Source organism: Saccharopolyspora sp. NPDC045941 (assembly GCF_056431445.1).
Genome location: NZ_JBWKKU010000062.1, coordinates 1 through 55,931, shown reverse-complemented (window position 1 = coordinate 55,931; position 55,931 = coordinate 1). Strand labels below are relative to the sequence as shown.

Here is a 55,931-nt window from a genome sequence, read left to right as displayed (position 1 = left end):
ATCGCGGGGATCGGGGTCGGGGCCGAGGCCGCGATCATCCCGGCGTTCATGTCGGAGTTCGTGCCCGGCCGGATCCGCGGCCTGTTCGTCGGCTCGATCGCGGGGTTCTTCTCGCTCGGCTACATCGCGGCGGCGCTGCTGGGCACCTTCTTCGTCCCGGCGTTCCCGGACGGCTGGCGGGTGGCGCAGCTGGTCACCGCCGCGCCGCTGCTGATGCTGCTGTGGTGGCGCCGCGCGCTGCCCGAGTCGCCGCGCTGGCTCATCGATCAGGGCCGTCTGGACGAGGCGGAAACCGTTGTCGCGCAGCTGGAAGAGCGGGTCGAGCGGGCCACCGGGAAACCGCTGCCGCCGGTCGAGGAGCAGGCCGGGCCGGAGCCGGTGCGGGCCGCGGAGCAAAGCGGCGCGGGGTCGCGCATCGCCGGGCTGTGGCTGGGCGGGATGGCGCGGCGCACGGCCGTGCTGTGGCTGCTGTGGATCAGCCTCACCTTCGCCTACTACGGGTTCTTCACCTGGATCCCGTCGCTGCTGGTGCAGCAGGGCATGACGATGTCGAAGAGCTTCACCTACTCCCTGCTGATCACCATCGCCCAGGTGCCGGGCTACTACTCGGCCGCCTACCTGAGCGAGCGGCTGGACCGCAAGCGCACCATCGCCGGCTACCTCACCGGCGGTGCGATCGCCGCCTTCCTGCTGTCGCAGGGCAGCGCCGACGCCCAGGTGCTGATCTTCGGCGCGCTGCTGTCGTTCTTCATGAACGGCACCTACGCGGCGCTGTACGCCTACACGCCCGAGGTGTACCCGACGCGCATGCGGGCGACCGGTACCGGTGCGGCGTCGGCGTTCGGCCGCATCGGCGGCATCGTCGCGCCGATCATCATCGGCGTGCTCTACGCGTCGATCGGGTTCGGCGGCGTCTTCACGATGGTGACCGGCGCGCTCGTGGCCGGCGCACTGGGCGTGCTGGTGTTCGGCGTCAGCACCAGCGGCCGCACGTTGGAGGAACTGACCGGGACCGCCGCGCGCGGCCAACAGCAGAAGGAGATTCAGGCGTGACCTCGCGAATCGTGTTCCGCAACGCGACTGTGCTGGACCCCCGTGCCGGCGAGTTGCTGCCGGACAGGTCGGTGGTGGTCGCCGACGGCCGGATCGTCGAGGTCACCGACGAGCCGGTGCGCGCGGCGGAGGAGATCGACGTGCGCGGGCGGGTGCTCATGCCGGGCCTGATCGACTCGCACGTCCACGCCACCCAGGCGAGCGCGGACTTCGCCGAGCTGAAGTCGTGGTCGCCGTACTACGCCGCGGCGCGGGTGGGCCAGGTGCTGGACCAGATGCTGATGCGCGGCTTCACCACGGTCCGCGACATGGGCGGCGCCGATCACGGCGTGGCCCGCGCCGTCGCGGAGGGCCTGTTCCGCGGGCCGCGCGTGCTGTTCGGCGGCCCGATCATCGCGCCGACCGGTGGCCACGGCCTGACCCGGATCTGCGACGGCGAGGTCGAGCTGCGGCGGGCGATCCGCGAGCAGATGGCGCTCGGCGCGCACCACATCAAGCTGACCGTCAGCGGCGGTGTGGTGTCCTCGATGCGGATCGACGCCCTCGGCTATTCCGAGCCGGAGATCCGGGCGGCGGTCGACGAGGCGAACCTGGCGCACCGCTACGTGGCCGGGCACGCCTACACGGCCGAGGCGGTGAACCGCGCGCTGCGCTGCGGCGTGCGCACCATCGAGCACGGCAACCTGATGGACGAGTCGAGCGTCGAGCTTTTCCAGCAGCACCAAGCGTTCTACGTGCCGACGCTGGCCACCTACCACGCGCTGACGCGCGACGACGCGCCGCGCGCGTTGCCGGAGGAGAACAGGCGGAAGCTGCACGACGTGATCGACGCGGGGCTGCACGCGCTGGAGCTGGCCGACCGGGCGGGGCTGAAGATCGGGTACGGCACCGATCTGCACGGCGAGCTGCACGCCTACCAGCTCGCCGAGTTCAGCCTGCGCGCCCAGGTGCAGCGGCCGGTGGAGATCGTCCGCGCGGCCACGATCACCGGCGCCGAGATCGCCGGGATGGTCGGCCAGATCGGCGAGATCGTGCCGGGCGCCTATGCGGACCTGCTGGTCGTCGACGGCAACCCGCTGGAGGACATCGGCGTGCTCACCGACCCCGAGCGTCGCCTGTCGTTGATCATGCGCGACGGGGTGCTGGTGCGCAACGAGATGTGACATCGGTCCGTTAACCGCACGGTCATCCCAGGTCAAGCGCCTGCAATACGGCGGGGGAAGCATGGTGGCATGACTTCCCGGCAGCATCGCGGGGACTGGACCCGCGAACTCATCGAGCTGGCCGCGCTGTTCCTGGCGGCGGGGGCGGCGAACCTGTTCGCGACCGGGGCGCAGGGCCGCGGGCCGCTGGCGCTGCTGTCCATCGGCGCCGTCCTGCTGGTGGCGGCCGCCGGTCGGTGGTGGTGGCGTCGGCGGCAGGTGCCCGTCGTGCCCGAGGTGCGGGTTCCGGAGATCGTGAGCGTGCAGCAGACGCTGTGGCGGCTGCGCGCGTCGGTGACCGACACGCCGGGCCGGCTGGCGCACCTGGCCGGTGGCCTGGCCGCGCTCGGCGCGGACATCCGGACCATGCAGGTCCACCCCGTCGCCGGCGGGGTGGTCGACGAGGTGCTGCTGCACGTGCCGTCGCGGGTGAGCGGGCGGCAACTGGTCGCCGCGGTCGAGGCCGCCGGTGGCCGGGACGTGACCGCGGTGCGGGCGGACGTGCGCGAGCTCGACGACGTGCCGACGCGGACCGCGAACCTGGCGATCGACCTGGTCAACGGCCGCACCGACCTGGTCCGGGCGCTGCGCGCGCTGCTCGGGCAGGTGACGGTCCAGTGGCAGGAGGAGGCCGGTTCGCCCACCGGCGGTGAGATGCGCCTGGCGGATCCGGGCGGCGGGGTCCTGGTGCTGGAGCGGCCCGGCGGGGCGTTCACCCCGGCGGAGTTCGCGCGGGCGCGGGCGATGGTCGAGCTGGCCGCGAGCTGCCGGGCGCGGGTGCGGCCGGTGCCGGACGTCGCGCGCGCCGCGAGCGGGGCGGAGCTGACGATCCGGCCGGCGGACCGGTCGGACGTGGAACTGGTTTCGGAGTTCCACGAGAGGTGTTCCAGCGCGGCCCGCTACCGGCGCTACTTCAGCCCCGGGCCGGGGCAGGGGGAACGCGGCCTGCTGCGCCTGCTGACCCCGGCGCTGGGCCGCTCGCTGCTCGCGCTGGCGCCGGACGGCGCGGTGGTCGGCATGGGAAACCTGATGTACGACGGCGATTCCGGCGAGCTGGCGCTGCTGGTCCGGGACGACTGGCAGCGGCAGGGCGTCGGCACGGCGCTGGCGCGGAAGCTGGTCGAGCAGGCCGAGGAACTCGGGATCGGCGCGCTCACCGCGCAGACCCACGTCGACAACACCGCGATCGCGCGAACGCTGCGCGGTGCGGGCCTGAAGCTGATCGGCGCGCCGGAGCCGGGGGAGTGGAGCTGGTCGCGGGAGCTGCGGCCGAAGGCGGCGGCCACCTGACCGCAGCTCCCGCGCGCGTCAGCCGAGCTTCTCGGTGATCAGCGGCACCACGGTGTCGAGGGTGTGCGGGATGCTGAGCAATGGACCTACCCCCTCTCCGGTCAGGTTAGCTTTGGCCAACTTGACCGGAGAGGGGAATTGTCCGCAATGCGGGGTCAGCTCACGTGGGCGGCGGGCGGCAGGCCCGCCGGCGAACCCTTGGGCCACCGGGCCGGTTCCGGGCCCAGCTCGGCCAGCTGGCGGACCTGCAGCGAGCACCACGGCGACACCTCGGACTCGCCGGCGAGCACCGCGGAGCTGAACTCCGCCCAGTCCACCCAGCGGGTTTCGGCGACCTCGTCCGGGTTCGGCTCCGGCGTGCTGCCGGTGAAGGCGACGAACACCGGGCACTTCTCGTTCTCCACCACGCCGTTGGGCATCGTGGCGCGGTACTGGAAGCCGGGCAGCACGAGCTCCAGGCCGTGCACGGTGAGCCCGAGCTCTTCGCCGAGCCGCCGGGTGATCGCGGCCTTCATGTCCTCCGCGGGCGCGGGGTGGCCGCAGCAGGTGTTGGTCCACACGCTCGGGAAGGTGCGCTTGTGGTGCGCCCGCTGCGTCAGCAGGAACTCGCCGCGATCGTTGAACACGTAGCAGGAGAAGGCCAGGTGCAGCGGCGTCTGTCGATGGTGGACGATCGCCTTGTCCTCGACCCCGATCGCGTTGCCGGATTCGTCGAGCAGAACCACCTGTTCCACGGCCCTACCTCCTGGGAGCGTGTTGATCTGACCGGATGCGCCCCAGGCCCGCACTTTACGACAAACCGGTCGGTATCCGCCATACGATCTTGATCACGGGTGGGGTCGCAGCACCACCTTGCCGTAGGTTTCGCGGTTCTCCAACGCCGCGTGCGCCTTCGCCGCGTCGGCAAGCGCGAACGGCGTGCCGACCAGCGGCTGCAGGCTGCCGTCGGCGAGCGCGGCCAACGCCTCGTCCTCCAGCGCTCGCATGCCGCCGGGCACCTTCAGCAGGTTCGGGCCGAGGGCCACGTTCGCGGCCACCGAGCGGGCGATCAGGTCGTCGGAGGTGAACCGGTGCTCGCCGAATTCCCTGCCGTACATCGTGATCCGGCCGCCGGCTCCGAGCAGGTCGAAGGCCGCCCGGCCGTACTCGCCGCCGGCTCCGTCGAGCACGAGGCTCACCTCGCGCCCGTCGAGCGCGTGGCGCACCGCCTCCGACCAGCCCGGCGCGGTGTAGTCGACGGCGACGTCGGCGCCCAGCTCCCGCACCTTGGCGACCTTCGCCGGCCCGCCGGCCGCGCCCACCACCGTCGCGCCGATGTTGCGGGCGTGCTGCACCGCCAGCGCGCCGATGCCCCCGGCGGCCGAGGTGACCAGCACGACGTCGTCGGCGGTCGGCCGCGCGATGCGCAGGATGGACATCGTCGTCCGGCCGGTGCCGATCATCGCGACCGCGGCGTCGAAGCCGACGTCGTCGGGCAGCGCCTGCAGCGCCTCGACGTCGCGGACCGCGAGCTCGGCGTAGCCGCCGCTGGCCATGCCGAGGTGGGCGACGACGCGCCGGCCCAGCCACTCCGCGTCGACGTCCGCGCCGAGCTCGTCGACGACCCCGGCGACCTCCCGGCCCGGCGTCATCGGCAGCTCGTACCGCGCGAACGGCCCGTGCGGCATGCCCTGCCGGATCGCGGTGTCGATGACGTGCACGCCGGCGGCCGCGACCGCGATGCGCACCTGCCCGGGGCCGGGGACCGGGTCGGGCACCTCCTCGTAGCGGAGGACCTCGGCGGGGCCGAACTCGTACTGCCGAATCGCGTGCATTCCTTCTCCCTGCGCCGTTTTCCGGGTTGCGGCCGCAACGCTAGGAGTTCGAGCAAGGTCGAGGTCAAGGCCCCGGGGCGGGAATTGTGATCGTGGCCTCCGGTCAGCGGAGCCGGTAGGTGATCTCCTGGACCGCCGTGCGCACCGCGGCGGCCATCTCGTCGAGCCGGTCGGCCACCCGCGTCGTCGGCCCGGCGATCGACACCGCGGCGGTGCCGGCGTCGGCGCGGTGCGACAGCACCGGTCCGGCCACCGCGGACACGTCCGGCACCGTCTCGCCCCGGTTGTAGGCGACGCCGTCAGCGGCGATGTCCGCGAGCTCGCGCCCGACCCGGTCCCGCTCGTCGGGATCGGGGAAGTGTTCGCGCAGGTACGCCTCGCGGGAGGCGCGGTCGAGGTTCGCGAGCAGGCACTTGCCGATGCTCGTCGGGTAGAGCGGGCGCCGCTTGCGCAGCGGCGCCGAATAGCGGATGAGCTGGGTGGACTCGATGGACTCCAGGTACACCACCGAGTCACCTACGAGCGTGCCGATCATGACGGTCTCGTCGAACTCCGCGCGCAGCTTCTGCATCGCCGGCCGGGCCGCGTCCACCAGGGGTGTGCCCGGGGTCGGCAGCAGCGCGCCGACGGCCGGTCCCAGCAGGTAGGCGCCGCCCTGCTCCTGCAGGTACCCGGTCGCCACCAGGCCCTTCACCAGGCCGTGCACCGAGGTCTTCGGCGCGTCCAGCGCCCCGGCGAGCACGCTCAGCCGCACCCCGTGCGGGTCGGCGGCCACGGTCTCCAGGATGGTGGTCACCCGGCTGACGGTGCGGTGCTCCTTGGCCGGGCCGCGCGCCCGGCCGCCTGACTCGCCCACGGCGCCCCCTCGGCTCGGCCTGCGCCTGAAGGATAGCCAGCCCGGCGGCCGGACCGAAGCCGCGCCGCTTACGAGCCGCCGACTACGGGGCTGTTTGAGGATGTGGCGTCAGCCGCATGCGGTGTGGGACTCAGCTCGCACCGCCGCGGGTTCTCAGGCTGTGCCTGCCCTTCTGGGCTACTGGGCGAGGCCAGTCCCCGATGCCGCGTATTGGTCATACGTAAATCGGGGCTCCCACAGTCCAGGCGGCGGCCGTAATTCCCGCAGGGGGCCGCTACCCGCACCGCCACGCAAACCCATTCAAACCATCTCTACGAGCCGTTGTGCAGTGGGATGGTGATTTGCTTCAGCCAGGTGCCGGTGGTGAAGTCGCGCGCCATGATGACCACGTTGCGCGCGTCGACCTCGACCTGCAGGCCCTGGTTGAACGCGCCGCCCAGGGACACCTCGCCGCCCTTGCCGTCGTCCTGCCAGCCGACCTGGATCGCGCCCGTGTTGACCACGGTGAAGCCCTCCAGGTTGCCGGTGCCCGGCACCACCCGGCGCACCACCCAGTCGGACAGTTCGAGGTTCCAGTGCGTGTGCCCGGAGAACAGGAACACGTCGCGGTGGCGGCCGAGGATCCCCAGCAGCCGGTCGGACTGCAGGTAGTCGTTGAGGTAGAGCTTGTTGTGCGTGCCGGAGACGGTGTTCGGCAGCGGGTGGTGGGTCAGCACCATGACCGGCTTGCGCCACCGCGCCCAGTGGTCGAGCCGCTGCTCCAGCCAGTTGAACTGCTGGTCGCTGATCCACACCTCGTCCCACAGCTTCGGGTCGTGGTAGTGCGAGTACCGCTCGGTCCCGATGCTCAGCACCGGGATCCCGCCGAAGGAGTGCTCCGCGAAGATGGTGTTGCGGCCGGCGAAGTTGAAGAAGCTGCGGAACAGCGAGTCCTCTGTGGTGCCGTTGGGCCAGGTCTCCTGCGCGAGCGTGTCGGGGTCGCGCCACTTCGGCACGTAGAACTCGTGGTTGCCGATCGCCCAGGCGACCTCCTCCGGGTGCGCATGATTGTCCAATGTGGACTTCACGGCCGCGTACTCGAAGTCGTAGCCGCGCGGCGTGATGTCGCCCGCGATGCCCAGCCCCGCGCTGCCCGGGTTGATCCGGGCCAGGTCGTCCAGCGCCTTGCCGAAATCGCCGAGGTCGCCCTGGATGTCGCTGATGATGTTGAAGCGCACCTTGTTGCCGGCCTGCGGCGGCGCCGCGTGCGCGGTGGAGCTGAGGACGGTGGTGGCGGCGAGCGCGCCACCCGTCCCGGCGATGAACGATCGGCGATCCATGAGCGCTGATTCCTCCTGTGCTGGCCGGTTGGCCCTGTGAAATTAGGCCGAACGGCCGCACCGGCGGTGGATTCCTCGTGTCGGCCGGATGGACTCGTGCCGAACACTTCACCGAAAGTCGGGCAAAGCCGGGAAAAACGAGTTCCGGGCACCGGCGGCGAGTTCACGTCAAACCGCCCACCGCGTCGCGTCGCGTCGTTACGGTCCGCTGCGGCGAAGATCGACCGACGGAAGGGCGCAGCATGCCGAAACGACCACTCCTGGCGACCGCGGCGGCACTGGCCGTGGCGTCCGCTCTGGTGTTGCCGGCCACGGCGGCCAGCGCACCGCTGACCGGCGTCACCGCCGTCCAGGACCACCTGCAGGAGCTGCAGAAGATCGCCGAGGCCAATGGCGGCAACCGGGCGGCGGGCCAGCCCGGCTACAAGGCCTCGCTCGACTACGTCAAGGCCCAGCTGGACGCAGCCGGATTCGCCACCACGATCCAGGAATTCGACGCCATCGGCGGCACGACGTACAACCTGCTCGCCGAAACCCCCGGTGGTGACGCCAACAGCGTGGTGATGTTCGGCGCCCACCTGGACAGCGTCAGCAGGGGCGCGGGGATCAACGACAACGGCACCGGTTCGGCCGCGATCCTGCAGGCCGCCCTGGACTACGCGGGCAGCGGCGCGACGCCGAAGAACAAGCTGCGCTTCGCGTTCTGGGGCGCCGAGGAGCAGGGCCTGGTCGGCTCGTCGCACTACGTGCAGAGCCTGTCCGACGCGGAGCGCGGCCAGATCGTCGCGTACCTGAACTTCGACATGGTCGGCTCCCCGAACGCCGGCTACTTCACCTACGACGGCGACGACTCCGACGGCGAGGGCGCCGGCCCCGGCCCGGAGGGCTCGGCGGAGATCGAGAAGCTGCTCAACGACGCGCTCGCGACGTCCGGGGTGGAAACCGAGGGCACGGACTTCGACGGCCGCTCCGACTACGGCCCGTTCATCGAGGTCGGCATCCCGGCGGGCGGCACCTTCACCGGCGCCGAGGGCACGAAGACGCCGGAGCAGGCGCAGAAGTGGGGTGGCCAGGCCGGCGAGGCCTACGACTCCTGCTACCACCAGTCCTGCGACACGGTCGACAACGTCGACCAGCAGGCCCTGGACCGCAACTTCCAGGCGATCTCGACGGCGGTCAAGACCTACGCCGAGCAGTTCCCCCAGCCGTAACCGGCGATACCCCGAAAGAGTTGGGCGCCTCCGACCGGGTCGGAGGCGCCCAACGCTGTCAGCCTGCCGCCGGCTCGGGTGCCGCGGTCCGGATCGCCGGCAGGGCGATCAGGTGGGCCAACAGGATCGCCAGCACCCCACCCGCCAGCTTGCCCGCCAGGAGCGGGAGGATCAGGTTCGGCTGGAAGTTCGCCGTGAACGCCAGGTGGTCGCCGACCAGGAAGGCCGCGCACACCGCGTAGGCGATGCACAGCACCTTGTCCTCGGGCGGCATGTGCCCGATCAGGCGGAACAGCGCCAGCACGTTCGCCGACGCCGCGAGCAGGCCCGCGGTTCCTTCCGGGCTCATCCCGATCCGGCGGCCCAACGCGCCCAGCGGGCGGGTCAAACCCTTGCGCAGCACGTAAACCATCGGGAACGCGCCGGCCAGCATGATCCCGATGTTGCCCGCCACCTCCAGCGCCCGGTACTGGTCGTCGGCGCCGGCGATGATGGGGTCGAAGCCCCAGGCGCCCAGCACCGCCGAGAACACGCCGGTGAAGTGCTCGATGATCGACAGCGCCAGCACGATCTTGAGCGCCGCGTCCAGGAAGCGGCCGAACCAGATGAACAGCCGGATCATCGCCGCCGGCCAGGATCGCAGGGCCATCGCCAGCACGACCACGAACACCGCCAGCGGCAACAGGTTCAGCAGCATCGCCGAAGTGTCCAAACCGGACAGTGCGGCGTCCGACGGTGCGTCGGCGGAGACCTCGCCGCGCACCGTCGTGCCGGTCGCCAGCAGGATCGAGGTGCTGATCAGGACGCCGATCGGCACCGTGAGGATGCCCGACATCACGCCCAGCGCCAGGAAGCGGTGGTCCCGGCGGTCCAGGACCGCCAGCCCCACCGGGATGGTGAAGATGATCGTCGCCCCGGCCAGGTAGCCGACGATCGTCGCCATGATCCAGCCGCCGGTGGAGTTCGCGGTGGCCTGCGCGAGCTGGTAGCCGCCCATGTCCACCGCGATCAGGCTCGTCGCCGCGATCGCCGGATCCGCGCCGATCGCGCTGAACAGCGGGCCCGCCGCCGACTCGACGAACGCGGACAGGTAGGGGATCGCGGCCATGATCCCCGCCACCGGGATGAAGATCTGACCGATGGCGTGCAGGCCCTCCTTGAACTCCCGGCCCATCCCGGTGTCGGCGTCGCGGATCGCCGCCACCGCGCCGATCGCGACGAAGGCCATCATCAGGTAGATGATCGAGTTGCCCACGAGTTCCATCCCGGACCTCCTCGCGGCTCAGGCCAGCAGCGGGCGCAGGTGGTCGTTGAGGAAGGTGCCGTTCGGGTCGAATTCGCGGCGCACGTCGAGGAACGTGCCGAACTCGTCGAACAGCTCGCCCATCCGGTCGCGGGTCATGAAGTGCAACTTCCCCCAGTGCGGGCGGGCCCGGAACTCGCGCAGCCGCTCGTCGACCGCGCGCAGGAACGGCCAGTAGTCGGTGCCGGGGGCGCCGGAGACGGAGATGACGGTCGTCGCGCGCCGGTGGTTCGGCGAGAGGTACGCGTCGTCGGCGGCGGTCCACCGGACCTCGAGGGGGTAGCGCTGGTCGGGGTGCTCGGTGCGCATCAGCTCGCGGATCGCCGAGACCGCTTCGAGCCCGTGCCCGGCCGGGACCATGTACTCCATCTCGTGGAACGGCGTGTCGAACCCGCCCGGGTAGATCCGGTAGGCGCGGTCCACGCGGTGGCCCTCGGTGGTGACGATCCCGGCGGGCTCGGCGACCTCGGCCTCGTCGTAGAGCTTCACGTAGCAGTGGTCGGCCATCGGCTGGTCCGGCGGCGCGGGCAGCTGGTAGAGGTCGGCGGATTCGTCGGCGGGGCACCAGAAGAACGAGAAGTGGCGGTGCCCGGCGATCAGCTCGTCCCACGACTCGACGATCTGCTGCCACGGCCGGTAGCTGATCTCCTCGGTCAGGTGGTAGGCGGCGGAGACGGCCAGCTCGACCTCCAGCATCACGCCGAGCGAGCCGATGGCCACCTGCGCGGCCCGCAGCCGCCGCGCGTCGCCCTCGTCGATCTCGACGACCTCGCCGCGGCCGTCGACCAGCCGGACTCGCCGCAGCGCGGCGGAGAAGCTCGGCAGGTCGATGCCGGATCCGTGCGTGCCGGTGGCGATCGCCCCGGCGATGACCTGCTTGTCGATGTCGCCCTGATTCGTCAGCGACAGCCCGGCGTCCCACAGCGGCGCGCCGAAGTCGCCGACGGTGGTCCCGGCCAGCGCCGTGGCCCGCAGCCGGTCCGGGTCGGTCGCGGTCACCCCGGTCAGCCGCGTCAGGTCGAGCAGCATGCCGCCGGTGGGCACCACCGGGGTGAAGGAGTGCCCGGAGCCGGCGACCCGGACGTTCAGTCCCCGGTCGATCGCGTGCCGGACGGCGGCGATCGCCTCGGCCTCGTCGCGGGGCCGGGCGAAAACCGCCGCGGTGCAGGTCTGGTTGCCGCCCCAGTTGGTCCAGATCCGGTCGGTGTCGGTGCCGGGCAGTGCGGAGCTCATGCGGTGCCTCCTGCCTAGGTGACCATCACGTGCTCGTTGCGCGGGTGGTGAAGCGGGAAGACGGCGGCGCGAGCTGGATGCCGCTGGACCAGTGCAGGTTACGGCGGGTGGATCGGGAGTGGCAATGACCGTTATGGGCGATCACCGCCACTCCCGACCGCCCGGATCAGCAGGTGTGCAGGAGGCGTTGCATCACCCGGGTGGAGAAGCGCAGCGACTCCAGCGGGATTCGTTCGTCCACCCCGTGGAACATCCGCGAGTACGGCAGTTCCGGCGGCACCCGGAGGGCCTTGAAGCCGAACCCGTTGATGCCGATCGTGGCGAACGCCTTGTTGTCGGTGCCGCCCGCGTTGCAGTACGGCGTCGGGTGGCCGTCGGGGTCCTCCGCCCGGATCGCCGCGCACATCGCGTCGACCAGGGTGCCGGAGAACTCCGTCTGCATCGCCACGTCGTGGTGGATGAACTCGCGGCGCACCGACGGCAGCAGCAGGGAGTCGATGGTGTCCAGCAGCTCCTGCTCGTGGCCGGGCAGGAACCGCCCGTCCACCGCGGCCGTCGCCCGGCCCGGGATGACGTTGGTCTGGTAGCCGCCCTCGATCATCGTGGGATTCGCCGAGTTGCGCAGGATCACGTCGACCAGGTCGGCCACCGGGCCCATCTTCGTCAAGCTGCCGTCCACATCGGACGGATCGAAGTCCGTGCCGAGGAGTTCGGCGGCCCGCTCCAGCAGCACTCGCACCGGCTCGACCAGCCGCACCGGGAACCGGTGCCTGCCGATGCGGGCCAGCGACTCCGCCAGGTCGGTGACGGCGTTCTCGTCGTTCGGCGAGGAGCCGTGCCCGGCCCGGCCGGTGGCGATCAGCCGCAGCCACGCCTGGCCGCGCTGGGCGTTCTCGATCGGGTACAGCCGCTGGCCGTTGCCCAGGTCGAACGACACGCCGCCGCCCTCGGTGATCGCCTCGGTGACGCCGTCGAACAGCTCCGGCCGGTTGCGCACCAGCCAGTGCGAGCCGAACTTGCCGCCGTCCTCCTCGTCGGCGAGGAAGCCGAACACGACGTCCCGCGGCGGTTTCCGGCCGGTGCGGCCGAACTCCCGCGCCACCGCGAGGATCACCGCGTCGAAGTCCTTCATGTCGATCGCGCCGCGACCCCACAGGCAGCCGTCGTGGATCTCGCCGCCGAACGGGTCGAAGGTCCACTCGCTCGCATCTGCCGGCACCACGTCGAGGTGGCCGTGCATCAGCAGCGCGCCCCGTGACGGGTCCTCGCCTTCGACGCGGGCGATCACGCTGGCCCGCCCCGGCGCGCTTTCGACCAATGTGGACTCGATGCCGACCTCGGCGAGCTTCGCCGCGACGTACTCGGCCGCCGCGCGCTCGTTGCTGGTCGGGTTGGAGGTGTCGATGCGGATCAGGTCCCGGCAGAGGTCGACGACCTCGTCCTCGGGCGCGCTCATGACTTGCGTCCTTCCAGCGTCGAGGTCCCCACCGGGCGCACCAGCCCGGCGAAGGCGAGCACCGTGTAGAGCAGGAATCCGGTCAGCAGCGAGTTGAGCGCCGGGATGCCCGCGTCGACGAAGTGACCGACGCAGAAGCCGGCCGCCCACACCACCAATGTCGCGGGCACCCAGGTGGCCACCTTCTCCGGCAGCGTGCCGGTCGGCCGGGTGCGGTCGAGCTCGCCGCGCATCCGGCGGGCCACCCAGTACTCGGCCACGATGATGCCGCCGATCGGCGGGATCGCCACGCCGAGGATCTTCAGGAATTCCGTGAAGTGGTCCAGGAAACCCATCGCGGACAGCACGGTGCCGAGCACGCCGATCACGAGCGTCACCGTCGCGCGGTGCAGGCGCTTGCCGAAGACCGTGTCCGCGAAGTTCACGACGCCCAGCGAGGAGGCGTAGAGGTTCCAGTCGTTGATCTTCGCGGTGGACAGGATCACGATGACCAGCCCGGCGAACCCGGACGTGGACAGCACGATCGAGGTGACGTCCTTGCTGCCGACCAGCTGCCCGAGCAGCACGCCCGTCATGCCGACGATGTACTCGCTGAGGATCATCGAGCACGAGCTCTGCAGCAGGACGTGCCAGCCCTTGCGGTTGTAGCGGGTCATGTCGGGGGCCACGACCGCGCCGGACATGAACCCGCCCGCCACGATGGTCGCCGCCGCCGGGATGGACAGCGCCGCCGCGGTCGGCTCCTTGGCGATCAGCTCGCCGATGGAGTGCTGCGAGAGCGTGCTGATCACGCTCCAGGCCACCAGCGCGAAGAACAGGGGCACGGCGATCTTGGCCAGCCACATCATGTACTTGAACCCGTAGATCACCAGTGCGGTCAGCACCGCGCCGGAGATCGCGCACCACAGCCAGATCGGGCCGCCGACCAGCGACTGCATGCTCTTGCCGAAGATGCCGTTCTGCACGCCGAACCAACCGACCATGCTGATCGCGATGACGAGGCTGACCAGCGCCGAGCCGTTGCGGCCGAACCCGGCGAAGCGGGTGAGCATGGTCATCGCCAGGCCCTCGCGCTGACCGGCCAGGCCGACCAGGAAGATCACGATCTCCAGCAGCACCGCGCCGAGGGTGAACGCCCAGAAGGCGTCCCAGAACCCCATCGCGATGCCCAGCGAGGCACCCAGCACGAACTGGGAGAGCGAACCGGACTGCCCGAGCCACTGCAGCAGCATCGACCCGAACCCGTAGCGCGCGTCCCGGGGGACGCGGCGCAGCGAGTAGTCGTCGTTGCCGATCTGCTTGCCCGGCGCGGCCTCGGCGGACTGCGCCGTGCCCATCATTCCTCCTCGGCGGGCAGGTCGCCCATGGTCTGCAGGTGGGCGAGGGAGCCGTAACGCGCGACGAGGTGGTCGAACTCCGCCTGGTCGTGGAAGGCCAGCTGGCCCGCGCCGAATTCCTTGGCGACCTCGACGGCGTAGCGCGCGGCCGCCGCGATGTCGGTCTCGTGGCTGGCGCCGGTGGCGCAGCCGGGCACGGCGGTGGCGGTCACGAGCGCCAGGCCCACCACCGGCGCAGCGGTCGCGGTGGCCGGCTGCAGGATCGAGTTGATGTGGTAGACGCCGTTGCCGTAGGGCGTGATGTCCTGGGTGGTCACCGGGTAGGTCACCAGCGGTTCGCCGGTCACGGTCTCCAGCAGGGTGCCCAGCCGGTCCGACACCCGCAGCACCCAGCCCTGCTTGACCGTCGGCGACAGCGCCAGGCCCTTGTGGTTGATGATCCGGTTGCCCTTGGTGGTGTCGATGGACAGCACCGCGTCCATGTCGTCGCTGACCTCGTGGGCGTTCATGGTCGCGATCCCCACCGGGGAGTCCATGAACGGCACCGGCTCGTGCGGCCGGGTCGGGGCGTCCGGGCACACGTGGGTGCTGATCAGGACGTCGCCCGGGAGCACGTCGCCGCGGGCGCGCATCGACAGCAGCTTCGCCGCGGTCGCGATGGCCGCGGCGGCGCCGTCGCCGTCGGAGACGAACCCGGTCACCTCCGGGCGGGCGCCGATCCCGCCGAGCCGCCCCACGACGCCCAGCGTCGGGGCGTCGCCGCCGGCCGCCTTGCCCCGCGTGCCGGGGATGCGGACCTGCACGAAGTCGGTCGTGCCCTGGTGGCCTTGAACGGTGGTGCTGGTGGCCAGCCCGGATTCGCCGGCCACCTCGTCGAGGTGGGCGACCACGCGGGCGCCGGTGACCGACGGATCGTCGAGGAGATCCACCACATCCAGGACGTGTTTGAGCATCTGGGCCCCTTGGAACTCGGCACCGCGAACCGGGTGCGGGCCGCGAGCGCCCGGGCAGGACGGGGGAGCTGCCCGGGCTCGCGGTCTGGTAGTTGGAAGGGCGTTCGCCGGAGTTGTTGTCGGGGCACCTCCGGCGACCGCCGTGCCGATTACGGTGCGCTTGCGCCGAACCGTCCAGCAAGGAAATCCCGCTATTCGCAAAACCGGACGTCGCGTGGCCCGGTGGCGGCCGGGTGCCGGTGGTTAAGCTGCGGGCACGTTCCGGGTCTTGGGGAGGTGCTTGATGGCGCAGGTGGAGGCCGTCCGGGTGCTGGCGGCCAATCTGCGGGCGCTGCGGGCCGAGCAGGCGCTGTCGCTGTCCGAGGTGGCGCGGCGGTCCGGGATCGCCAAGGGCACGCTGTCGCAGCTGGAGTCCGGCGTCGGCAACCCCACCATCCAGACGGTGTTCAGTTTGTCGAACGCTTTGCAGGTGCCGGTGTCGACCTTGCTGACCGAGCGCACCGAGCCCGACGTGGTGCTGGTGCGGTCCGCGGGGCTGGAAGTGCTCAGCAGCAACGCCGTCGACCTGCGGATGCTGCGCCGGCTCGACCTGACGTCGGCGGTGGTGGAGGTCTACGACCAGCGCGTGCGGCCCGGCGAGGTGCAGCGCTCCGACGGGCATCCCGGGCGGGAACACGTCGTTGTCACGGAAGGGAAACTGCGCGTCGGACCGGCCGACGCGCCCTACGAGCTGGGGCCGGGGGATTACGTGTGCTTCCCGGCGCAGCTGCCGCACACCTACGAGACCGTCGGCGGCCCGGTGACCTCGGTGCTGCTGCTGGAGTACCCCAGCGACACCGACAGCCCAATGCTCCGCCACCACCCACCGCTCACCTAGGCGCGTTGGACCGCAATTTCAATGGAAATCGAAGGTCCGATTTCCATTGAAATTGCGGAAGTTATCCACAGGCACCGGCGTGTCGGGGCCGGACACGCCGGGGGCCTGGGGGCGTGGTCGGGGTGGTGGTGCGTGTGGTGGGGGCCGGGGGTTGACCTGGGTCACATCGGGGTTTAGCGTCGGCATCGTTCATTTTAGTGAACGATGGTGGTGGCTATGGGGCAGTTTCCCGACATCGTGGTGGTCGGCGCCGGGATCGTCGGCGCGGCCTGCGCCGAGGCGCTGAGCGCGGCCGGGCACGTCGTCGACGTGCTGGACCGCGGCGCGCCCGCGGCGGGCACGACGGCGTCCGGCGAGGGCAACGTGCTGGTCTCCGACAAGCCGCCGGGCGCGGAGCTCCGGCTCGCCCAGGCCAGCCGGAGGCGTTGGCCGGAGCTGGAGCGCAGCCTGCGCGACGAGCTCGGCGCCGACTTCGAGTGGGAGCCCAAGGGCGGCGTGGTCGCGGCGACCACTGTGGACGGAGCGGAGGCGCTGACGGCGTTCGCCGCGCAGCAGCGCGACGCGGGCGTGGATGCGCGGGTCCTGCCGTCCGGCGCGGTTTTCGATCTCGAACCGCACCTCACGCGGGACACGGTGCTCGCGGTGCACTACCCCGAAGATGCCCAGGTCCAGCCCGTCCTCGCGGCATCGGCGCTCCTCGCGGCCGTGCGCCGGCGCGGCGGAACCCTCCGCTCGGGAACCGCCGCCACCGGGGTGGTGCGCGGCCGGGACGGCCGGGTGACCGGGGTGCGTGCGGGCGGCACCGTTTTGCCTTGTGGGGCAGTGGTGAACGCGTGCGGCCCGTGGTCCGGTGAGTTCGCGCGGCTGGCGGGCGCGCCGATCACGGTGCTGCCCCGCAGGGGCATGGTCCTGGTCACCGCGCCGGTGCCGCCGGGCACCGTGCGGCACAAGGTCTACGACGCCGACTACGTCGGAGCGGTGGAAAGCGGCGACGCCGAGCTGCAGACTTCGACGGTGGTGGAGAGCACCCGGGCCGGAACCGTGCTGATCGGGTCGAGCCGGGAGCGCATCGGTTTCGACGACACCGTCCGGACCCGCGTGCTGCGCGAGATCGCGGGCAAGGCCGCCGCGTTGTTCCCCGTGCTGGGGCGGGTTCCGGTGATGCGCGCCTACGGCGGCTTCCGGCCGTACGCGCCGGACCACCTGCCGGTGATCGGCGCCGATCCCCGGGTCCCGGGCCTCTGGCACGCGACCGGGCACGAGGGCGCCGGCGTTGGGCTCGCCGCCGCGACCGGGCAGCTGCTCGCGGAGTTGTTCGGCGGGCGGCCGCCGCACGTCGACCCGGAGCCGTTCCGCGTGGACCGGCCCGGGCTGATCGAGGAGGTGCGCGCGTGATGGGCCCGTTCCTGACCCCGGACCGGCGGGATCCGGCGCAGCCGAGGTACTCCGGCGAATTCGCCGTCGAGGTGGACGGGGCACGAGTCGCCGCACGTGCCGGGCAGACGGTCGCCGCCGTGCTGATGGCGACCGGCCGCACATCCTGGCGCAGTACCAGGGAGAACGGGCGGCCGCGCGGGCTGTTCTGCGGCATCGGCGCGTGCTTCGACTGCCTGCTGGTCGTGAACGACGTGCCGGATGTGCGGGCGTGCCAACGCGCTGTCGAGCCCGGCGACGTCATCCGCACCCAGCACGGGGCCGAACTGCCGGGAGGCGAGGCATGAGCGTCGTGGTCGTCGGCGGCGGGCCCGCGGGCATGAACGCCGCGGTGCAAGCCGCGCGGGCCGGTGCCGAGGTGGTGCTGGTCGACTCCGCCGAGCGGCTCGGCGGGCAGTTCCACCGCCAGCTGCCGGAGCAGTTCGCGGCGCGGCGGCCGGAACGCATCCAGCACGGCGGGCGGTCGTTCCAGGCGCTCCAGGACGAGCTCCTGGCGAACCCGCGGATCCGGTACCTGCCGCGCAGCACGGTGTGGTCGCTCGAACCGGACCGGCAGATCAACGTCCAAAGCGGCCCCGCCGATGCTCCGGGCCTGCGGCTGACGGCACTGCGCGCCGATGCGCTGGTGCTGGCCACCGGGGCGCACGACCGGGTCCTCCCGTTCCCGGGCTGGGACCTGCCCGGGGTGTTCAGCGCGGGGGCCGCGCAGGCGATGGCGAAGGGGCAGCGGATCGCGGTCGGGCACCGCGTGCTCGTCGCCGGGACGGGGCCGTTCCTGCTGCCGGTGGCGGAGTCGCTGCTCGACGTGGGCGCCGAGGTCGTCGGCGTGCTGGAGGCCGGGAATCCGGCCGCGTGGCTGCGGCAGTCGGCGGCGGTCGCCGGGCAGCTCGGCAAGCTCCGGGAACTCGCGGCCTACGCGGCCCGCTTCGCCGGGCGCGTGCCGTACCGGACCCGCACTGCCGTCATCGCGGCGCACGGCGACGACCGCGTGCAGGAGATCGTGACGTCCAAAGTGGATTCCGACTGGCGGCCGATTCCCGGAACTCAGCGCCGGTTCGAGGTCGATGCCGTGTGCGTGGGGCACGGCTTCGTCCCGCAGCTGGAGCTGGCGTTGGCCGCGCGCTGCCGGATCGTCGACGGGTTCGTCGAGGTCGATGCGGCGCAGCGGACGTCCGCGACGGGGGTGTTCGCGGCCGGTGAAGCGACCGGCATCGGCGGTGCCGACCTCGCCGCCGCCGAAGGCGTCGTCGCCGGTCTCGCCGCGGCCGTGCACGTCGGCGCCGCCAGCTGGGAGCAGGTGGAAACCCAAGCGCGCCAAGCACTCATGAAAGTCCGAAATGGACGAAGGTTCGCCCGGGCACTCGCCGAGGCCCATCCGATCGGATCGGCGTGGCCCGAGTGGCTGGAGGCCGACACGCTCGTGTGCCGGTGCGAGGAAGTCCCGTACCGCGAACTGGAAGCGGCCGTGCAGCAGCGCGCCGCGCACAGCGCCCGCTCGCTGAAGCTGCTCTGCCGGGTCGGCCTCGGCCCCTGCCAGGGCCGGATCTGCGGGCAGAACGCGACCGACCTCGCCGCGCGATTGCTCGGCGAACCGATCCCCGACCCGGAAACCCCCGCTCGGCGGCCGATCGCAGCGCCGATCCGGCTCGCCGACCTGGCCGGCATCCCAACCCCTGACGAGGAGGAGAAGTGACTTCCAGCAACGATCTCGGTGGCGTCGTCGTCGCGACCGCCCTGCCCTACGCCGAAGACGCGTCGGCCCCGGCCGGCCTGCGGGTCGACTACGACCGCTACGCCGAGCACTGCCGCTGGGTGGTCGACAACGGCTGCCACGGCGTCGGCCCCAACGGCTCCCTCGGCGAGTACTCGTCGCTGACCCACGAGGAGCGCCGCGAGGTCGCCCAGACCGCGATCGCCGCCGTCGGCGACCGGGCGACGGTCATCGTCGGCGTGCACGCGCCGAGCGCGCACGAGGCGCGGCACTGGGCGGAGCTCGCCGCCGAGGACGGCGCGGACGGGCTGCTGTGCCTGCCGCCGACGATCTACCGCGCCAACAAGGGCGAACTCCTGCACCACTTCGAGCAGGTCGCGGCCGTGGGCCTGCCCGTGATGGTCTACAACAACCCGATCGACACCAAGGTCGACCTCACCCCCGACGTGGTTCGCGAGATCGCCGGGATCGACAACATCGCGGCGATCAAGGAGTTCTCCGGCGACGTCCGCCGGGTGCTGGAGATCCGCGAGCAGGCGCCCGAGCTGAACGTGGTCTCCGGCGCCGACGACGTGGTCCTCGAATCGCTGCTGATGGGCGCGGGCGGCTGGTTCGCCGGGTTCCCGAACGTCTTCCCGGCCGAATCGGTGCGGCTCTACGAGCTGGCCCGGGCGGGCAAGGTCGAGGAGGCGCGGGCGCTGTACGAGCCGCTGGTGGCCGCGTTCCGGTGGGACTCGCGCACCGAGTTCGTGCAGGCCATCAAGCGCGGCATGGAGGTCGTCGGCCGCTTCGGCGGGCCCTGCCGCCCGCCGCGCGGCCCGCTGCCCGAGGCCATGCTCGCGCAGGTCGACGCCGACATGGAGCGCGCCGTGAAGTACTTGCAGAGCAAGGAGAAATGATGCGGTCGCGCCGTTACTTCAGCGCCGTCGACTCGCACACCGAGGGCATGCCGACGCGGGTGATCACCGGCGGCGTCGGCGTCGTGCCGGGCGAGACGATGGCCGACAAGCGCCGGTACTTCGTCGACAACCTCGACCACATCCGGCAGCTGCTGGTGCACGAGCCGCGCGGGCACTCGGCGATGAGCGGCGCGATCCTGCAGCCGCCGACCCGCGCGGACGCCGACTGGGGCGTCATCTACATCGAGGTCTCCGGCTGCCTGCCGATGTGCGGGCACGGCACCATCGGCGTCGCGACCGTGCTGGTGGAGACCGGCATGGTCGAGGTGGTCGAGCCGGTCACCACGGTCCGGCTGGACACCCCGGCCGGGCTGGTGGTGGCCGAGGTGGCGGTCCGCGACGGCCAGGCGGAGTCGGTGACCATCCGCAACGTGCCGTCGTTCGCCGTGGAGCTGGACGCGACGGTGCAGGTGCCGGGGATCGGCGAGGTGCGCTACGACCTGGCCTTCGGCGGCAACTTCTACGCGATCACGCCGCTGGCCGACCTCGGGATTCCCTTCGACAAGGCCGAGAAGGACCGGATGCTGGGCGCCGGACTGGCGATCATGGCGGCCATCAACGAGCAACGCCGCCCGCAGCACCCGCTCGACGCGAACATCGCAGGCTGCAAGCACGTCTACCTCGAAGCGCCCGGCAGCGACGCCGCGCACTCCCGGCACGCGATGGCGATCCACCCCGGCTGGTTCGACAGATCTCCTTGCGGCACGGGCACTTCCGCGCGCATGGCGCAACTCCACGCGCGCGGGAAGCTCGTGCTGGACACCGACTTCGTCAACGAATCCCTGATCGGCACCCGGTTCATCGGGCGGCTCGTGGACACCGCGCAGGTCGGCGACCGGCCGGCGGTGGTGCCGACGATCACCGGCAGGGCCTGGATCACCGGCATGGCCCAGTACCTGCTGGACCCGACCGACCCGTTCCCGACCGGCTTCACGTTGTAATTCCGCGCGACCGCACAACCGGCGCACCGACGTGGTGCGCCGGGCGGTGCCGCGCGCCCAAATTCAGCGGAGGTGGCGCAATGATCGATGCGAACGGCCGCGGTGTGCTGCGGCGCAAACCGGTGGACGACATCGACGATCCGCCGCAGGGCGCCGGCCTGAAGCGGGTGATGGGCACCTGGCAGCTGACCGCGCTGAGCCTCGGCGGCCTGGTCGGTGCCGGGGTGTTCTCCCTCAGCGGCGTGGTCGCCAACGAGCTCGCCGGGCCCGGGGTGCTGCTGTCGTTCCTGATCGCGGTCCTCGCCAGCGCGGCCGCGGCGCTGTGCTACGCCGAATTCACCAGCATGATCCCGAAAGCGGGCTCGGCCTACACCTACGCCTACGCGGTGCTCGGCGAGCTGGCCGGCTGGCTGATCGGCTGGGACCTGTTGCTGGAGTACACCGCGATCGTCGCGGTCGTCGCCATCGGGGTCTCCGGCTACCTGTCCTACCTGGTCGGTCAGCTCGGGCTGGACCTGCCCGCCTGGATGCTGGGCGCGCCCGGCACCGGCGACGGCCACATGATCGACCTGTTCGCGATGTTGCTGTGCCTGCTGCTGGCGTGGCTGCTCAACCGCGGCGCGAAGTCCTCTGCGCGGGTCGAGACCGCGCTGGTGGTGATGAAGATCGTGCTGGTCCTGGTCGTCGTGGTGGCCGGTGCGTTCCACATCAACGCGGGTAACTACACGCCGTTCCTGCCCTACGGGCTCGGCGGTGCGATCACCGGTGCGGCCACGGCCTTCTTCGCCGTCTACGGTTACGACGCGATGAGCGCGGCGGCGGAGGAATCGGCCGACGCCCGGCGGGCGATGCCGCGCGCGATCATCTACTCGCTGGGCATCGCGACGGTGATCTACGTGCTGGTGTGCGTGGTGCTGCTCGGAATGCAGCACTACAGCGAGATCGATGTCCGCAGCCCGTTCTCCGGCGCGCTGGCGGCGATCGGCCTGCCGGGGCTCGCGCTGATCGTCGCGGTCGGCGCGGTGTTCGGCATCGTCACCTCGATGTTCGCGAACATGCTCGCGGTGACGCGGGTGTGGTTCGCGATGAGCCGCGACGGGCTGCTGCCCGCCTGGTTCGCCAAGACCCACGCGGTGCGCAAGGTGCCGCACCGGGTCACCTGGGTGGTCGGCGTGGTGTCGGCGCTGATCGCGGGCCTGCTGCCGATCCGGGAGGCGGCCGAGCTGACCAACATCGGCATCCTGGTGGCGTTCATCGTCGTCGCGGTGTCGGTGGTGGTGCTGCGTCGCCAACGTCCCGAACTGGAGCGGGGTTTCCGCTGCCCGTGGGTGCCGGTGGTGCCGGGGATCGGCGTGGTGTTCTCGCTGTGGCTGATCAGCCAGCTCGACTGGGTCACCTGGGCGCGCTTCGTCGGCTGGATGGCAGTCGGCCTGCTGGTCTACGCGTTCTACGGCTACCGGCGATCGGCGCTGGCGGACAAATCGGTCGCGGGAAGGCGCTGATCGCTGCCAGGATTGGCGGTATGACCGAAGTGCGGACCGCGCATACCGCCGACCTCGACGAAGCGACGATCAAGGCAGCCCGGGCGCTGCTCTGGAACGTGTTCGAAGACGACATGACGGAGCACGACTGGGAGCACTGCCTGGGCGGCATCCACGCCCTGGTGTGGGAAGGCGGCGAGCTGATCGGCCACGCGTCGGTGATCCAGCGTCGCCTCCTGCACGAGGGCCGAGCCCTTCGCACGGGCTACGTCGAGGCGGTGGCGGTGCGTGGGGACCGCCGACGCCGGGGCATCGCGGCAGCGATGATGGCGGAGCTGGAGGGCGTGATCCGCCGCGCCTACGACCTCGGAGCGCTGGGAGCCAGCGACGAAGGAGCGGCGCTGTACGAGGCGCGCGGTTGGCAGCGCTGGCAGGGGCCGACTTTCGCCCTGGCGCCAACGGGAATCCAGCGCACGGCGGACGAGGACGGCTTCATCTTCGTCCTCCCGGCGGAAGCCCCGCTGGACCTGACCGGAGACCTGACCTGCGACTGGCGCGACGGCGACGCCTGGTAGCGGCTCCAGTCCTCGTAAGTGCGAAGCCGGGTCAGGGCCCGGTTTCGCACTCACGAGGCTGCGGGGCCCGGTAGCCGGGCGGGGTCGGGGGCAAGCCCGGCTACCGGGAGGATCGGCGCGCTCGGGTCGGGGAGGGCGCGCCGATCCGGTCCGGGGTCAGGCGGCTCTCGACGAGTCGCCTTCAGGTGGAGCGCGGAGGCGGTGGCGGCCGGTGTACTCGGCCTCGATGTCGTTGATGAGCTGCCAAACGCCGTAGGCGTCGTCGGCATCGCTGTGCTGCGGATTCGACACGGGGATGAACAGCATCGCGAAGATGACGACGTTGAACGCGATGAGCGTGCCCAGCTGCAACCAGAACATGACGCCTCCCGGCCTGTCACCGTCCGATGTGGTCAGATCACCGTTCTCGCTTGACGCACTGCTGGTTCCGCAAGTGCCGTGCTGTTGCGCCGGATCGAGCTGGATCCGATGCGCTCTTGTGCGCTTTGGCGAGCCGCACGCAAACCGCGCAGCGCGGCCGGGTCGTGGTCGGATGCCCGACGGCGGCCCACATCACCTCGGCCCCGCATTCACCGGCCCCGCCCGGCCGAAGCACGAGATGCGTGTCCAACGCCCGCAATCCAGGCGAAGGCAACCACCGAGGCCAAACCTCCAACACCAACGAAACCACCTCCACGGTTCGGAACTTATGTATTGGTTGCGTAGACACCATGTTGGTTGGTTGCCAAGGTGCACCACCAGTGATCTAATTGGGTGATCTGTTTGCGCTGATCAACCAATAGGATGTGGTGCATGGCCGCAACCGCAGGTACGCCGCGTGCCAGGGCGTTGTCGGCGGCTCTTCGTGAAGCCAGATTGGCCAGCAATGTCGGTTCACGAGAACTGGCGAGACAACTGGAGCTGTCGCATACCCAGATCTCCCACTGGGAGAACGGCCACCGGGTGCCCAACGTCGAAACGGTCGCGATGATCCTGACTGTGCTTCGCGTTTCCCCGCGCGAGCGGGAGAGAATCCTCGACTTGGCGCGCAACGTTGCCGAGCCGAACTGGCTCACGGTCGGGATGAACGGCATCCCGCAACAGCTCGCAGGCGTCGTGGAGTGCGAGCGTTCGGCCTCGTCGATCGTCGAGTGGTCGCCGATGGTGGTGCCCGGACTCCTCCAAACTTCCGATTACACAAGAGCGGTCAAGGAAGCCGCAGGGTTGTCGCAGACCGACATCGAGCTGCGAGTGATGCTCAACGTGAGTCGTCGCGAGGTCCTCACCCGGCGGAATCCGGCGAGCTTCCATGCGTTGGTCGGGGCGGCAACCCTGCACGAACCCATCGGTCCCGAAGGCGTTGTGCTGGATCAACTCCGGCACCTGGTGGAAATGGCCGAACGCCCCAACGTGGTGGTGCAGCTGATGCCACTACGGATTGGTTGGCACCCCGGATGGGCTGGTCCGTTCGTCTTCTACGAGTTCCGAGATGCTTCGCCCGTCGTGCACTTCGAGCATCACAGTTCGGGAGCTTTCATCCCGACCGAGCACGATGTCGTGGAGTACCAGAAGGCCGTGACCTGGCTCAGTGAGATCGCGATGGATGAAGCCGACTCGCTTGACCTCATCGCAAAGACCATTTCGGAGATGGAGGAAAGATGAGCCCCCATGCCTGGCAGAAGTCCAGCTACTCCAATGCCAACGGCAACTGCGTCGAGTTATCCAGCCCGCTCGGGCTGATCCGGGACTCGAAGGATCCGGATGGGCCGCGTCTGGACGTCGACGTCGCAGGTTTCCTGCGGGCTGTCAAGGCTGGGCGTTTCGAGCGGTGAGGGCGAGTTGTGAGTGCGAAGCCGGGCTCTAGTCCGGTTTCGCATTCACGACCCGTCGGCATGATGCTCGTGCTGCGCACCTATGCCGGCATCAACTCCTTCTTCCTCGTGCTGTCGCTCACCGCGCAGGACGGCTTGCGCTCGAACGCGCTGGAAGCCGGTCTGATCTACCTGCCGTTCGCCGCCGCGTTCGGCCTCGCCTGAATGCAGCGGTGATCGAGGCGCCTTCACCGCGTGTACCTGCGCTGTTCGGACGAACGTTGCCAACACCGCTCGGCTCAGCGGGGATGGGTCCACTGTGGTGTCCGGTGGGCGCGGGAATCACCCGTACAGCGGCTGTTGCGGGCGAGCGTTCTGTGCCGTTTCTGCTGTTACTGGCGGGTACTCGCCAATTTTCTCGATGTGCTGCGGACTTCTCCTTGAATGGTGGCGATTTCGAACTCCGATCGGAGGAAGAATGCGTCACTTACGGCACATCATCGGCGCTGCTGCCGCCGTGGCGGCGGCGAGCACCGTGCTGGCCGCCCCAGCGTTCGCCGCGCCTGCCGCCGAGAACTACGCGGCGCTGGGCGACTCCTACGCCTCCGGGGTCGGCACCCGCGAATACACCGACGACAGCGGGGACTGCCTTCGCAGCCCCAAGGCCTACGCGCAGCTGTGGGCCGACTCGCACGACGTCTCGAACTTCGCGTTCGAGGCATGTTCGGGCGCGGTCACCGATGACGTCAACGCCAACCAGCTCGACCAGCTCAGCGCGGACACCACGCTGGTCACCATCTCCATCGGCGGCAACGACATCGGCTTCAGCAGCGTCATCCAGGACTGCCTGCTCGGCGACGACAACGGTTGCGACTCGGCGGTCAGCAAGGGCGAGGAGCGGGCCCGCAACGAACTGCCCGCCAAGCTCGACACCACCTACGCCAACATCCGCGAGGCCGCCCCGAACGCCAAGGTCGTGGTGCTCGGCTACCCGCGCCTCACCGAGCAAGGTAGCTGCGGCATCCCGTTCTTCTCCGAGGCCAAGCGGCAGCGGATCAACGACGGTGCCGACGTGCTGGCCGAGGTGATCTCAGCCCAGGCCGACGCGGCCGGGTTCACCTTCGCCGACGCCCGCGACGCATTCGCCGGACACGGCGTGTGCTCCTCCGACGAGTGGATCAACGGCCCGAGCAACCCGCTGGTGGAGTCGTTCCACCCGGACATCGACGGCCACGCCAAGGCGTACCTCCCGGTGCTCAACGCCGTCACCGGCTGATCCAGTTCCTGCGTGGGTGGCGATTTCGCGCGAAATCGCCACCTTCTCGCATGCCGGCCTAGCTCCGGAACCGGCGCGCCGGCACGCGGGTCTGCCCCTGCCACAGGTACTCCCGCAGGATTCCGGGCGCCGCGGTGTTCTCCACCAGGTGGGAATGCAGCACGCCACCGGCCCGCTCGCCCCAGCGCGAGCGGCACGTCCGCGAAACGCGATTTCATGCTCCGGGGCCGATCCCGGGGTGGGAGAGGCGTGCAGCCCGGATGATCGCGTTGATCCGCCGGGCGTGCGCGCCTCGCCAGTAAACCTGGCCGCAGTCGCCGCAGCGCGCGTACTCGTCGTAGTGGCGGCGGGTTCCCGATTCGATCTCCGCGAGAACGTCCTTTTTGGACACCTCGATCAGCGGGCCGTTGCACGACGTGCAGCGGGTCCACGGCGCGAGCGGCGGCGCGAACCGGCCGATGACGTCCGCCAGCTGTCGCGCGGGATCGGCGCCCCGCACGTAAGCGCCCGCCCACAAAGCCCGGCGACGCAGGATTCCCCGATCTTGGGTCAGCAGCACCCGCCGTTCCCGTTCGGCCTGCGCGATCAGTTCGTCGTCGGCGGAATCGTTGCGGTAGGCGGTGTCCACGCCGAGCAGCCGCATCCGCCGCGCCAGCTTGCCCAGGTGCACGTCCAGCACGAACCTTGTCGCGACCGGCTGCGGGCGCTCGACCGGACCGATGTCGATGGTCGCGCCGGGCGTCGGCTGGTGCCCCGGACCTGCGGGAACGCCGTCGACCAGCAGCCGTCCCACCTCGGTGAGCGGCACCCCGACGGATTCGGCGAGGTGCCCCAGCGTGGCGGTGCCGTCGTAGCGCAGCTCGAACTGCTCGACCCGGTGCCGCGGAGCGGCGAAGAACCGCAGATCCGGATCGATGCGCACCAGCACGGTCGCCTCCGGCGTCACCGCCCCATTGTCCCCTGCCTCCGAACGGCGGCATGTCAGCGCGGGGTCGAGCCGCTACGGTGATCATCCCGGCCGGTGTCGAGGGAGCCCCCGCGAAAGCTCCCGAGGGTGCTTGGCGCCCGCCGACGGTTGGGGTCGAATTGGCAGGCTTCGCTGCTCAGAACACGCAGGTATCCCGGCGCGCCGTGATGGTCGGCGCCCTGGTCGCCACCGGTGCCGCCGCATGCACCGGTGGGGCCGCCACGGGTTCGGCGGGTGGGCGCTTGTTGTTGCGCGGCACCACCTTGCCCGACGGCCGCCGCGCCGATGTGCTGCTGGACCAGGGCAAGATCGCCGCGATCGGCGGGGACGCCGGGGGAGCGGACGAGCTCGACCTCGCCGGTTACCTGCTGCTGCCGTCCGGGGCGGAAACGCACGCGCACCTGGACAAGGCGTTCCTGGGGCGGCGGGTGCCGAACCCGGCCGGCGACCTGGCCGGGGCGATCGAGGTCATGTCGGCGATCGCGCCCACGATGACCGACGAAGACGTGCGGGAGCGGGCGAGCCGGGGCATCGAACTGGCCGTGCGGCACGGCTACACCGCGATCCGCACGCACGTGGACGTCAACGCGAGAAGCGGCACGCGCCCGCTGAAGGTGCTGCTCGACCTGCGGCATCAGTACGCCGACATCGTCGACCTCCAGGTGGTGGCGTTCGTCGGGCCGGTCTCCGGCGAGGCCGGTGCCCGGGCTCGCGCGCTGCTGGACGAGGGCCTTCGGCTGGGTGCGGACGTGGTGGGCGGCCTGCCCTACGCCGATCCCGACCCGGCCCAGGCGGTGCGCGAATACCTCGCCGCCGCAAAGGAATACGGTCGGCTGGTCGACCTGCACACCGACGAGACCACCGATGCGAGCGTGCTCTCGCTGCGGGAGCTGATCGCCGAGACTGCCCGCGCAGGCATGGGCGGCAAGGTCGCCGCCTCGCACTGCGTCAGCCTCGGCCAGCAGGACCCCGAGACCGCGAACCTGGTCGCGAAGGACGCGGCGGCCGCAGGTGTCGCGGTGATCACGCTGCCGCAGACCAACCTGTACCTGCAGGGGCGCGAGGGCGGCGCCCGGGTGCCGCGCGGGCTGACGGCCATCGACGCGCTGCGCCGCGCGGGCGCCGTGCTGGCCGGTGGGGGCGACAACTGGCGGGATCCGTTCAACGCCGTGGGCCGCGCGGATCCGTTCGAGATCGCCTCGCTGCTGGTCGCCGCGGGTCACCTCGACACCGCGACGGCCTACGCGGCGGTGTCCGACCAGGCCAGGACGGTGCTGAACCTGCCGCCGGTGGGCCTGCGCCCGGGTGACCCGGCGGAGCTCCTCGCTATCCGGGCGGCGGACCTGGACGAGGCGGTGGCGGGCGCGACCGAGGACCGCGCGGTCTTCCACCGCGGCCGTCTCGTCGCCCGGACCCAGGTGACCACGGCGCTGCACCGCGCGTGAGCGGCACCGATGAGTTCCCGGCTCGCGGGCGGTCTACCCCCGAGGAGACCGCGTTCACCCGACGAGGAAGGCACCCGCCGTGACGATTCAGCCGATCATCAACACGCCCGACCTGGACCGGCTGCTGAACTTCTACACCACGCTGTTCGGCGCGGTGGAGAAGGTCCGCATCCCGGACGGCGCCCCGACGTTCTTCATCGGCCTGCAGGTCGGCGACGCCGAACTCGGCCTGGTCATCGGCCGCGACGCCGAGGCGGGCACGACGGGGCGGGTCCTGCTGAGCTTCGACGTGGCGAACGTCGACGCCCTCCTCGACCAGGTGGAGGAGCTCGGCGGCCGGGTCCAGGGCCCGCCGAACGACATGCCGTGGGGCCAGCGAGTCGCCCACGTCTTCGACCCCGACGGCAACGCGGTGAACCTCACGCAGCAGATCTCGCCTGGCGGAAGGGAGGGCTGAACCACCAGGTGAGCAGCGGGCCCGCGATCGCCAGCACCAGCACGTAACCCGTGGCCAGGGCGCCGATGCTGTCGCCCTGGACCGCCACCAGGCTGGCGATGATGATCGAGAACTCGCCGCGCACGATCAGCACGCTGCCCGCGCGCAGCCGGCCCTTCCGCCCCGCCCCGGCGCGGGCCGCCGCGAACCAGCCGGTGCCGACCTTGGTCAGCGCCGTCACCGCGGCCAGCGCGAGCGCCACCGGCAGCAGCGGAACCAGCGCCGCTGGGGACACGGAAATGCCGATCGCCAGGAAGAACGCCGCGGCGAACAGGTCCCGCAGCGGCGCGACCAGCGCCCGCACCCGTTCGGCCAGCGGGCCGGTCAACGCCAGCCCCACCAGGAACGCACCGACCGCCGCCGACGCCCCGGCCAGCTCCGCGATCGCGGCCACCACCAGCGACAACCCGACGATCCGCAGCAGCAGCTGCTCGGTGTCGCCGTCCTCGACCAGGTGGCCGACGCGATGCCCCCAGCGCCGCGACGTGACCAGCGCCAGCAGCAGCACGCCCACCGCCACCGACACGCTCGCCAGGCCGTGCAGCACCGTGCCGCCGGTGGCCAGCACCGCCAGGATCGGCAGGTACACGGCCATCGCGAAGTCCTCCAGCAGCAGGATCGACAGCACCGCCGGCGTCTCCCGGTTGCCCAGCCGGTGCAGGTCGTCCAGCAGCCGGGACACGATCGTCGACGACGACACCCAGGTGATCCCGGCGAGCGCCACGATCCCGGTCGCGTCCAGCCCGAGCAGCCAGCCGGCCAGCGCGCCCGGCGCCGCGTTCACCACCATGTCCAGCAGCCCGGACGGGACGTGCCGGCGCAGCGTCACGGTGAACTCCTCGATGGAGAACTCCAGGCCGAGCGTGAGCAGGAGGAGCACCACGCCGATCGACGCGCCGATCTCCACGAAGTCGCGGGCGGCGGGCAGCGGCGCGATGCCGCCCTCGCCCACCGCGAGCCCCACCAGCAGGTACAGCGGGATAGGGGACAACCCGAAGCGCCGGGCGACCGTGCCGACCGCGCCGAGCACGATCAGGACGATCCCCAGTTCCAGCAGCAGCGCGATCGAGGTGTGCACGGCAGCTCACCCCGCCAGGATGCGTTCCACCCCGGTGATGCCCTGCTGCGTGCCGATCACCACGAGGATGTCCCCGGCCTCCAGGCCCTGGCCGGGCGCGGGCGAGGCGATGACGTCCTCGCCGCGCACGATCGCCACGATCGACGCGCCGGTGCGGGTGCGGGCGCGGGTCTCGCCGAGGGTGCGCCCGTCGAACGGCGAGCCGGCGGTCACCTCGACCTGACCGGCGTTGAGCCCCGGCACCTCGCGCGTCAGGTCGGCGAACCGCTCGGCGATGCGCGGGGCGCCGAGGATCTCGGTGACCGCGTCGGCCTCCTCCTCGCTGAGCCGGAAGAGCAGCCGGACCTCGTCGGGATCGTCGCCGGGGTAGGCGACGAACTCGAAGTCGCCGCGCCGCCGAGCCACCACGCCGATGCGCTGGCCGTCGGTGGTGGTGAACTCGTACCGCAGCCCGACCCCGGGGAGCAGAACTTCGGTGACGTCCATGCGCCAATCATCGCGCCGCCCCGTCGCACCCGCTGGTCGTCAGACGGCCGCCGGATCGCGGTGTTGCGCCGGTTTGCCGAGGTGGCGCGGGATGGCCGCGATCGCCGCCAGGCTGATCAGGTTGACCACCACCACGTAGCCGGAAATCGGAGCACACGCTGTTCCGGGAGGAGGTATTCGGCCCGGTGGTGGCGGTGATGCCGTTCGACGACGAGGCCGAGGCGGTGCGGCTGGCCAACGACACGAAGTACGGCCTGGCGGCCTACGTGTGGACCAACGACCTCAAGCGCGGCCTGCGGGTGGCCAACCAGGTAGAGGCGGGGATGCTCTGGCTGAACTCGCACGACATCCGGGACCTGAGGACGCCGTTCGGCGGCATCAAGGCCAGCGGAGTGGGCCACGAGGGAGGCACCCGGAGCATCGACTTCTACACGGACCAGCGCATCGTGCACGCCTGGATCGCCGACGGCGGCCTGCCCCGCTTCGGCGGCACCAGCTGAAGCCCGGCCCGGATTGAAACCTCGCGTCCTGCCTGAAATCGGGGGCTTGGCCGTCAGGCGAACAGCGACTCGCCCCAGTGGCCGCCGGGCTGGATGCCCGGCGGGCAGGCGAAGATCGCCGAGCCGTTGTGCTGGAGGTACTCCATCATCAGGTCCTTCTTGGACAGCAGGCGCTGCACCGGGATGAACTGGGTGCGCGGATCTCGGTTGAAGCACACGAAGAACAGCCCGGCGTCCAGCCGCCCCAGGCCGTCCGATCCGTCGGTGAAGTTGTAGCCGCGGCGCAACATCCGCGCACCGCCGTGCGTTTCGGGCGCGGCGAGCCGGATGTGCGAGTCCTCCGCGATGCGCAGCTCGCCGTCCGGGCCGCGGGCCTGCAGGTCCACCCGGTCGAACTCGCCGGCCGCGCCGTGCGGCGCGCCGCTGCCCTTGGTGCGGCCGACGATGGTCTCCTGCTCGCCCAGCGACGTCCGGTCCCAGGTCTCGATGTGCATCCGGATCCGCCGCGCCACCAGGTAGGTGCCGCCGGTCATCCACTGCGGACCGTCGCCGGGCTGGGCCCACACGTGCCGGTCCAGCTCCGCGGTGTCCTCGGCCTTCAGGTTGTTGGTGCCGTCCTTGAAGCCGAACAGGTTGCGCGGCGTGCTCTGGGCACGCGACGTCGTGGCTGTCCGGCCGAATCCGAGCTGCGACCAGCGCACCGCGACCTTGCCGAACCCGATGCGCGCCAGGTTGCGCACCGCGTGCACCGCCACCTGCGGGTCGTCGGCGCAGGCCTGCACGCACAGGTCGCCGCCGCTGCGCGCCGGGTCGAGGGCGTCGGCGGGGAAGTGCGGCAGGTCGACGAGGGCCGGGGGACGGCGATCGGCGAGGCCGAAGCGCCCGTCGAACAGCGACGGCCCGAAGCCGATGGTCAGCGTCAGCGCGGACGCGGGCAGGCCGAGCGCCTCCCCGGTGTCGCCGGGCGGCTCCTCGGCGTGCCCGCCGACCGCGCCGTCCGCGACCGCCTCCTGCCCGGCGGTCATCCGCTCCGCGGCCCGGGTCCAGTCGCGCAGCAGCGCGACCAGCTCGGCGCGGTCGGTCGTGGTGACGTCGAAGGCGACGAAGTGCATGCGGTCCTGGGCCGGCGTGACGATGCCCGCCTGGTGCGGACCGTGGAACGGCACCGTCGCCGCCTCGTCGCCGGGGCTGCCCACGACATATCCCGCCCCGGCGCCCGCGCCCGCGACGGCGACACCCGCTCCGGCTAGCCCGAACAGCCTGCGGCGGGAGACTCCGGTCATCGCGCCACCACGCCCGCGGTCTTGCTCAGCGGCTCGCCGAGCGCGTCCACGGCCGCCGCCAGCTCCTTGACCTGCTCCGGGCTCAGCTCGGTGTAGAGCCGGAACCCGTCGCCGACCTGGTAGCGCGCCAGCAGCGCGTCCACCGCGGCGAACTTCTCGTCGAGGGTGGCCACCAGCTGCGGATCCTTCTCGGCCAGCACCGGGCGCAGCACGGCGACGACCTGCTTCGCACCGTCCACATTGGCCTGGAAGTCCCACAGGTCGGTGTGCGAGAAGATCTCCTCCTCGCCGGTGACCTTGCCGGTGGCGACCTCGTCGAGCAGTTCCTTGGCGCCGCCCGCGATGCCCGCCGGGGTCAGCTCGACGGTGCGGGTCTGCGCGACGAGCTGGTCGACGTCGGCGAGCAGCTGGTCGGCGATCGCCGGGGTGTCCGGCTGCGGGCCGGTGACCCAGAGGTCCTTCTCCAGCCGGTGGAAACCGGTGAACGCCTGGCCGGGCTCCAGGTCGGCCTCCCGGCCGTCCATCTTCGGGTCCAGGTCGCCGAAGCTCTCCGCGACCGGTTCGATGCGCTCCCACGGCAGCCGGGCCGGCGCGTACAGCTGCTTGGCCTGCGCCACGTCACCGGCCTTCACGGCGGCGACGAACTGGGCGGTCTTGGCCTTGAGCTCGTCGGCCTGCCCGTCCACGTACTGCTTGTACTCGGTGACGGCCTGCGCCGCGGCACCGCCCTGCGGCGCGGCGGAGCCTGTCACGGTGAACTCGCCGCGGATGCCGTCGCCCTTCATGCCGGGCTTGCACGCGGTCGTGTACTTGCCGCCCTGCGGCACCTCGGCGACGAGCTGACGGCTCAGGCCGGGGCCGATGTTCTCGACCTCGCTGACGATCCGGCCGCCCTCGTCGTAGAGGTAGAACTCGGTGACCTGGCTGCCCTTGTTGGTGATGTCGAAGCGGATCGTGCCGGCCGCGGTGGCGGTCGCGGACAGCTTGCAGGCGTCGTCGGAGGCCTCGACGGTGATCGCGCCGGGCGCGCCGCCGCCGGGCTGGCCGGCGCATCCGGCGGCGAGCAGGACCGCGCCGAGCGCGGGCACCAGGGTGCGGGCTTTGAGGTTCACTTGGCGTCTCCGGTGCGGGTTTCGGCGGGGCGGTGGGGGCGGAGGAACAGCGGGAGGACGATCGCGACGTAGCCGACCCAGACGACGGCCTCGACCACGGTGGTCTGCGGGGAGAAGTTGAAGATCCCCTTCAGCAGCGCGCCGTACCAGGACGTCGGCGGGATGATGTTGCTGACGTCGAACGCGAGCGCGTTCAGGCCGGGCAGGATCCCGGCCTCCTGCAGGTCGTGCACGCCGTAGGCGAAGACCCCGGCGGCGACGAAGACCAGCAGCACGCCGGTGACGGTGAAGAACTTCGACAGGTTGACCTTGATCGCCCCGGCGTAGAGCAGCCAGCCGAGCAGGATCGAGATCGCGATGCCGATCAGGAAACCGGCCAGTGGCAGCACGGTGCCGCCGCCGGCGGACTGGACGCTGGAGAAGAAGAACACCGCGGTCTCCATGCCCTCCCGCGCGACCGAGAGGAACGCGACGGTGGCCACGGCGACCGGGCCGAGCCGCAGCGCCTCGTCGAGCTGCCCGCGCAGCTGGGCGGCCATGGTGCGGCCGGCGCGGCGCATCCAGAAGATCATGCCGGTGACGAAGGCGACCGCGATGATCGAGGCGATCCCGCCGAAGGCTTCTTGCGCCTCGAAGCTGAGCGTCGCCGCGGTGTAGGTGAGCACCGCTCCGAGGGCCACCGAGAGCGCGACCGCCGCGGCGACCCCGAGCCAGACTTGCGGCAGCGCGCGGCGGCGATCGGTCCGGACGAGGAATGCGACCAGAATGCTGACCACGAGAACGGCCTCCAGCCCTTCTCGCAGTCCGATCAACGCATTACTGAATAGCATTCGCATCTTCCTTGTTCGGCGACCGGCGAGGCATGGAGAACATAGGTAAGGCTCACCTTCGTGTCAAATGGTTGTGAACCCTGCGACACGCTGTTGACCTGGGTCGATGCGGTCGTTTTCGGTGGTTTTGGGCTACTTTTCCGATACATGTCCGAAATGTTCGAATGCTTTTTCGGTTGCGCGGAATGACGAGGTTCAGGCCGGAAGATCATTTGGTTGCGTGCCGGAATCGGGCACTGTCCGTTGTGGACCGATCTGTGTCGCGTTGGGACGGATCGCGAATTCGCCGATCCCGTGTGCCGCACGCGTCGGGTGCGCGGGGTGTGGCGCGTGAGGAGCGCTGGGTCACGTTTCGCCCCGCGGAGCCGGGAACATCGGCTAAGGTGGCAGCGGCATCGGTGGGCCCCAGCGCCCACCGGCGAACGACCTGGCGGTGCCGGGTGGGTCGCCGGAGCCTTCCCGCTCCACGGCCCGTCGCCCCGGCGTGCGACCGCAGAACTAGCCGTGCCGGTCCAAGGCGCCACCTCAGGCCGCACGGCTGTCCCGGGTGGTCAAAAGGGAGGGACGGCGCCAGCCGTCTCGGCCGCCCGCGTGGAAGAGCCCGCTGACCGGGAGGTCAGCGGGTTTTTTCGCTTCCAGGTCCGCGCGACTGGCGACCCGGCCGGGGGAGGCGCACGGTACCGGGTATGTCCACTGTCAAGGCACAGCAGTCAGGCGTGTTCTTCCGGCGTCCGGCCCCGGAAGCCGATCCGTACGTGCGCGAGGGCGGCCACGTCGACCCCGGCCAGACCATCGCGGTGATCGAAGCGGTGAAGACCTTCAACCCCGTCAAGTCGGCCGCCGCCGGCACCGTGACCCGGTTCCTGCTCGCCGACGGCACCGAAGTCGCCCAGGGGCAGGAAATCGCCGAACTCGCCGACGAGAACACCTGACGCGGGTGATCTTGAATTCCGCGCAAGCCCTATCATGACCGCGCAGTGGTGGGAGGCGGGAGGGCCGTGCGCGGGGTCGATTATTACGAGCTGCTGGGCGTGAACCGCGACGCGACGGCAGCCGAGATCAAGTCCGCCTACCGGTCGCTGGCGCGCAGCATGCACCCCGATGTCGGCGGCACCGCGGGAACCTTCCGGTTGCTGCAAGAGGCCTACGAGACGCTCAACGATCCGGTGCGCCGCGCCGACTACGACCGCGTCGACGAGCCCGCGCCCCGGCCGCGCGCGTCGCAACGGCGCCGGCGGCGGGATTTCGGCGAAGACCCGGACTACGTGCCGAAGATCCCCCGGCTGCGCCCGGATGACATTCCCTGGTGGGACACCGTCGACCCGGGCACCCGGGTCCGCTACCTGCCGGTCACCGGCCCGGAGCGGGCGCCGACGCTGGCGCTGGTCGGCGGCTGGTCGATGCTGCTGCTGGCCGGGCTCGCCGTCGAGCTGACCGCGATGCTGCTGGCCGCCTGGCTGTCCCTGCTGGTGGCCTCCGGCGTGGTGATCGTGCTGCTGCTGCGGCGGCACATCCGGGCCCACCGGATCGACCGGTCGTTCGTCTCCGAGTTCGGCGGCCGCCGGATCTTCGGCCTGCCCGACGCGCAGCACGAGCGCGCGCAGCAGCTGACCGCCGAGCTGTGCGCGAAGTACCTGACCCGGCTGCCGGGCGTGCGCGTGTTCCACGGCCTGGCCTGGCCCGACTCGGTGTTCGAGGACGTGCACCACGCGGTGCTGTGCGGGCGCCGGCTGGTGCTCGTGGAGTCCAAGAGCTGGCTGCCCGGCCACTACACCGCCGACGAGGACGGCGAGTTGTGGCGCAACGGCCACCTCTTCCGCGGCGGCGCGACCCGGCTGCCGGAAGGCGTCGACACCTTCGCCGAGATGCTGCCCGACGTCGAGGTGCGCGGCGTGGTCCTGATCTACCCGAGCCGTGCCGGTGACGTCACGACCGTCGAGCAGGACGGCGATCCGGTGTCGCCGATGACCCCGGCGCAGTTCGTGCGGGAGATCGGGCGATGGCTCGCGCAGGACCCGGCGAGCGTGGACCGCGAGGCGTTCACCACCGTGCTGGAGCAGGTCGTCGCCGACTGAGCCGGCGCGAAACCCCCTTGCCGCCCTTGATCATTCGAACGGGCCGCGCTGCCGCGACGTCGTCCTCCGCAGATGATTGCCGCATGCAGGTGAGGAGGGGGACCGGCGGCGGGACGGTGCTGGGAACTCTGGCAGTGGGGCAGTTCCTGATGACGCTGGACACCTCGGTGATGAACGTGTCCATCGCGACGGTCGCCGAGGACGTTGGCACGACGGTGAGCGGCATCCAGGCCGCCATCACGCTCTACGCCCTGGTGATGGCGATGTTCATGATCACCGGCGGCAAGATCGGTACCCTGATCGGCCGACGCCGCGCGTTCACGGTCGGCTGCGTGATCTACGGCTGCGGCTCCCTGACCACTTCGCTCGCCCCCGGCCTGGGGGTGCTGATCCTCGGTTGGTCCCTGCTGGAAGGGCTGGGCGCCGCGCTCATCATGCCGGCGATCGTCGCGCTCGTGGCCGCGAACTTCCAGCAGGCCCAGCGGCCGCGGGCGTACGGGCTCGTGGCGTCCGCCGGCGCGATAGCCGTCGCCGTGGGGCCGCTCGTCGGTGGCCTCGTGACCACGTACTTCTCGTGGCGGTGGGTCTTCGCCGGTGAGGTCGTGATCGTGATCGTGATCGTCCTGCTCGCACGCCGCGTAGCGGACGCACCGCCGCACCGCCGCCCGGATTTCGATCTCGTCGGCACGGTGCTGTCCGCGGTGGGGCTCGGGCTGGTCGTCTACGCGGTGCTGCGTTCGAGCAGCTGGGGATGGGTGGCGCCCAAGCCGGACGCACCAGCTCTGCTGGGCGTCTCCGCCACCATCTGGCTGATCTTGGCCGGCGTGCTCGTGCTCCGGGTGTTCCTCGCGTGCGAGCGCAGGCGCGTGGCACACGGCCTGGAGCCGCTCATCGCCCCCGCCATGTTGCGCGATCGGCAGCTTCGCGGGGGATTGACGATCTTCTTCTTCCAGTTCCTCTTGCAGGCCGGATTGTTCTTCATCGTGCCGCTGTTCCTGTCCGTTTCCCTCGGACTCACCGCCCTGCAGACCGGCGTGCGCCTGCTGCCGCTGTCCATCACCCTGCTCCTCGCCGCGGTCGGCATCCCGAAGGTGTGGCCGGATGCATCACCGCGTCGCGTGGTGCAGTGGGGTCTGGTCGCCCTCTTCGGCGGGCTGGTGGCATTGCTGGCGGCGGTCGAGCTCGGTGCCGGCCCCGAAGTCACGACCGTGCCCATGCTCTTGGCCGGGCTCGGCATCGGCTCGCTGGCCTCGCAATTGGGCAGCGTGACCGTCTCCGCGGTCCCGGACGAACAGACCGGCGAGGTCGGTGGTCTCCAGAACACCGCCACGAACCTCGGCGTGTCGGTCGGCACCGCGCTGGCCGGTTCGGTGCTCATCGCTGCCCTGACCACATCGTTCCTGCAGGGCATCAGCCAGAACCCGAGCGTGCCGCCCCAGGTGACCTCCCAAGCCGAGGTCGAGCTCGTCAGCGGTGCTCCTTTCCTGTCCGATGCCGCACTGGAGCAGGCCCTCGCCGCGACCGGATTGCCGTCGGGTACCGCTTCCGCGATCGTGCAGGAGAACGCCGTCGCGCGGCTGCAGGCCCTGCGCGCAGCCGACGCGGTGCTCGCGCTCATCGCTGGGGTCTCGCTCTTCTTCACGCGGCTCATCCCGATCGAACAGCCGGCGCGCTCCTGAGCCGGGTCCGGCAGCGGGATCTGGATCAGGTCGTGGCCTGTCGCACGGCACCGATGAGTTCTCGTCGCGCTCCCGGTCTATGGGAGTAGTGAACACTTCCATCCGGTGCGGAGAGGGTGTGCCAGTCATGACGATCGGTTCGAATGCGGCGGTTTCCCAGCGGCGGGGCGCGAACGTGGCGCTCTGGGTGCTCCAGATCCTCCTGGCGGCGTTCTTCGTGTTCGCCTCGGCCCCGAAGCTCCTCGGCGACCCGACGGCGGTGCAGATGTTCGACCTGATCGGGCTCGGGCAGTGGTTCCGGTACCTGACCGGCGGTCTCGAACTGCTGGGCGCCATCGGCCTGCTCGTGCCCCGGCTGGCCGGGCCGGCGGCGCTCGGCCTCGCCGGCGTCATGGTCGGCGCGACGATCACCCAGGTGTTCGTGCTCGACGGGCCGGTCGTCGCGCTCATGCCGTTCGCCCTGGTGCTGCTGTTCCTGGTGATCGCCTGGGGACGCCGCCGGACGATCCCGCTGCTCGCCGACCGCTGACCGGCCTGCCGGGCGCGACGGACCGTGATCGACCGGTTGCGCGCCCGGCCCGGAGCGGCCGCCCGCCTCGTCGTTCGAATTCGCGGGAAGCGAGAATTCCCGCGTTCGAGTACTCCGCCGCGGATTCTCGCGGCGGCACCGGGAGGGGCGGTTCAGGTGCAGGTCTTGTGGGGAATCGGCGGCATGCTGGTGGTGCTGCTGCTCGCGTTTGCGTTGTCGACCGACCGGCGCGCGATCAATCCCCGCACCGTGATCGGTGCGCTGCTGATCCAGATCGCCTTCGCGGTGATCGTGCTGCGCTGGGACCTGGGCAAGCAGGTGCTCAGCGCCGCCGCCGACGCGGTCGGAAAGGTGATCGGAGCCTCGACCGAGGGCATCGAGTTCATGGTCGGGCCGATCCTGCCGTCGCAGGGCACCGTCGTCGCCTTCCAAGTGCTGCCGATCATCATCTTCATCTCGGCGCTGACCGCGGTGCTCTACCACCTGAACGTCCTGCAGTGGGTGGTGCGGATCATCGGCGGCGGCCTGCAGAAGGTGCTGGGCACGACCCGGCCGGAGTCGCTGAACTCGACGGCGAACATCTTCCTCGGCCTGACCGAGGCACCGCTGACCATCCGGCCGTACCTGAAGAGCATGAGCCGCTCGGAGTTCTTCGCGGTGATGGTCGGCGGGCTGGCGACCGTGGCGGGGACCGTGATGGTCGGCTACGCGCTGCTCGGCGCGAAGCTGGAGAACCTGATTGCGGCGAGCTTCATGGCGGCGCCCGCCGGTCTGCTGATGGCGAAGATCGTCATGCCCGCGGCGAAGGAGCAGCCCGCCCCGGCCGAGTCCGCCCCGGCCGAGGCCGGTTCCGCCGGTTCCGCCGAGGACGAAGGCCAGTCGGAGGCGGCCGTCGCGACGAAGACCGCCGTGGAGGCCGAGGCAGAGGAGAAGCCGCGCAACATCATCGATGCCGCCGCCGGCGGCGCCGCCGACGGCCTCAAGCTGGCGATGAACGTCGGCGCGATGCTCTTCGCGTTCGTCTCGCTGATCGCGCTGGTCAACCTGATCGTGGGCGGCGTCGGCGGGCTGTTCGGGCTGCCCGACCTCACGCTCCAGCAGATCCTCGGCCACGTGTTCTCGCCGTTGATGTGGGTGATCGGCGTGCCGTGGCACGAGGCGGTCGCCGCCGGCGGGTTCGTCGGCGAGAAGCTGGTGATCAACGAGTTCGTCGCGTTCGCCGACTTCGGCCCGCAGATCGGGCAGTTCAGCGAGAAGAGCGCCACCATCATCACGTTCGCGCTGACCGGGTTCGCCAACTTCGGTTCGCTGGCGATCCTGCTCGGCGGCCTGGGCAGCCTGGTTCCCAGCCGCCGCGGCTGGATCGCGAAGGACGGCGTCCGGGCGATCATGGCGGCGACGCTGGCGAACCTGCTCAGCGCCACCATCGCGGGCGTCCTCGTCTGACCCCGTCGCGGATCACCGGGCCGGGCCTTGGCAGGTGCCGCCGGTCCTCGGTACGTTGTCGATCTTCGCCGGGCGGTTCGCCCGGCAGCGCGGTGTGACCGTGTGCGATCAGCCCGGCCGAGCGCGACGATGGGCCGGTCGGGGTCGGCCGGACGAAGGAGTACCAGCGTGACGAATCCGCACCAGAACGTCAGTTTCGCCAGCAACGGGCGCACGGCGCACGGTTACCTGGCGACGCCGTCCGGTTCGGGCCGCGGCGTGGTGGTGATCCAGGAGTGGTGGGGGCTCACCGACCACGTCGCCGACATCGCGAACCGGCTGGCGGCGGAGGGATTCGTCGCGCTGGCGCCCGATCTCTACGGCGGGCACACCACGCACGACGCGCAGGAGGCGGCGCGGCTGATGCAGGAGCTGCCCGTCGACCAGGCGGCGCGGGACCTCTCCGGCGCGGTCGACTACCTGCTGGCGCACGACTCGGTGACGGGTTCGGCGGTCGGGGCGGTCGGGTTCTGCATGGGCGGCAAGTTCGCGATCGTGCTCGCCGCCCAGCAGGGCGACCGGGTCGGCGCGGTGGTGCCGTTCTACGGCCTGCCGTCGGTGGCGGACACGGACTTCGCGGGACTGACGGCGCCGATGCTGTGCCACTTCGGCGAATACGACCGATCCATCAGCATGGACGCGGTAGCGGAACTGCGCGACAAGATCCAGCAGCAGTCCGAAGTCCGCCCGCAGATCCACGTCTACCCGGCGGGACACGCGTTCTTCAACGACCAGAACCCGGCGACGTACCACGAAGATTCGGCCCGAACGGCCTGGCCGAGAACCCTCGACTTCCTCCGCCGCCACCTCACCTGACCTGGTGAAGCGAACGGCCTGTTCACCTCGTCTATCGAGGCGAACAGGCCGTTCACCTCAGGCGTTCCAGGTCCTCCGGCTCAGCGGTGTGGGCCAGCAGCGCTTGCCAGAGCGAGTCCGCGACCAGAGCCGCTCGGCGTACGGCCTGGCCATGCTGCTTGAGGTAGTCGTGGAGCTCGTAGCCGTCCGCTGCGCCGGTGCCCGCTTGGCGACGCCTGGGGATGAGTGCTGTGATGCCGTGCAGGCTTTCTTCGGCGGCGCACTGGATTCCGCGTTCGAACCAATCCGCGGGCGCATCGATGCGATCTTGCTCGTCGAGGTAGCCGGGAGCAGCGTCGGCGAGGAGCGGGCGGGACAGCGGTCTGCGGTGGCCGAGGTGGTGGGCATCGAGACTCGGTGACCGGTCTCGGCGGCCGGCCGGATCGCGCGGTGTGCGGCGCGTGGAAGTGCACTTCGCCGTTGACCGTTCCCGCTTGCAGGAGATGGGTGAATTCCCCGGCGGCCTCGTTGCGCGCGATCTCGTCCGGCATGTTCCCTTTGTCGCCACTCGGACGCGGGCATCCGGGATTGTCGCAGAAACCGGTACGTCGTCGCGTCGCCTCGGCGCATATGTACGGCCATTGCTCTCGCATGGTGTGATCGTGGGCATTGACAACTTTTGGTCGGGCGGGGCAATGTTGGCGGGCAATTGGCCGTACAAATACTCGCCTGGAGGGTCGATGCTTCCGCTGGAAGGCGTGACCGTGGTGTCGCTGGAGCAGGCCGTCGCCGCCCCGTTCGCGACCCGGCAACTGGCCGACCTGGGCGCCCGGGTGATCAAGGTCGAGCGCCCGACGGGCGACTTCGCCCGCGGCTACGACACCTCGGTGAAGGGCCTGGCCAGCCACTTCGTCTGGCTCAACCGGAACAAGGAGAGCATCGCGCTCGACCTGAAGGAACTGGCCGACCGGTTGATCATGGACAAGCTCCTGGCGACCGCGGACGTGTTCGTGCAGAACCTCGCACCGGGTGCGGCGGCGCGGCTCGGGCTCGGGGCGGCCGAGCTGACGGCGAAGCACCCGCGGCTGATCGTCTGTGACCTCTCCGGCTACGGCGGCTCCGGTCCCTACCGCGACAAGAAGGCCTACGACCTGCTGATCCAGTGCGAGACGGGGCTCGTCTCCATCACCGGCACCGAGGCCGAACCGGCCAAGACGGGGATCTCCACGGCGGACATCGCCGGCGGCATGTACGCCTACAGCGGCGTGCTCACGGCGTTGTACGAGCGCGAGCGCACCGGGAAGGGAACGGCGTTCGAGGTCTCGCTGTTCGACGCGCTGGGCGAGTGGATGGGTTTTCCGTACTACTACGCGGCATACGGCGGCACCGCGCCGAAGCGCGCCGGCGCGCGGCACGCGGCCATCGCGCCGTACGGCCCGTTCGCGGCCGGTGACGGGGCGCAGGTGTTCCTCGGCGTGCAGAACGAGCGGGAGTGGGTGAAGTTCTGCGAGCAGGTGCTCGACCGGCCGGAACTGGCCGCCGATCCCCGGTTCGACGCCAACCCCAAGCGCGTCGAGAACGTCGGCGAGCTGAAGGCGGTCATCGAGGCCGTGTTCGCGAAGCTGAGCAGCGCGGACATCGAAGCCCGCCTGGAGGAGGTCGGCATCGCCAACGCGCGGATGCGCACGATGGCGGAGTTCGCCGAGCACCCGCAGCTGGCCGCCCGCGACCGGTGGCGCGAGGTCGACTCGCCCGCCGGGCCGCTGCGCACCCTGCTGCCGCCGGTGACCGTCGCGGGCCGGGAGCCGCGCATGGATCCGATCCCGGAGGTCGGCCAGCACACCAGCGCGATCCTCGCCGAACTCGCCGACGTCGACGACGCGCCCCGCGACTGACCGCGACTACTCCGCCCCGTCCGGCAGTTCGCCCATCGTGGCGCATAGCTGGTCGAGGAAGCTCTCGAACTGTTCCAGCTGCTCCGGTGGGTACTGCGCGACCAGGGCGTTGAAGCGCTCGCTGAAAGGGCCGAAGAACTCGCGCGCGGGCTCCTCGATGCGCGCACTGCTGCGCAGGGTCACCTTGCGCCGGTCGGCGTGCTCGCGGGTGCGGACGATGTGCCCGAGCTTTTCCAGGCGGTTCAGCAGGTTCGTGGTCGCGCCGGTGGTCAGCGCGAGGCGTTCGCTGAGGCGGGTCGGCGACAGCGGGGTTCCCTTGTCCTCGGCGTAGAGGATCTCTACCAGGGCGGCGGCATCGGTCGAGTGCAGCCCGAGCCACGTCGCGAAGCGGCCGGTGAGGTCGGTGTAGTTCGCGCCGAAGCTGCGGAGGCCGTCCAGGAGGCGCGCGCTGCGCGCCGCGGTGTCGTCGGGTTGCCGTGCCTCGGTCATGGGTCGTTCGCTCTCCCGCGTCGCTGCCGTGGTTGGTGCGTTGACAATCCAACCCTATCAACTTTAGCTTCATTATGAAGTAATTTGTTGATGAAGCTAGTGGGAACCCCCAGACCTCGTGGAGAGCCCGATGACCAACGCGCCGCACCCCGATGGCGTAGACCCGTTCGCCCCGTTCGTCCGCGGCCTGGACGAGCCGGATCCCAGGCGTGCCGCGCTGCGCTCGGCCGGGCCGATCGTCCAGGTGGAAGCGCCCGCCGGAGGGCGAGCGTGGATAGTGACCGACGACGCGCTGGCCCGCGCAGTTCTGGTCGACCCGCGAATAGTCAAGGACCCCGCATTCGCGCCCCTGGACTGGGATCCGCAGCGCGCCGGGCTCGAACGGACCGCCGCCGAGCAGCCGTCCCTCACCACCCTCGACGGGCCGGAGCACGCGGAGCTGCGGCGCGCGCACGCACCGATCTTCGCGGCGAAGCGGATCCACCAGCACTCCGACCGGATCCATGCGATCGCCCGGGAACTGCTCGCCGAGCTCGCCGCCGGCGGCGCGGACGTCGACCTGGTGGCGGACTTCACCACCCGCTACCCGCTCACCGTCCTGCTGGACCTGCTCGGCGTTCCGCTCGACCACCTCGACCGCGCAACCGACGCCTGCCGGCTGATGTTCAGCGCCGAGCCGGGCGCGCAGGGGAGGGCGATCGCCGAGCTCTCGGGGCTCGCGGAGGACGGAATCCGCGACGACAGCACGGGATTCGCCGCCGAGCTGCGCGACCGGGTCGCCCCGGAGACCACCCGGGACCAGCTGCGGTACCACCTGTTCGGACTGATCTTCGCCGGACAGCTCACCACCGACGCGGCCCTCGGTTTCCTGATCGCGCGCCTGCTCGCGGACGGCGCGCACGGGATCCCGGCGGACGAGGACGCCGTCGACGAACTGGTCCGCGACACGCTGCGGATGCACCCGCCCGCGCCGTTCACGCTCTGGCGGTTCACCAATGAGGAGGTCGAGCTGGCCGGTGCGCGGCTGCCCGCCCGGGCACCCGTGCTCGTGGACGTCCTGGGGATCAACACCGACCCGGCCCGCCCAGCCGGCCCCGACCTGTCCTTCGGCGCCGGGCCGCACTTCTGCATCGGCGCGCAGCTCGCCCAGCTCGAACTGCGCGCCGTGGCTTCGGTGCTGCGGACCGACTTCCCCGACGCCCGCCTCGCGGTCCCGTTCGGCGAGCTCCGGCAGACCGGCCTCGGTGGTCTCCAGAGCAGCAGGCTGACCGGGCTCCCGGTCGCGCTGCGCGGCTGAGCAGCGACAGGGCGCCGCCTCGCGCAGGAGGCGGCGCCCTCGTCGTTGTGCGGCGTCAGATGTGGCGGCCGCCGGTGATCTCCAGGACGCAGCCGGTCATGTACGACGACATGCCGGAGGCCAGGAACAGCACCACGTCGGCGACCTCTTCCGGCTCGCCCGCGCGCTGCATCGGGATCTCCTTGAGCTTGGCGTTCCACACGTCCTCGCGCAGCGCCGCCGTCATGTCGGTGCGGATCAGGCCCGGCTGGACCGCGTTGACCCGCACGCCCAGGTGCGCGACCTCCTTGGCGGCGGCCTTGGTCAGTCCGACGATGCCCGCCTTGGCGGCGCTGTAGTTGGTCTGGCCGATCATGCCGACCTTGCCGGAGATCGAGGAGATGTTCACGATCGAACCGCTGCCCTGCTCGCGCATGACCGCGGCCGCGGCGCGGGTGCCCAGCCAGGCGCCCTTGACGTGCACGTCGAGGACCGCCTCGAAGTCGTCGAGGGTCATCTTGCGCATGGTGGCGTCGCGGGTGATGCCGGCGTTGTTCACCATGACGTCCAGCGAGCCGAACTCGCCGGTGGCCGCCTCGATCGCCGCCTGCACGGCGTCGGGGTCGGTGACGTCGCAGGCCACGCCGAGCGCGGTGCCCTTGCCGCCGAGCTTGTCCGCGGATTCCTGGGCGTGGTCGGCGTTGATGTCGGCGAGCACGACCTTCGCGCCCTGGGCGACGAAGTTCTCCGCGATGGCGAACCCGATGCCCTTGGCGCCGCCGGTGATGACGGCCACCTTGCCCTGCAACATCTGCAATCCTCCTAAGAATTGTCCTGAACTTGGTTTGCGTGGCGGTGCGGGTGGCGGAACCTCAGGGGCCTTCTCGCTGTGGGATCCCCGACATCATGAATGCCAATTCACCACGTCGGGGCTGTCCTCGCGAGAAGACCCCTGAGAACCCGCGGCGGTGCCGGTTGCGAGGGTTGGCTAAGCGGCTTCGCCGCTTCAAAGATGACTGCCGGTGCGGCACGTCCGGGCGTCCCCCCGATGCGCCCGGACGTGCCGTGCACCCGCACAGTTTCAATTGAAACTGCGGGAAGTTCCGGACCGTCTACTGTGGTTGGTTGGTCAGAGGGTGCGTTCGGTGCCGAAGATCGCGGTGACCTGGCTGGAGAGCACGCCGCCGTTGCCGTGGGCCAGCGCGACGTCGGCGCCTTCGATCTGCCGGGCTCCGCATCCGCCGCGCAGCTGCCGCACCGCCTCGATGATGGTGAAGATCCCGTACATGCCGGGGTGGCAGTACGACAGCCCGCCGCCGTTGGTGTTCACCGGCAGCTTCCCGCCCGGCGCGATCCGGCCCTCGGCGACGAACGCGCCGCCTTCGCCCTTCTCGCAGAACCCGAGGTCTTCCAGGAACAGGACCGGGTTGATGGTGAACGCGTCGTAGAGCTCGACCACGTCGACGTCCTGCGGGGACAGCCCGGCCATCGCGAAGGCGCGGCTGCCCGATTCGGCGGCCGCGGTGACCGTCAGGTCGGGCATCGCCGAGATGCTGCGGTGCGAGGTCGCCTCGCCCGCGCCGAGCAGGAACACCGGCTTGCCGGGCAGCTGCCGGGCGCGTTCGGCGCTGGTGAGCACCACCGCGCCGCCGCCGTCGGTGACCAGGCAGCAGTCCAGCTTGGTCAGCGGATCGCTGATCATCCGCGCGGCCAGCACGTCCTCGCGGGTCAGCGGGTCGCGGGCGAACGCCACCGGGTTCAGCTGCGCCCACTGCCGCGCCGCGACCGCCACGTCCGCCAGCTGCTCGCGGGTGGTGCCGTACTGGTGCATGTGCCGCGCCGTCGCCATCGCGTACATGCTGATCGGGTGCCGCGCGCGGTAGGGCGCCTCGAACGGGTTCGCCTTCGACGGCGACACCAGCCGGCCGCCGTCGGAACGCTGGGTGCTGCCGTAGACGATCAGCGCCGTCGAGATCACCCCGGCGTTGATCGCCGCGGCCGCGTGCAGCAGGTGCGAGACGAACGAGCTGCCGCCGATCGTCGACCCGTCGACGTACTTCGGCCGGATGCCGAGGTATTCGGCGGTGTCCATGCCCGACATCGGGTAGTAGGACGACGCGGTGAACAGGCCGTCCACTTCGGACTTCTGGATGCCCGCGTCGGCCAGCGCCCGCACCGTCGCCTGCCCGACCAGGTCCAGCGGGGTCAGGCCCGGCGCGACCTGGCCGAGGTCCGACTCGGCAACGCCGACGACCGCAGTGGTGCCGCGCAACGTCATGACTGCTCCTTGTCCTGCGGGACACCCGCACCCCGTCGGCCGTCACGCGCGGCGGCGGGTTGTTGGACGTGTCGTCCTCCGGCCCGGAACACCGCGACCGGCGCCCCGTCCTGCTCGACCGTGGTGAATCCGACGCGGGTGCCGATGACGACCTGATCGGCGTCGACGTCGTCGACGCGCGACATCATCCGGAAGCCCTCGTCGAGGTCGATCAGCGAGACGTTGTGCATCCCCTCGCGCCCGCGCACCGCGGTCGTCGAGTAGACGGTCCCGAGGCCGCTGCTGCGCTCCCAGTCCAACTCGTCGCTGCCGCACGCCGGGCACAGCACGCGCGGCTGGAACACCGCCGCCGCGCACTTGCCGCAGCGCTGGAACCGCAGCTCACCGGCCGTCAGGCCGTCGCGGAACACCGCCTCGGGCGCCGCCCCGGCAGGGGGCGTCACTTCACTCATCTCCGTACCTTCCTTGGTTCTCGGCGCCGTGCCGGCCCGCAATTTCCATTGAAATCAGAGGTTCGATTTCCATTGAACGTTTTTCATCCTGGTCGGCCCGCAGCTGCGGGTCGCAAAGCTGTGCGTCGATGGGCTGTCGCATGCGCCGCAGGCGCATAACCCACCTACGACACTGGCACCGCCGCGGGTTCTCAGAGGTTTCCTGGCGAGGACGGCCCCTCTGCCGTGTATTGGGCATACATCAGGAGGGGCACCCACAGTCCAGGGAGCCTCTGAGGTTCCGCTACCTGCACCGCCACGCAAATTGAGGTTGGAAAAGCCTCATTGAAATTGCGGCACCGCACTCACTTCTCGGCCTTCGTCAGCACCGCCAGGCAGTCCACCGCGACGACGCCCTCGCCCACCTGGTCCAGCAGCAGCGGGTTCACGTCGAGCTCTGCGATGTCGTCCGCCAGGTCGTGTGCCAGCCAGGACAGCCGGGCAACCACGTCCGCCGCGGCGTCGAGGTCCCGCGCGGGTTTGCCGCGGACCTCGCCGAAGAGGCGGCTGCCGCGCAGGGAGGTCAGCAGGCGCTTCGCCGCGTCGGCGTCCAGGGGCGCCACGCCGACCTGGCTGTCGGCGAGGACCTCCACCAGCACGCCGCCGAACCCGACGACCACCACCGGCCCGAAGGCCGGGTCGCGCTTGATGCCCACGATGAGCTCGGTGTCGCCGCCGGCCATCCGCTGCACCAGCAGCCGCGCCGCCGGATCGCCGGCCTCCCGCGCGATGTCCAGCAGTTCCGCGGCGGCGGTGCGGATCGTCGCGTCACCGGTCAGGCCAAGCCGAACCCCGCCGATGTCGGACTTGTGCCCGATGCGGTCGGACAGCAGCTTGACCGCCACCGGACCGGCCAGGTCCCGCGCGGCGGCCACCGCCGCATCCGGGTCGTCGGCCGGGAACGCCCCCGAGCACGGCACGCCGTAGGCGGCGATCAACCGGCTCGACTCGTACTCGTTGAGCTGGACGCGGCCCTGCTCCCGGGCGTCCTGGAGGATCCCGCGGACCACCTGGTCGTCGATGTCGACCGGGCGCTCGGCCGCCGGCAGCGGCGGGCGCAGGCTGAAGTCGGCCAGCTTCCCCAGCGCCGCCGCCGCCCGGCCGGGATCGGTGAAGCACGGGATGCCCAGGTCCTGCAGCCGCCGGCGCGGCCGCCCGCTGCCGCCGGTCCACACCACCACCAGCGGCCGGTCGGTGGAGCGGTAGGCCTGCTCGATCGCGTCGATCAGCGGGCCGGACGCGTTGTCGGAGTTGCCCAGCAGCACCGCGATCATGTCGGTGCCGGGGTGCTCGACGGTGATCTCCAGGGCGCGGCGCAGCATGCCCGGGTCGCTGATCAGCGTGGCGGTCAGGTCGACCGGGTTGCGCGGCGAACCGAACGGCGGGATGACCTCGGCCATCCGCCGCTGCCACGCCTCGTCCCACGGCTGCACCTGGAGGCCGTTGCTGCTGGCCTGGTCTGCCATCAGCACTCCGGCACCGCCGGAGAGCGACAGCGTGCTCAGCCGCCTGCCGCGGGCGCGCCTGCCGTCGGCGAACACCAGGCCGGCGTCCAGCAGCTGCTCCATCCCGTCCAGCCGGACGATGCCGTGCTGGCGGGTCGCGCCGTCGAACACGGCGTCCTCGCCGGCCAGCGACGCGGTGTGCGACTGCGCGGCGCGCGCACCGGCCTCCGAGCGGCCGACCTTCACCGCCAGGATCGGCTTGTCCAGCTCGTGCGCGCGGCGGGCCACCTGCAGCAGTTCGCGGCCGTGGTGCACGCCTTCGAGGTAGGCCATCAGCACCTTGGTCTCGTCGGTCTCCACCAGCCCGCCGAGCACCTCCGCCACCGACAGGTCGGCCTCGTTGCCGGTGTTGAGGAAGTGCGAGATGCCCAGCCCGGCGGCCTGCGCCGCGCTGAAGATGAAGGTGCCGAACGCGCCGCTCTGGCTGACGAAGGACACCGGGCCCTCGCGCAGCTCGCCGCCGTCGTCCATCGCCGAGGTGAACGTGGGCAGCGCGCGGTCCCGCAGGCTGAACATGCCCAGGCAGTTCGGGCCCAGCACGCGGATGCCGGTCTCGGCGATGACGTCCTGCAACTGCTGCTGCAGCGCCTCGCCGCGCCCGCCGACCTCCGCGAAGCCGGAGGCGCCGACGATCGCCGCCGGGATGCCGCGCTTGGCGCAATCCCGCACCCCGTCGACGACCTTGTCGGCGGGCAGCATCACCATCGCCAGGTCGATGTCGCCGTCGATGTCGTCGAGGCTGCGGAAGGCGGGCAGGCCCTGCACCTCGGAGCGCCGCGCGTTGATCGGCAGCAACCGACCGGTGTAGCCGAACCGCTTCATCAGCTCGATGGGCCGGCCGGACAACTTGATCGGGTTGTCCGAGGCGCCCAGGATGGCGATCGATCGGGGATGCAGCAGTCGCTGGATGGCCGTGTTGTCGACGGCGCCCACAGAGTCCTCCTAGCAAAGGGAAGCGAATATCGTTCGCGTTCGGCCGGATCCGTGCCCGGGTGACCGGTGGTGCCGCAATTTCAATGGAAATCGGACCTTCGATTTCCATTGAAATTGCGGGGAACCGGGTCAGGAGATCTGGCGGAGCAGTTGCTTGGCGATGATCAGCTTCTGGATCTCGCTGGTGCCCTCGTAGATCCGGAACACCCGCGAGTCTCGGTAGAAGCGCTCCACCGGGACGCCGCGCATGTAGCCGGAGCCGCCGTGCACCTGCACCGCGCGGTCGGCGACGCGGGAGACCATCTCGCTGCAGAACAACTTCGCGCACGACGGCGCCAGCCGGGTGTCCGCGCCCGAGTCGTACTCCCGGGCGGCCTCCAGGACCATCGACCGGCCCGCGTACAGCTCGGCCTGCGACTCGGCCAGCAGCGCCTGCACCAGCTGGAACCGGCTGATCGGCTTGCCGCCCTGCTCGGCTTCGGCGGCGTAGCGCACCGACTCCTCGACGATCCGGCCCGCCAGCCCCACGCAGATCGCTGCGATGTGCAGGCGGCCCCGGGTCAGCGACGACATCGCCGCGGCGAATCCGGTGCCCTCCTGGCCGCCGACGATCGCCTCGGCCGGCACGCGCACGTCGTCGAAGAACACCTCGGCGGTGTGCGCCCCGGCCTGGCCCATCTTCGCGTTCGGCGGCCCGATCCGGACCCCGTCCAAGCCGGTCTCGACGAGGAACACCGAAATGCCCTTGTGCGCCTCGGCTTCCTGGTCGGTGCGGGCGAACACGACGAGCAGGTCGGCCTGCGGCGCGTTGGTGATGAACCGCTTCGCGCCCGAGATCACGTACTGTCCCCCACCATCGCGCACCGCCTTGGTGCGCACCGAGCTCGGGTCCGAGCCGGCGCCGTCCTCGGTCAGCGCGAACGATGCGATCGCCTCTCCGGCGGCCAGCCGCGGCAGCCACGCCTGCTTCTGCTTCTCCGTGCCGTACTTGACGATCACCTGCCCGGCGATGCCGTTGTTGGTGCCGAACATGGAGCGGAACGCCGGAACCGTGTAGCCCAGCTCCATCGCCAGCCGGACGTCCTCGCTCATCGACAGGCCCAGCCCGCCGTACTCCTCGGGCAGCGCGAAGCCGAAGAGCCCCATCTCGGCGGCGGTCTCGCGCACCCGCTGCGGGATCGCGTTCGTCTCGTCGATCTCGTCCTCGGCGGGCACCACCTCGTTGCGGACGAAGTCGCGCACCGTGCGCAGCACGTCGTCGAACACGTTCGGGTCCATCGTTCTCCTCACTCCTTCGCCAGGTCTTGCCTTGCGAGCGGCGGTAGCCGCTTTCGAGCCATTCGTTCACCCGGCCACGGCGGGCTCGGCGGCTTCTTGGTCCGCGCGCTGCGCGGACCGGGTCAACAGGATTCGGACGCCGATCAGCGACATCAGCACGGTCACCAGCGCCCAGCCGATCACCGGCAGGATCGAGCCGGAGGCGGTCAGCAGCAGCTGGCCGATCATCGGTGTGGTGCCGCCCAGTAGCGTCCCGGCCAGGCCGTAGGACAGCGAGATGGCGGTGTAGCGCACGCGGGCCGGGAACGCGTCGGCCAGCACGCCGGCGAGGATCGAGTAGAACATCACGTGCGGGACGGTCGCCAGCACCATGCCGACCACCGACCACGCGAAGCTGCCGGTGCTGATCAGCAGGAACATCAGCGGCATCACCGGCAGCTCGGCGACGAGCAGGATGGTGACGATCTTGCGGACGCCGTACTTGCTGGCCAGCACCGCACCGAAGGGCTGCACGAAGAACTGGGTGATGCTGGCGATGAGCACCACGGTCATGAACGTCTCGCGCTGGAAGCCGAGCTCGTTGGTCGCCCACGACACCGCGAAGGTGTTCTTGAAGTACGAGGCGGAGAAGACGATCGCGCAGGCGAAGACGCCGAGGACCACCAGCCCGGTGTGGTGCCGGAAGGTGTCCAGCAGCGGGAACTTCGCGGTCTGCCCGGTCTCCTTGAGCTTGGTGAGCTGCGGCGACTCCTCGATGCTCAGCCGGATCAGCAGCCCCAGCACCACCAGCACCGCCGAGGCCAGGAACGGGATCCGCCAGCCCCAGTTGTAGAACGACTCGTCGGGCAGCTGCGAGACGAGGGTGAAGGCCAGCGAGGAGAGGATCTGCCCGGACGGCGAGCCCTGCTGCGCCCACGAGCCGGAGATGATGCTGCGGCCCTTGGGTGCGTGCTCGGTCGCGATCAGCACCGCGCCGCCCCATTCGCCGCCGACCGCCAGGCCCTGCACGACGCGCAGCAGGACCAGCAGGATCGGCGCCGCGATGCCGATGGTGGCGTAGGTGGGCAGCAGGCCGATCCCGACGGTGGTGACACCCATCAGCAGCAGCGTGATGATCAGGGCCTTCTTGCGGCCGACCCGGTCACCGAGGTGGCCGAAGACGATGCCGCCCAGCGGCCGGGCCAGGAACCCGACCCAGAACGTCGCGAACGAGACCAGGACGCCTATCGCGGGCGTCACGACGGGGAAGAACAGCTTGCCGAACACCAGCGCGGACGCGGTGCCGTAGATGTAGAAGTCGTACCACTCGATGCTGGTGCCGACGAACGAGGCGATCCCGGCCTTGCGCCCCATTCTTTCCTGCTCTGAAAGCCGTCTCATCGCACTTGGCTCCGTCTCGACCGCGGGCACCCGCCGCGCTGCTCGGCGAGTCGAAACCCGTTGGGACACCGCAGGATTCGCCGATGCGGCGGACGGGGCCCGGCGCCCGCCGCATCGCGAACGCGGTTCCTCGACGCTAGGTCAGCGGGTGTGTTCCGTCTAACACCAAATTCGGGTAGGTTTGATTCGGTCGCGCGACATAATCGGCGCTGACCTGGGCAAAGGTGCTCGCGGTCGGGAGGTTGGAGCGGTGGAGCTACGCCACCTGCAGGCGTTCGTCGCCGTGGCGGAGGAGCTGAACTTCCGGCGGGCCGCGGTGCGGCTGCACATGTCCCAGCCCCCGCTATCGCAGCAGATCAAGCGCCTGGAGCACGAGGTCGGGGTGGCGCTGCTGCGCCGCACCACGCGGCAGGTGGCGCTGACCGCGGCGGGGGAGGCCTTCCTGCGCGAGGCGCGCAAGACGCTGCAGTCCGCCGAGGCGGCGCCCCGGCTGGCGCGGCAGGCGGCCGCGGGGGAGATCGGCGTGGTGCGGCTGGGCTTCAGCGGCCAGACGTCGTACCGGGTGATGCTGCTGATCGTGCGGAAGTTCCGCGAGCGCTACCCGAACGTGCGCTTCGACATCCTCAGCCCGCTCTACGGCGGCGAGCTGGTGGACCAGATCAACCAGCACGAGGTCGACGCCGGGCTGCTACGGCTGCCGGTGCCGACCGAGGGTCTCTGCGTGCGAGAGCTGGAGCAGCACCCGTTGGCGGTGGCGCTGCCGGACGGGCACCGGCTGGCCGGCGAGTGGCGGGTGGGGCTGGACGACCTGCAGGGCGAGTCGTTCATCAGCTACCCGACCAACCGCGGTTCGGTGGTCAACCAGCTGGTGCAGGCGGCGTGCCTGCAGCGCGGCTACAACCCGAACTTCGTGCAGGAGGCGCCGGACACCCACACGATCCTGTCGTTGGTGGGCGCCGGTTCGGGCATCAGCCTGGTCCCGATGACCGCCGGGCACCTGAAGGTTCCCGGTGTGGTGCTGGTGCCGGTGCACGACGCCCCGTCGGTCCCGCTGGCGCTGGTGTGGCGCGAGGACGACCAGAACCCCGCGCTGGCGGGCCTGGTCGGGCTGCTCGACGAGGTCGTCGCCGAGCTCTGATCTTTCGATCCACTGTGGACGTTCGCGTGAATGTGCGTTGACCGCGCGGAAAACGGACACGCGCGCGAAGTGTGGTGCAGTGCACGTGCGTTTCGCGTAACTCCGCGTCGGGTCGCGACGACAAACCCGGTGAACGATCGATCATCGATGATCTTGATTTCGACTTTCGCTGCACAGAACTGAACAAGGAGGTCTTTCGTGGCTGCCGACCGACCGGAGAGTCGGGCATGGTGGATCTGGAGCGCGGCGGTGATCGCCTATCTCGCCGCGGTATTTCACAGGGGCAGCTTGGGGGTCGCCGGAACGCAGGCGCTCGACCGGTTCGACGTCGGTCCGGCCGCGCTGAGCGCGTTCACGGTCCTGCAGGTCGGCATCTACGCCGGCATGCAGATTCCCACCGGATTGCTGGTGGACCGCTTCGGTTCCCGGAAGGTGATCACCGTAGCGGTGTTGTTGTTGGGCACGGGGCAGATGCTCTTCGCCCTCGCCGATTCCTACTCGATGGGCCTGCTCGCCCGCGCGGTGCTGGGCCTCGGCGACGCGCTGATGTGGGTCAGCATCCTGCGGCTGGTGGCGGCGCACTTCTCCGCCCGCCGCTACGCACTGGTGGCAACGGTGTCCAGCGCGCTGGGGGCGCTGGGTGGCGTTGCGGCCACGTTCCCGCTCGCGCTGGCGTTGCAGAACATGGGCTGGACGGCGACGTTCCTGCTGGTGGGTGCGCTGACGCTGGCTTACGCGGCGGTGACGTCGACGGTCGTGCGGGACGCTTCGCTCGGCGGCGCGCAGGCGCGCAGCGGCGGTGCGGTGTTCCAGCAGGTGCGCGAGGCCTGGTCGGTGCCGGGCACGCGGCTGGCGTTCTGGGCGCACTTCTGCACGATGTTCGTCTCGGGCGCGCTGACCCTGCTGTGGGGCTTCCCGTACCTGGTCAACGGGCTGGGCGTGCCGGCGGCGACGGCGAGCGTGATGCTCAGCCTGCTGATCATCGGGCAGGTCGTCGGCGGGCCCGTGGTGGGCGCGCTGATCGGCAGCCGCCCGGAGTGCCGGATGTGGATCGTGCTGGGCTACCTGGTGCTCAACGCCCTGTCCTGGGTGGTTCTGCTGGGCTGGCCGGAAGGACGCCCGCCGCTGGTGGTGATCGCGACGGCGTTCCTGGTCTTCGCCCTGGGCGGCCCGGTTTCGGCGGTGGCGTTCGCCCTGGTGCGGGACTACAACCCGGTGTCCCGGGTCGGCACCGCGACCGGCGTGGCGAACGCGGGCGGGCACTCCGCGACGGCGCTCGGCGTGCTGTTCGTGGGCCTGGTGCTGGACCTGGCGCAGGACATGCCGGGCGGCTCGGAGTACCGGGTGGCGATGCTGGCGTTGGTGGCGATGCTGCTGTTCGGCGCGTTCCGGACGGTGGTCTGGTGGCGGCGGGCACGGGCTGAGGTGTTCGCGGCGGAGGCCCGCGGCGAAGGCGTGCCGGTGGTGCTGACCCGCCACCGCTGGGACCTCGCCAAGCCCCGCCAGGCCGTCACGGCCTGATCCGCCGCGGAGAGGAGCCGGGCCCGGTGGTGATCTTTCACCACCGGGCCCGGCTCGCGTCACTTCCGCCAGAACAGGTGGTGGGTCACGCCGCTCGGGCTGGGCACGACGTCCAGGTGGAACCGGTCGCGCAGCTCGTCCGGCGATTCCCAGAGCTTCGACCCGGATCCCAGTTCCACCTGCGAGACCGCCACGTGCATGGTGTCGACGAGGTCGGCGTCGAGGAACTGCCGGATGGTGGTGGCTCCGCCGCCGAGCCGGACGTCCTTGCCCCGCGCCGCTTCCCGCGCCTGTTCGAGGACCGTCGCCGGATCGCCGTCCACGAAGTGGAACGTGGTGTCGGACAGCGTGAACGACGGGCGCACGTGGTGGGTCAGCACGAAAACCGGGGTGTGGAACGGGGGTTCGCCGCCCCACCAGCCCAGCCAGTCGTGGTTCTCCCAGGGGCCGCGCTGCGGGCCGAACTTGCCGCGGCCCATGATCTCGGCGCCGATGTTGCGGGCGAAGTCCCGCGTGAAGTAGTCGTCGAGCCCGCGGCTGCCGCCGGGATCGGTCCGGGTGGGCCAGCTCGCCGTGGCGCCGCCCCAGCCGAACATGGCGCCGGGGTCGGCGTGGCCGAACGGCTTCTCGAGACTCTGGCCCTCACCGGCACCGAATCCGTCGAGCGAAACGTTGAAATTCTGCACTCTCAGCAGTTGGGTCACGCGGGTTCCTCCTGAACTCTTGTTGTTTGGGGAGACCACGCGCGCCGGAGGAACTCATCGGCGGAAGCAGCCGATCGTTCGGTGACGCCGACCACACCCGGAGGGGCACCCGCCGCCTGAACTGGTCCCCGGAAGTTGGACTGAGAAATTCAGTTCTGGCTTCCGGGGAGCAGGTGTATGGCTGGGCCGAGTTCGTTGACCGCGGAGCAGCG

At 70.7% G+C, this 55,931-nt stretch carries 53 protein-coding genes and 1 pseudogene (1 of these 54 running past the window's edge); 30 read left to right on the top strand and 24 right to left on the bottom strand.

Going from position 1 to position 55,931, the window contains the following annotated elements; translation table 11 throughout:
- From AC07FN_RS35815 to AC07FN_RS35805, 3 genes are all read left to right on the top strand, one after another.
- Positions 1-1,053: the 3' portion of an MFS transporter gene (locus AC07FN_RS35815; RefSeq protein WP_478399630.1), read on the top strand. The gene continues 366 nt to the left of window position 1, outside the view; the window shows 1,053 of its 1,419 coding nt (coding positions 367-1,419); its start codon lies off the left edge, out of view; it ends in the stop codon at positions 1,051-1,053.
- Complete coding sequence (locus tag AC07FN_RS35810) at positions 1,050-2,216, top strand: metal-dependent hydrolase family protein (protein ID WP_478399629.1); 1,167 nt, start codon at positions 1,050-1,052, stop codon at positions 2,214-2,216. The genes AC07FN_RS35815 and AC07FN_RS35810 overlap by 4 nt, the downstream gene beginning before the upstream one ends.
- Before the next feature lie 69 nt (positions 2,217-2,285).
- Positions 2,286-3,545, top strand: a complete 1,260-nt coding sequence (locus AC07FN_RS35805) for a GNAT family N-acetyltransferase (protein ID WP_478399628.1) — start codon at positions 2,286-2,288, stop codon at positions 3,543-3,545.
- A 155-nt stretch (positions 3,546-3,700) separates the two neighbouring features.
- On the opposite strand, the gene idi is transcribed toward AC07FN_RS35805, so the two are convergent.
- The 4 genes from idi to AC07FN_RS35785 form a co-directional block, all read right to left on the bottom strand.
- The gene (gene idi, locus AC07FN_RS35800; RefSeq protein WP_478399627.1) at positions 3,701-4,279 is read right to left on the bottom strand and encodes an isopentenyl-diphosphate Delta-isomerase; all 579 of its coding nucleotides are present in this window, start codon (positions 4,277-4,279) and stop codon (positions 3,701-3,703) included.
- Between the two features lie 93 nt (positions 4,280-4,372).
- Complete coding sequence (locus AC07FN_RS35795; RefSeq protein ID WP_478399626.1) at positions 4,373-5,359, bottom strand: zinc-binding dehydrogenase; 987 nt, start codon at positions 5,357-5,359, stop codon at positions 4,373-4,375.
- A gap of 103 nt (positions 5,360-5,462) precedes the next feature.
- On the bottom strand, positions 5,463-6,215 hold the full coding sequence (locus tag AC07FN_RS35790; RefSeq protein ID WP_478399625.1) for an IclR family transcriptional regulator: 753 nt from the start codon (positions 6,213-6,215) through the stop codon (positions 5,463-5,465).
- Between the two features lie 311 nt (positions 6,216-6,526).
- Complete coding sequence (locus AC07FN_RS35785) at positions 6,527-7,534, bottom strand: metallophosphoesterase family protein (RefSeq protein WP_478399624.1); 1,008 nt, start codon at positions 7,532-7,534, stop codon at positions 6,527-6,529.
- Positions 7,535-7,776: 242 nt separating this feature from the next.
- On the opposite strand from AC07FN_RS35785, the gene AC07FN_RS35780 reads away from it, so the two are divergent.
- Complete coding sequence (locus tag AC07FN_RS35780; protein WP_358579641.1) at positions 7,777-8,745, top strand: M28 family metallopeptidase; 969 nt, start codon at positions 7,777-7,779, stop codon at positions 8,743-8,745.
- A gap of 58 nt (positions 8,746-8,803) precedes the next feature.
- On the opposite strand, the gene AC07FN_RS35775 is transcribed toward AC07FN_RS35780, so the two are convergent.
- The 5 genes from AC07FN_RS35775 to AC07FN_RS35755 form a co-directional block, all read right to left on the bottom strand.
- Positions 8,804-10,009, bottom strand: a complete 1,206-nt coding sequence (locus AC07FN_RS35775) for an ethanolamine utilization protein EutH (protein WP_478399623.1) — start codon at positions 10,007-10,009, stop codon at positions 8,804-8,806.
- A gap of 18 nt (positions 10,010-10,027) precedes the next feature.
- Entirely contained in the window at positions 10,028-11,281 is a 1,254-nt protein-coding gene (locus AC07FN_RS35770; RefSeq protein WP_478399622.1) for a D-arabinono-1,4-lactone oxidase, read from the bottom strand.
- Between the two features lie 166 nt (positions 11,282-11,447).
- The gene (locus AC07FN_RS35765; RefSeq protein WP_478399621.1) at positions 11,448-12,737 is read right to left on the bottom strand and encodes a M20/M25/M40 family metallo-hydrolase; all 1,290 of its coding nucleotides are present in this window, start codon (positions 12,735-12,737) and stop codon (positions 11,448-11,450) included.
- Positions 12,734-14,077, bottom strand: coding sequence for a cytosine permease (locus tag AC07FN_RS35760; RefSeq protein WP_478399620.1), 1,344 nt, complete (start codon positions 14,075-14,077; stop codon positions 12,734-12,736). The genes AC07FN_RS35765 and AC07FN_RS35760 overlap by 4 nt, the downstream gene beginning before the upstream one ends.
- A complete protein-coding gene (locus AC07FN_RS35755) occupies positions 14,074-15,027 on the bottom strand; it encodes a DUF1177 domain-containing protein (RefSeq protein ID WP_478399619.1) in 954 nt (317 codons plus the stop codon). Before AC07FN_RS35755 ends, AC07FN_RS35760 begins: the two co-directional genes overlap by 4 nt.
- A 283-nt stretch (positions 15,028-15,310) precedes the next feature.
- Here AC07FN_RS35755 and AC07FN_RS35750 point away from each other — a divergent pair, with 283 nt between their 5' ends.
- From AC07FN_RS35750 to AC07FN_RS35715, 8 genes are all read left to right on the top strand, one after another.
- Positions 15,311-15,904, top strand: coding sequence for a helix-turn-helix domain-containing protein (locus AC07FN_RS35750; RefSeq protein ID WP_358579626.1), 594 nt, complete (start codon positions 15,311-15,313; stop codon positions 15,902-15,904).
- A 216-nt stretch (positions 15,905-16,120) separates the two neighbouring features.
- Positions 16,121-17,299: an NAD(P)/FAD-dependent oxidoreductase gene (locus AC07FN_RS35745; protein ID WP_478399618.1), complete on the top strand. Its 1,179-nt coding sequence runs from the start codon at positions 16,121-16,123 to the stop codon at positions 17,297-17,299.
- On the top strand, positions 17,296-17,625 hold the full coding sequence (locus tag AC07FN_RS35740) for a (2Fe-2S)-binding protein (protein ID WP_478399617.1): 330 nt from the start codon (positions 17,296-17,298) through the stop codon (positions 17,623-17,625). The genes AC07FN_RS35745 and AC07FN_RS35740 overlap by 4 nt, the downstream gene beginning before the upstream one ends.
- On the top strand, positions 17,622-19,031 hold the full coding sequence (locus AC07FN_RS35735; protein WP_478399616.1) for an FAD/NAD(P)-dependent oxidoreductase: 1,410 nt from the start codon (positions 17,622-17,624) through the stop codon (positions 19,029-19,031). Before AC07FN_RS35740 ends, AC07FN_RS35735 begins: the two co-directional genes overlap by 4 nt.
- Positions 19,028-19,948 carry a dihydrodipicolinate synthase family protein gene (locus AC07FN_RS35730; protein ID WP_478399615.1) on the top strand — a complete coding sequence of 307 codons (921 nt, stop codon included), beginning with the start codon at positions 19,028-19,030 and terminating at the stop codon, positions 19,946-19,948. Before AC07FN_RS35735 ends, AC07FN_RS35730 begins: the two co-directional genes overlap by 4 nt.
- A complete protein-coding gene (locus AC07FN_RS35725) occupies positions 19,948-20,949 on the top strand; it encodes a proline racemase family protein (RefSeq protein WP_478399614.1) in 1,002 nt (333 codons plus the stop codon). Before AC07FN_RS35730 ends, AC07FN_RS35725 begins: the two co-directional genes overlap by 1 nt.
- 80 nt (positions 20,950-21,029) lie before the next feature.
- Complete coding sequence (locus AC07FN_RS35720) at positions 21,030-22,451, top strand: amino acid permease (RefSeq protein WP_478399613.1); 1,422 nt, start codon at positions 21,030-21,032, stop codon at positions 22,449-22,451.
- A 20-nt stretch (positions 22,452-22,471) separates the two neighbouring features.
- Positions 22,472-23,005: a GNAT family N-acetyltransferase gene (locus AC07FN_RS35715; RefSeq protein ID WP_478399612.1), complete on the top strand. Its 534-nt coding sequence runs from the start codon at positions 22,472-22,474 to the stop codon at positions 23,003-23,005.
- Between the two features lie 156 nt (positions 23,006-23,161).
- On the opposite strand, the gene AC07FN_RS35710 is transcribed toward AC07FN_RS35715, so the two are convergent.
- Positions 23,162-23,365, bottom strand: coding sequence for a hypothetical protein (locus tag AC07FN_RS35710; RefSeq protein WP_478399611.1), 204 nt, complete (start codon positions 23,363-23,365; stop codon positions 23,162-23,164).
- Positions 23,366-23,797: 432 nt separating this feature from the next.
- Here AC07FN_RS35710 and AC07FN_RS35705 point away from each other — a divergent pair, with 432 nt between their 5' ends.
- The 4 genes from AC07FN_RS35705 to AC07FN_RS35690 all read left to right on the top strand — a co-directional run bounded on the left by AC07FN_RS35705 (position 23,798) and on the right by AC07FN_RS35690 (position 26,071).
- Entirely contained in the window at positions 23,798-24,646 is an 849-nt protein-coding gene (locus tag AC07FN_RS35705) for a helix-turn-helix domain-containing protein (RefSeq protein ID WP_478399610.1), read from the top strand.
- Positions 24,643-24,816, top strand: coding sequence for a DUF397 domain-containing protein (locus AC07FN_RS35700; protein ID WP_478399609.1), 174 nt, complete (start codon positions 24,643-24,645; stop codon positions 24,814-24,816). The genes AC07FN_RS35705 and AC07FN_RS35700 overlap by 4 nt, the downstream gene beginning before the upstream one ends.
- 60 nt (positions 24,817-24,876) lie before the next feature.
- Positions 24,877-25,020, top strand: a complete 144-nt coding sequence (locus tag AC07FN_RS35695) for a hypothetical protein (protein WP_478399608.1) — start codon at positions 24,877-24,879, stop codon at positions 25,018-25,020.
- A gap of 253 nt (positions 25,021-25,273) precedes the next feature.
- Positions 25,274-26,071 carry an SGNH/GDSL hydrolase family protein gene (locus AC07FN_RS35690; RefSeq protein WP_478399607.1) on the top strand — a complete coding sequence of 266 codons (798 nt, stop codon included), beginning with the start codon at positions 25,274-25,276 and terminating at the stop codon, positions 26,069-26,071.
- 214 nt (positions 26,072-26,285) lie between these two features.
- On the opposite strand, the gene AC07FN_RS35685 is transcribed toward AC07FN_RS35690, so the two are convergent.
- Positions 26,286-27,017, bottom strand: coding sequence for a Mut7-C RNAse domain-containing protein (locus tag AC07FN_RS35685; RefSeq protein ID WP_478399606.1), 732 nt, complete (start codon positions 27,015-27,017; stop codon positions 26,286-26,288).
- 188 nt (positions 27,018-27,205) lie between these two features.
- Between AC07FN_RS35685 and AC07FN_RS35680 the strand changes: the two genes are divergently transcribed.
- Entirely contained in the window at positions 27,206-28,483 is a 1,278-nt protein-coding gene (locus tag AC07FN_RS35680) for an amidohydrolase family protein (protein WP_478399632.1), read from the top strand.
- 79 nt (positions 28,484-28,562) lie between these two features.
- A complete protein-coding gene (locus tag AC07FN_RS35675; RefSeq protein WP_478399605.1) occupies positions 28,563-28,940 on the top strand; it encodes a VOC family protein in 378 nt (125 codons plus the stop codon).
- Here the strand turns inward: AC07FN_RS35675 and AC07FN_RS35670 are convergent.
- A complete protein-coding gene (locus AC07FN_RS35670; protein WP_478399604.1) occupies positions 28,903-30,057 on the bottom strand; it encodes a cation:proton antiporter in 1,155 nt (384 codons plus the stop codon). The genes AC07FN_RS35675 and AC07FN_RS35670 overlap by 38 nt on opposite strands.
- A 6-nt stretch (positions 30,058-30,063) precedes the next feature.
- Positions 30,064-30,543, bottom strand: coding sequence for a cation:proton antiporter regulatory subunit (locus AC07FN_RS35665; protein ID WP_478399603.1), 480 nt, complete (start codon positions 30,541-30,543; stop codon positions 30,064-30,066).
- 143 nt (positions 30,544-30,686) lie between these two features.
- On the opposite strand from AC07FN_RS35665, the pseudogene AC07FN_RS35660 reads away from it, so the two are divergent.
- A pseudogene (locus AC07FN_RS35660) lies at positions 30,687-31,043 on the top strand (aldehyde dehydrogenase family protein); the annotation flags it as partial.
- Positions 31,044-31,096: 53 nt separating this feature from the next.
- Here the strand turns inward: AC07FN_RS35660 and efeB are convergent.
- From efeB to efeU, 3 genes are read right to left on the bottom strand one after another with little or no spacing between them, the layout of a single operon-like run.
- Positions 31,097-32,326: an iron uptake transporter deferrochelatase/peroxidase subunit gene (gene efeB, locus AC07FN_RS35655; protein ID WP_478399602.1), complete on the bottom strand. Its 1,230-nt coding sequence runs from the start codon at positions 32,324-32,326 to the stop codon at positions 31,097-31,099.
- The gene (efeO, locus tag AC07FN_RS35650; RefSeq protein ID WP_478399601.1) at positions 32,323-33,438 is read right to left on the bottom strand and encodes an iron uptake system protein EfeO; all 1,116 of its coding nucleotides are present in this window, start codon (positions 33,436-33,438) and stop codon (positions 32,323-32,325) included. The genes efeB and efeO overlap by 4 nt, the downstream gene beginning before the upstream one ends.
- Positions 33,435-34,268 (bottom strand): iron uptake transporter permease EfeU, encoded by an 834-nt coding sequence (efeU, locus tag AC07FN_RS35645; RefSeq protein WP_478399600.1) that lies wholly within the window; start codon positions 34,266-34,268, stop codon positions 33,435-33,437. The genes efeO and efeU overlap by 4 nt, the downstream gene beginning before the upstream one ends.
- A gap of 686 nt (positions 34,269-34,954) precedes the next feature.
- Here efeU and AC07FN_RS35640 point away from each other — a divergent pair.
- The 8 genes from AC07FN_RS35640 to AC07FN_RS35605 all read left to right on the top strand — a co-directional run bounded on the left by AC07FN_RS35640 (position 34,955) and on the right by AC07FN_RS35605 (position 42,726).
- Positions 34,955-35,200: a biotin/lipoyl-containing protein gene (locus tag AC07FN_RS35640; protein WP_132492511.1), complete on the top strand. Its 246-nt coding sequence runs from the start codon at positions 34,955-34,957 to the stop codon at positions 35,198-35,200.
- Positions 35,201-35,266: 66 nt separating this feature from the next.
- Positions 35,267-36,343, top strand: a complete 1,077-nt coding sequence (locus AC07FN_RS35635) for a DnaJ domain-containing protein (RefSeq protein ID WP_478399599.1) — start codon at positions 35,267-35,269, stop codon at positions 36,341-36,343.
- 83 nt (positions 36,344-36,426) lie between these two features.
- Positions 36,427-38,022 carry an MFS transporter gene (locus tag AC07FN_RS35630; RefSeq protein WP_478399598.1) on the top strand — a complete coding sequence of 532 codons (1,596 nt, stop codon included), beginning with the start codon at positions 36,427-36,429 and terminating at the stop codon, positions 38,020-38,022.
- A gap of 127 nt (positions 38,023-38,149) precedes the next feature.
- Entirely contained in the window at positions 38,150-38,551 is a 402-nt protein-coding gene (locus AC07FN_RS35625) for a DoxX family protein (RefSeq protein ID WP_478399597.1), read from the top strand.
- Between the two features lie 156 nt (positions 38,552-38,707).
- A complete protein-coding gene (locus tag AC07FN_RS35620; protein WP_478399596.1) occupies positions 38,708-39,997 on the top strand; it encodes a NupC/NupG family nucleoside CNT transporter in 1,290 nt (429 codons plus the stop codon).
- Between the two features lie 168 nt (positions 39,998-40,165).
- Positions 40,166-40,852: a dienelactone hydrolase family protein gene (locus tag AC07FN_RS35615; protein WP_478399595.1), complete on the top strand. Its 687-nt coding sequence runs from the start codon at positions 40,166-40,168 to the stop codon at positions 40,850-40,852.
- A gap of 151 nt (positions 40,853-41,003) precedes the next feature.
- Positions 41,004-41,252 carry a hypothetical protein gene (locus AC07FN_RS35610; protein ID WP_478399594.1) on the top strand — a complete coding sequence of 83 codons (249 nt, stop codon included), beginning with the start codon at positions 41,004-41,006 and terminating at the stop codon, positions 41,250-41,252.
- A 319-nt stretch (positions 41,253-41,571) separates the two neighbouring features.
- Entirely contained in the window at positions 41,572-42,726 is a 1,155-nt protein-coding gene (locus tag AC07FN_RS35605; protein ID WP_478399593.1) for a CaiB/BaiF CoA transferase family protein, read from the top strand.
- A gap of 6 nt (positions 42,727-42,732) precedes the next feature.
- Here the strand turns inward: AC07FN_RS35605 and AC07FN_RS35600 are convergent, their stop codons facing one another.
- On the bottom strand, positions 42,733-43,215 hold the full coding sequence (locus tag AC07FN_RS35600) for a MarR family winged helix-turn-helix transcriptional regulator (protein WP_478399592.1): 483 nt from the start codon (positions 43,213-43,215) through the stop codon (positions 42,733-42,735).
- A 130-nt stretch (positions 43,216-43,345) separates the two neighbouring features.
- On the opposite strand from AC07FN_RS35600, the gene AC07FN_RS35595 reads away from it, so the two are divergent.
- Positions 43,346-44,512, top strand: coding sequence for a cytochrome P450 family protein (locus AC07FN_RS35595; protein WP_478399591.1), 1,167 nt, complete (start codon positions 43,346-43,348; stop codon positions 44,510-44,512).
- A gap of 55 nt (positions 44,513-44,567) precedes the next feature.
- Here AC07FN_RS35595 and fabG read toward each other — a convergent pair whose 3' ends face one another.
- From fabG to AC07FN_RS35565, 6 genes are all read right to left on the bottom strand, one after another.
- Positions 44,568-45,302: a 3-oxoacyl-ACP reductase FabG gene (gene fabG, locus AC07FN_RS35590; protein WP_478399590.1), complete on the bottom strand. Its 735-nt coding sequence runs from the start codon at positions 45,300-45,302 to the stop codon at positions 44,568-44,570.
- 318 nt (positions 45,303-45,620) lie between these two features.
- The gene (locus tag AC07FN_RS35585) at positions 45,621-46,769 is read right to left on the bottom strand and encodes a thiolase (RefSeq protein ID WP_478399589.1); all 1,149 of its coding nucleotides are present in this window, start codon (positions 46,767-46,769) and stop codon (positions 45,621-45,623) included.
- Positions 46,766-47,221 carry a Zn-ribbon domain-containing OB-fold protein gene (locus AC07FN_RS35580; RefSeq protein ID WP_478399588.1) on the bottom strand — a complete coding sequence of 152 codons (456 nt, stop codon included), beginning with the start codon at positions 47,219-47,221 and terminating at the stop codon, positions 46,766-46,768. The genes AC07FN_RS35585 and AC07FN_RS35580 overlap by 4 nt, the downstream gene beginning before the upstream one ends.
- A 344-nt stretch (positions 47,222-47,565) precedes the next feature.
- The gene (locus AC07FN_RS35575; RefSeq protein ID WP_478399587.1) at positions 47,566-49,698 is read right to left on the bottom strand and encodes an acetate--CoA ligase family protein; all 2,133 of its coding nucleotides are present in this window, start codon (positions 49,696-49,698) and stop codon (positions 47,566-47,568) included.
- Between the two features lie 129 nt (positions 49,699-49,827).
- Positions 49,828-50,976, bottom strand: coding sequence for an acyl-CoA dehydrogenase family protein (locus AC07FN_RS35570; protein ID WP_478399586.1), 1,149 nt, complete (start codon positions 50,974-50,976; stop codon positions 49,828-49,830).
- A gap of 66 nt (positions 50,977-51,042) precedes the next feature.
- A complete protein-coding gene (locus tag AC07FN_RS35565) occupies positions 51,043-52,356 on the bottom strand; it encodes an MFS transporter (protein ID WP_478399585.1) in 1,314 nt (437 codons plus the stop codon).
- Between the two features lie 250 nt (positions 52,357-52,606).
- On the opposite strand from AC07FN_RS35565, the gene AC07FN_RS35560 reads away from it, so the two are divergent.
- Together AC07FN_RS35560 and AC07FN_RS35555 are read left to right on the top strand one after the other, a co-directional pair.
- Positions 52,607-53,494, top strand: coding sequence for a LysR substrate-binding domain-containing protein (locus AC07FN_RS35560; protein ID WP_478399584.1), 888 nt, complete (start codon positions 52,607-52,609; stop codon positions 53,492-53,494).
- Between the two features lie 198 nt (positions 53,495-53,692).
- Complete coding sequence (locus tag AC07FN_RS35555; RefSeq protein WP_358573351.1) at positions 53,693-55,015, top strand: MFS transporter; 1,323 nt, start codon at positions 53,693-53,695, stop codon at positions 55,013-55,015.
- Positions 55,016-55,074: 59 nt separating this feature from the next.
- Here AC07FN_RS35555 and AC07FN_RS35550 read toward each other — a convergent pair whose 3' ends face one another.
- A complete protein-coding gene (locus AC07FN_RS35550) occupies positions 55,075-55,719 on the bottom strand; it encodes a dihydrofolate reductase family protein (RefSeq protein ID WP_478399583.1) in 645 nt (214 codons plus the stop codon).
- Positions 55,720-55,931 lie beyond the last annotated feature (212 nt).

Bases quoted from the DNA above. Each gene is read 5' to 3' on its own strand.
- AC07FN_RS35805 (WP_478399628.1), top strand. From the start codon at position 2,286: ATGACTTCCCGGCAGCATCGCGGGGACTGGACCCGCGAACTCATCGAG.
- AC07FN_RS35795 (WP_478399626.1), bottom strand. From the start codon at position 5,359: ATGCACGCGATTCGGCAGTACGAGTTCGGCCCCGCCGAGGTCCTCCGC.
- AC07FN_RS35785 (WP_478399624.1), bottom strand. From the start codon at position 7,534: ATGGATCGCCGATCGTTCATCGCCGGGACGGGTGGCGCGCTCGCCGCC.
- AC07FN_RS35780 (WP_358579641.1), top strand. From the start codon at position 7,777: ATGCCGAAACGACCACTCCTGGCGACCGCGGCGGCACTGGCCGTGGCG.
- AC07FN_RS35775 (WP_478399623.1), bottom strand. From the start codon at position 10,009: ATGGAACTCGTGGGCAACTCGATCATCTACCTGATGATGGCCTTCGTC.
- AC07FN_RS35770 (WP_478399622.1), bottom strand. From the start codon at position 11,281: ATGAGCTCCGCACTGCCCGGCACCGACACCGACCGGATCTGGACCAAC.
- AC07FN_RS35765 (WP_478399621.1), bottom strand. From the start codon at position 12,737: ATGAGCGCGCCCGAGGACGAGGTCGTCGACCTCTGCCGGGACCTGATC.
- AC07FN_RS35760 (WP_478399620.1), bottom strand. From the start codon at position 14,077: ATGATGGGCACGGCGCAGTCCGCCGAGGCCGCGCCGGGCAAGCAGATC.
- AC07FN_RS35755 (WP_478399619.1), bottom strand. From the start codon at position 15,027: ATGCTCAAACACGTCCTGGATGTGGTGGATCTCCTCGACGATCCGTCG.
- AC07FN_RS35750 (WP_358579626.1), top strand. From the start codon at position 15,311: ATGGCGCAGGTGGAGGCCGTCCGGGTGCTGGCGGCCAATCTGCGGGCG.
- AC07FN_RS35745 (WP_478399618.1), top strand. From the start codon at position 16,121: ATGGGGCAGTTTCCCGACATCGTGGTGGTCGGCGCCGGGATCGTCGGC.
- AC07FN_RS35735 (WP_478399616.1), top strand. From the start codon at position 17,622: ATGAGCGTCGTGGTCGTCGGCGGCGGGCCCGCGGGCATGAACGCCGCG.
- AC07FN_RS35725 (WP_478399614.1), top strand. From the start codon at position 19,948: ATGCGGTCGCGCCGTTACTTCAGCGCCGTCGACTCGCACACCGAGGGC.
- AC07FN_RS35720 (WP_478399613.1), top strand. From the start codon at position 21,030: ATGATCGATGCGAACGGCCGCGGTGTGCTGCGGCGCAAACCGGTGGAC.
- AC07FN_RS35715 (WP_478399612.1), top strand. From the start codon at position 22,472: ATGACCGAAGTGCGGACCGCGCATACCGCCGACCTCGACGAAGCGACG.
- AC07FN_RS35710 (WP_478399611.1), bottom strand. From the start codon at position 23,365: ATGTTCTGGTTGCAGCTGGGCACGCTCATCGCGTTCAACGTCGTCATC.
- AC07FN_RS35705 (WP_478399610.1), top strand. From the start codon at position 23,798: ATGGCCGCAACCGCAGGTACGCCGCGTGCCAGGGCGTTGTCGGCGGCT.
- AC07FN_RS35700 (WP_478399609.1), top strand. From the start codon at position 24,643: ATGAGCCCCCATGCCTGGCAGAAGTCCAGCTACTCCAATGCCAACGGC.
- AC07FN_RS35695 (WP_478399608.1), top strand. From the start codon at position 24,877: ATGATGCTCGTGCTGCGCACCTATGCCGGCATCAACTCCTTCTTCCTC.
- AC07FN_RS35690 (WP_478399607.1), top strand. From the start codon at position 25,274: ATGCGTCACTTACGGCACATCATCGGCGCTGCTGCCGCCGTGGCGGCG.
- AC07FN_RS35680 (WP_478399632.1), top strand. From the start codon at position 27,206: ATGGTCGGCGCCCTGGTCGCCACCGGTGCCGCCGCATGCACCGGTGGG.
- AC07FN_RS35665 (WP_478399603.1), bottom strand. From the start codon at position 30,543: ATGGACGTCACCGAAGTTCTGCTCCCCGGGGTCGGGCTGCGGTACGAG.
- efeB (WP_478399602.1), bottom strand. From the start codon at position 32,326: ATGACCGGAGTCTCCCGCCGCAGGCTGTTCGGGCTAGCCGGAGCGGGT.
- efeU (WP_478399600.1), bottom strand. From the start codon at position 34,268: ATGCTATTCAGTAATGCGTTGATCGGACTGCGAGAAGGGCTGGAGGCC.
- AC07FN_RS35640 (WP_132492511.1), top strand. From the start codon at position 34,955: ATGTCCACTGTCAAGGCACAGCAGTCAGGCGTGTTCTTCCGGCGTCCG.
- AC07FN_RS35630 (WP_478399598.1), top strand. From the start codon at position 36,427: ATGCAGGTGAGGAGGGGGACCGGCGGCGGGACGGTGCTGGGAACTCTG.
- AC07FN_RS35625 (WP_478399597.1), top strand. From the start codon at position 38,150: ATGACGATCGGTTCGAATGCGGCGGTTTCCCAGCGGCGGGGCGCGAAC.
- AC07FN_RS35610 (WP_478399594.1), top strand. From the start codon at position 41,004: ATGCTGCTTGAGGTAGTCGTGGAGCTCGTAGCCGTCCGCTGCGCCGGT.
- AC07FN_RS35605 (WP_478399593.1), top strand. From the start codon at position 41,572: ATGCTTCCGCTGGAAGGCGTGACCGTGGTGTCGCTGGAGCAGGCCGTC.
- AC07FN_RS35600 (WP_478399592.1), bottom strand. From the start codon at position 43,215: ATGACCGAGGCACGGCAACCCGACGACACCGCGGCGCGCAGCGCGCGC.
- AC07FN_RS35595 (WP_478399591.1), top strand. From the start codon at position 43,346: ATGACCAACGCGCCGCACCCCGATGGCGTAGACCCGTTCGCCCCGTTC.
- fabG (WP_478399590.1), bottom strand. From the start codon at position 45,302: ATGTTGCAGGGCAAGGTGGCCGTCATCACCGGCGGCGCCAAGGGCATC.
- AC07FN_RS35585 (WP_478399589.1), bottom strand. From the start codon at position 46,769: ATGACGTTGCGCGGCACCACTGCGGTCGTCGGCGTTGCCGAGTCGGAC.
- AC07FN_RS35580 (WP_478399588.1), bottom strand. From the start codon at position 47,221: ATGAGTGAAGTGACGCCCCCTGCCGGGGCGGCGCCCGAGGCGGTGTTC.
- AC07FN_RS35570 (WP_478399586.1), bottom strand. From the start codon at position 50,976: ATGGACCCGAACGTGTTCGACGACGTGCTGCGCACGGTGCGCGACTTC.
- AC07FN_RS35565 (WP_478399585.1), bottom strand. From the start codon at position 52,356: ATGAGACGGCTTTCAGAGCAGGAAAGAATGGGGCGCAAGGCCGGGATC.